A 55912-nucleotide genomic window follows, 5' to 3' on the forward strand; every position below is an offset into this window, starting at 1 on the left:
GGCAGCGCGTGGGCCTACAACCAGGTCGCGACCTACCTCGTCGCGGCTGCCGTGCGCGGCGTCACCGGTGGCTCGCTGCTCGACCTGCTGCGGCCACGCCTGCTGGCGCGGCTCGACCCCGACTCCCCCGACGCCGCCCGGTGGCACGTGACCGCGACCGGTCGCGAGCTCGGCTTCTCGGGTCTGCACCTCGGCACCGACGCCGTCCACGCCCTCGCGCAGACCTACCTCGACCGCGGCCGGTGGCAGGGCGAGCAGCTGCTCTCCGAGGACTGGGTGACGACGGCGACCACGCCCACCGACCTGCCCAACCGCGAGGAGGCGCCCAACCCCGACTGGACCCACGGCTACGGCTGCTCGTTCTGGGGCGCGCGGCTCGGCTACCGCGGCGACGGCGCCTACGGCCAGTTCGCGATCGTGCTGCCCGAGCAGGACATCGCCCTCGCCATCACCGAGGAGACGACGGACATGCAGGGCGTCCTCGACCTCGTGTGGGAGCACCTCGTGCCGGCCGTGGACCGGCCGGGCTCCGCGGACGACGACGCCGAGCTTGCCCGCCGACTGGAGTCGCTCGCGGTCCCCATGCCGGGCGGCAGCGCTGACGGACCCCTGCGGGCCTCGTGGACGCGCTCGCCCGACAGCACGGTGGCGGACAGGTATGCCGCCGCGGAGCTCACCGCGGACGCCCGCGGCTGGTCGCTGGCGCTCGAGGGCACCGACGACCCCATCGCGATCGGGCACGGGCAGTGGACCGAGTCGGCACTCGTGGTCGGCGACGCGATGCTCCCGGTCGTGGCGGCCGGCGGCTGGCAGGGCGAGGAGTTCGTCGCGCAGCTGCGGCTGGTCGAGCTGCCACACCGGCTGCTGCTTCGAGGGCGACCGGACGGCTCCATGACGCTCGACTGGCACGAGGTCCCGCTCTACGGCACCGATCCGATCGCCCTCGCGGTCCGGACCGCCGAAAAGGCTTAGCCAGACTTAGCCATGTGGCTAGGCTTGCCCCATGCCCACCCAGGTCAACGTCCACGAGGCGAAGTCGCAGCTGTCCAAGCTGATCGAGAAGGTGCTCGCCGGCGAGAAGGTCACCATCGCGCGCGCCGGCAAGCCGGTCGTCGACCTCGTCGTGCACGAGGACGTCGAGATCCAGTTCGGCGTTGAGGGCTGGGTCGGCGTCGAGTATGACTCCGACGTGGTCGATGGGCCCGACCCCGATATCGAGGCGATGTTCGCAGCCAAGGAACCCCGCCAGTGATCCTGCTGGACTCGAACGCGCTCCTGTGGCTTCTGACGGCGGACGCGCGGCTCGGACCCCTGTGCCGACAACGGTTGGGATCTCAGACGCCGGCCTACTTCTCCCCCATCAGTGTCGTTGAGCTCACGATCAAGGAGATGGTCGGAAAGCTCCGGCTCATGGGCTCGCTCCCGGATGGCGCTCGCCGCGCCGGGCTGCGCGAGCTACCCCTGACCTCAGAGCACGCCGGGGCGATCGCGTCCTTCCCCGAGCTCGCTCGGCACGACCCGCTCGACCGGATGCTGCTGGCCCAGGCACGCACCGAAGGCATGCGCCTGCTCACCTCGGACCGCCGATTGCTCGCTGCCGCACCTGAGCTCACCGTCGACGCCCGAGAGTGAGGTGAGGTATGCCGCGTGGCCGGCCACGCGGCATACCTCACCCTCCCTGTGGAGCACGGTTGGCAACTTGTGCCGACGCCCGGCCACGCGCGCGGTCGGTTGAATCGCACGCATGGCGCGGCGCATCAGGATCGGTATCGACACCGGCGGTACGTTCACCGACGTGGTGGCGCTCGACGAGGCCACCGGCGACCTGGTCACGACGAAGACGCCGTCGACATCGAGCAACCCGGCGGACGGGTTCATCGACGGCGTGACCAAGGTGCTCGACCTCATGGGTGCGACCGGTGCGGACATCTCGTCGGTCAGCCACGGCACCACCGTCGCGACCAACAAGCTGCTCGAGGGCAAGGTCGAGCGGCTGGGGTTCGTCACGACCGAGGGCTACGAGTTCATGCTCGAGATCGCGCGGCAGGCAGTGCCCGATGGATATGGCAACTCGTACTTCTGGGTGAAGCCGCCGCGGATCGTCCCGGCCGACCTGGTGCGGACGGTCGGTGGGCGAATCGACTTCCAGGGCAACGAGATCCGTCCCTTTGACGAGGCTTCAGCGGTGGCTGCCGCTCGGTGGTTCCGTGAGCGTGGTGTCACCACAATCGGGGTCTGCTTCCTCCATTCCTATGCAGACGACTCCCACGAGCTGGCGATGCGGGAGGTGCTGCTACGCGAGCACCCCGAGGCCGTTGTGTCGATCTCGAGCGAGGTGCTGCGGGAGTACCGCGAGTACGAGCGGTCGATGACGACGCTCGTCGACGCGGCGGTGAAGCCGAACGTGTCGCGCTACGTGCGCAACATCCACGAGCGGCTCGACGAGCTGGCACCCGGGATCCCGTTCTCCATCATGAAGTCCAACGGTGGCGTGCTGTCCGCCGACGAGGTGGTCAACCAGCCGATCACGACGGTGCTGTCGGGGCCGGCCGCGGGAGCCCTCGGGGCCGGGCTGATCGCGCGCAACGGGGGCTTTGCCAAGGTGCTGACGTGCGACGGGGGTGGGACGTCGACGGACGTGTCGGTGGTGCTCGACGGCGAGCCGACGCTGACGACGGAGGGCACGGTCGGCGCCTACCCGAGCAAGATCCCGATGATCGACGTCGTCACGGTGGGCGCGGGCGGTGGCTCCATCGCATGGATCTCGCCCGAGGGCACGCTCAAGGTCGGTCCCCAGTCGGCCGGCGCCGACCCCGGCCCGCTCTGTTACGCGAAGGGCGGCACCGAGCCGACCATCACCGACGCGCACGTCGTGCTGGGCCGGATCCCGCCGCACCTGCTCGGCGGCGAGATCCCGCTCGATGTCGATGCCGCGCGGGCCGGGATCGAGGAGCTGGCCGCCCGACTCGGGCTCGACCCGACGCGGTGCGCCACGGGCATCCTCGAGATCTCCGCCTGGAACCAGGCGAACGCCCTGCGGCAGGTGTCGGTGAAGCGCGGCCTCGACGTCCGCGACTTCATGCTGACGACGTTCGGCGGGTCGGGGTCACTGCTGGCCTGCCGGCTCGTCGACATACTCGGCTTGGCCGGGGTCGTCGTGCCGCCGAACCCCGGGAACGTCAGTGCGTTCGGGCTGCTGACGGTCGACGTGAAGAACGACTACGTCCAGACCGCAGTCGCCCGGCATTCCGCCCTCGACCTCGCCGCGGTCCAGGCGACCTTCGACGACCTCACCGCCCGTGCTGCGAAAGCTCTTGCTGCAGAAGGGTTCTCGGCCGACGAGCACCAGTTCGCGCGCAGCATCGACCTGCGCTACTTCGGCCAGGCGTTCGAGGTGCGGGTGCCGGCCCCCGACGGACCCGTCGACGCGGCATACGCGGAGGGTGTGGCCGCGGCCTTCCACGAGGCGCACCGGGCGCTCTACGGCTACGACTTCTCCGGCGACCCCACCCAGCAGGTCGAGTGGGTCAACCTGCGCGTCACCGGCATCGGCCCCATCACCCGCCCCGAGCTGCGCCCCCTCGGCGGCGCCGACACTGGCCCCGGCGCTGGCGAGTCTTCGGAAGAATCTGCACGTTCCAGCGTGGGAATTCTTCCGAAGACTCGCGGCAGCCGGCAGGTGTGCTTTGACGCCGACGATGGGTATGCCGCCACGCCCGTCTACTGGCGGCCAGACCTTCGCGCCGGGGACAGGTTTGCGGGGCCGGCGATCGTGGAGGAGTTCGGGTCGACGGTGCCGGTGCACCCGGGGTTCGAGGTGCGGGTCGACGACTTCGGCAACCTCGTGATCCGACGTGAATCCGACTCGCCTGCAACGGAACCCAGCGCCGCAGCGACCCAGGAAGGCACGCACTGATGGTCAACACGGCAGGTCTCCCCACGGCATACGAGCACGGCCACCGCCTCACCGCCGAGGGCACGCCCGTCGACCCGATCCTCGTCGAGATCGTCCAGGGCACCCTCGCCAGCGTGGAGATGGAGGTCGAGACGGCCATCGCGCGCACCAGTCGCTCCCCCATGATCCGCGACGCCCACGACTTCCGCGCGGGCATCCACGACCGGCAGCTGCGCAAGCTCACCGGGCGGTCCTACTCGGCGCTCGTGCACCCCGTGGCGCGCGACTTCCCGCTGGCGGAGATGGCCGAGGGTGACGTCTTCTTCCACAACGACGTCTACGAGTCCGAGGGCGGCATCGGGCACCTGCCTGACCTGTGCGTCACGGTGCCGGTCTTCCACGACTCGGGGAACGGGCCCGAGGTGGTGGCGTTCGTGCAGGCGTTCGGACACCACGACGACATCGGCGGCGCGGTGCCCGGGTCGATGCCGAGCAACGCGACGAGCGTGCACGAGGAAGGTCTCTCGGTGCCGCCGATCAAGCTGTGGGACAAGGGAGTTCCCAACAAGGCGGCGCTGCGCATCATGACCCGCAACAGCCGGATGCCCGACTCGCTCGCCGCCGACCTGGATGCCGAGTGCTCCGCCTGTCTCATGGGCGCGCGACGGCTGTCCGAGCTGTTCGAGCGCTACGGGCGGGCCGAGATCGAGGCGGCGTTCGACGCGATCCTCGACCGGACCACGGAGACCTACCGGCGCGAGATCCTCGCCAAGATCCCCGACGGCACCTACGTCTGGGAGGACTACGCCGAACACGACGGCGTCGACGAGCCCCAGCTGCACACCCAGCGCATCACGCTCACCAAGGTCAGCGACGCACCCGCAGACCCCGAGAACGGCCGACCCGCCGGACCGCGCATCATCATCGACTTCACCGGCACCAGCCCGCAGGCCAAGGGCCCCATCAACCACTGCGGCGACTACGTCGGCGGGAACTTCCTCAAGAAGTGGCTCGCCCCGATCCTGCGCAACCTCGCCGACACGCCCGAGCGGATGGCCGAGCTCGACGTCAACGAGGGCATCGTGCCGCTCATCGAGATGCGGTTCCCCGACAAGGGAACGCTGCTCACGCCGATCTACCCCGCACCGACCAATGCGCGCACGTTCGTCATCCTGCGGCTGCTGGGGGTACTCGCGGGCGTGGTTGCCAAGGCCGTCGACGGTCGGATGCCCGCCGACCAGGAGACGATCCGCTACACCGGCGTCTACGGCAACGACCGCGACGGCAACCCCTACCTCATGCGCGAGGTCCTCGGCGGTGGCTCCGGCGGTCGCTACTACGCCGACGGCGAGGACACCATCCACGTCGTCCCCGACTCCCGCAACCTGCCGACCGAGTTCACCGAGTCGCGCTTCCCGTTCGTGGTCGAGCGGCTGGGTCTGGCGGTGGATTCCGGTGGTGCTGGCCGTTATCGGGGCGGCCTTGGCTACGAGAAGCACATCCGGATGCTCGAGGACGCGCACTTCATGTCGATCGCCGACCGCTCGATCCTCGCCTGCTGGGGGGTCAAGGGAGGCAAGGCAGGTATGCCGTTCAGCGTCACCATCGACCCCGGCGGCCCGTCCGAGCGCGAGGTCGACGCCCTCGCCGATGCCGAGCCGGTCAAGGCCGGGCAGGTCATCCGCATCCGCACGACGGGTGGCGGTGGCTGGGGCGACCCGCTCGAGCGCCCGTACGACGAGGTCGAGCGCGACCTGCGCTGGGGCAAGGTGTCCTTCGAGGGTGCGCGGACGGCATACGGGGTCGTGGCGTCGGGCACGAAAGACAAGCCGAGCATCGATGTCGAGGCGAGCGATGAGCTGCGCGCCGAGCTGCGTGAGCAGCGCGCGGCCGCCGGTGACGTGCCGTTCTTCGACCGCGGACCCGGCTATGCGAGCCTTGCCGATGGCAGGACCGCTGCCGATGTCGACTGGCTGTGAGGGCCGCTTGCCATGACCGCTGATGCCAAAGCCACTCTGCGCAGCTACCTGGACGCCCGCCGCGAGGCGTTGATCTCCAAGGTCGAGGACCTCTCGGAGCGTGAGGCGCGGCTGCCGAGGACGCCGACCGGCACCAACCTGCTCGGCCTCATCAAGCACGTCACGCACGTCGAGGCCGTCTACCTCGGGACGACGTTCGATCGGCCCTTCCCGCAGTCCGCGGAGCTGCTCCCCGACGACGTGGTCGACCCGCAGGCCGACTGGTACGCGACCGAGAGCGAGAGCATCGCGGGCACGATCGACCTCTACCGGCGCGTCATCGGCCACGGCAACGAGACCATCGAGGCCTTGTCGCTGGACGCCGTTGGCCATGTGCCGCACTGGGGCGGTGAGCAGGTCACCCTGCACCAGATCCTGGTCCACCTCCTCACCGACCTGGCCGGGCACGGTGGGCAGGCCGACATCCTTCGTGAGTCGGTCGACGGCAGTGTCGGGTGGCGGGGTCCGTCTGACAACGTTCCGTCTGAGTACGACTGGGCGGCTTATGTCGGCAGGCTCACCGCCCTGGCGGACCGGTTCGACGGGACGCCCTCCGGTGGTGCGAGGTAAGGCTCTCCGCGGTGGCGGCCGGTCTCATCCGAGGCTCTCGGCCAGCGACACGATGATGCCTTCCGGCCCGCGGACGTAGGCCATCCGCAACGCGTTCTCGTAGGTGCCGATGCCGCCCACGAGCCCGTAACCGTTGGCAGCCAAGCGATCCAGGGTTGCCTGGAGGTCGTCGACGACAAAGCACACGTTGCGGATGCCGAGCTCGTTGGCCATGGCCGTGGGCGAGCCCGGCTCGTGGTTGGGGCGCACGAAGGTCGAGAGCTCGACGGTGGTCCCGCCGCCCGGGAGCCGCAGCATCACGATCTCGGTGCGTGCACCGGACATGCCGATGACGGTGTCGAGGAACTCGCCCTCGACCGTCATCCGGTCACCGGCTTCCAGCCCGAGGCCCGTGAAGAACTCCACTGCCGTGTCGAGGTCGGCGACGGTGATGCCGACATGGTCGAAGCGGATGTCGTTAGTCATGGGTGTCATCCTCACCCAGCTCACCGGCCTCGGGTGACTGTTTGGCCCCGCCGATGTCGCCCCATGCTTGGCAGCACCGTTGCGGCGGGCTCGGCTCGCCTCCCGCTGATGTCACCACCTCCCAGACATCGCCGCGCCCTGACAAGATGACGACGTGAGTGCACCGCTGGAGGACATCACCGTCGTTGACCTTTCCCGGGCCCTTGCCGGGCCGCATGCCGCGATGATGCTGGGCGACATGGGCGCCCGCGTCATCAAGGTCGAGTCGCCGGCCGGTGACGACACCCGCGGGTGGGGACCACCGTTCGTCGGCCCCGATGACGATCCGATCTCCACTTACTACCTCAGCGCCAACCGCAACAAGGAGTCGATCACCCTCGACCTCAAGTCCGACGACGGCCGCGACGTCCTCACCAAACTCATCCAGCGCGCCGACGTGCTCATCGAGAACTTCCGTCCCGGCGTCATGGACCGGCTCGGCTTCTCCACCGACCAGCTCCACGAGCTCAACCCGCGCCTGGTCATTCTGTCGATCAGCGGCTTCGGCCACGACGGACCGCAGGGCGGGCGAGCCGGCTACGACCAGATCGCGCAGGGCGAGGCCGGGATCATGTCGGTCACCGGCCCCGACGCCGAGACCCCTCAGCGCGTCGGAGTCCCCATCGGCGACCTGCTCGCCGGCATGTACGGCGCGTTCGGCGTCGTCACGGCACTCCACGAGCGAGAGCGCACCGGCAAGGGCCGCATCGTCCGCACCAGCCTCCTCGCGGCCATCGTCGGCGCGCACGCCTTCCAGGGCACCGCCTACACGGTTGCTGGCCACGTCGGCCACGCCCAGGGCAACCACCACCCGAGCGTCTCCCCCTACGGCCTCTTCCACTGCAAGGACGGCGACATCCAGGTCGCCGTCGGCAGCGAGTCTCTCTGGGTCAGGCTGGCCGAGGCGTTCGGCATCGACCCCACGACACCTGCCCTTGCGACCAACCGGGCGCGCATCGAGCACCCCACCGAGGTGAGGGACGCACTCAACGGCGCCTTCGCGGCATACCCGATGGACGAGCTCCTCCCCCGCCTCGCCGAGCTCGGCGTGCCCGCAGGCGAAGTGCGCACCATCGACCGCGTCTATGACTGGGACCAGACGCGGTCGCAGGGACTCGTCATCTCCGTCGACCACCCCACGCTCGGCCCGATCGAGCTGCCCGGGCCGCCAATTCGCTTTGACGACAACGGGTATGCCGGCGGGCGGGCTGAGCATGACGCCCCGCCTTCGCTGGGCCAGCACGACGAGTCTGTCCGAAAGTGGCTCGACGAGGAGGACTGACGCGGCATACTCCGGCCATGGGGGTGGACGTCCACGAAGCGGCCCCGGGGGCACGACCTGATCGCAGTGTGCGTCGGCGGCAGTTCGTGTGCGCCATCGGCCTGCTCGTCACGGTGAACCTGGCCCTGTGCGCGCTGGGGATCTGGACGGGCAACGGGCCGCTGGGTCCGCCTCGGGGCTATGGCGTCGGCACGACCCGGCCCGTCGGTTCCGAGGTCACCGATGGCAACACGAGCCTCGTCAACCACGGCTGGCTGCCGGTGCACGTCGACAGCATCAAACCCGTTGCGGCGCAAGGGGCGGCGGACGGCCTCACAACCACCGCCGTCGAACTCACGCCGACGGCCGACCCGCGCATCGGCCTCAGCGACGGTCCGGGTTACGGGTTGGTCCCGGCAGCCGAACGAACCGACGCTTCGGGACAGGTCCTGCCCTCGAATCGCGGCGACAAGCCGCCAGGGCTGGGTGTCCCGATCCTCGTGCGCGTGAAGGTCACCAAGCCGGGCAGCTGGCACTACGACGGGTACGAGGTCGTCTACCGCGCCGGGTTCGTGCGGCACCGGATGAGGGTGCCGGTCCAGTTCTGGATCTGCACCGACGTGACCATCGACAGCTGCCCGCCCCCGTCGGACTGACGCGCCCGGGAGCGACCCGACCACTTCCTCCCGTGGGTCGAGCACAGTCGGTGGGGTCAGGCCCGGCGCTGGCGTGTCTCATGTCCACGCCAGCATCGGGCTACCAGAGGCTGACCGGTCCGTAGGATTCCGCAACGACATCGCGGTCGTAGGGGCGTTGGACAATTGGGCTTTGGGCTACCAGTACCCCTCGTCAGTCGCAAGGATCGCGCTTGGAGCCCGAGTCACCTCTCGCGCCCGATCGTGGAAGGGCAACCTCAACGACCGTATTCGGCCTATCTTCATGGCATGCATTTCGCAGACGCGAGCGACGGCGCGTCACTCGCCCAAGGGTGGATCACCGTTGGACTCACGATCGTGCTGGTCGTCATCACCGCCTGGACGACGTACCTAAATTGGCGACTCACGAGGTCATCAGAGACTGCTGCGGAGAGTGCCAAACTCGCCGCAGAAGCGAGCAAGAGCGCGGCATTGGTGGCCGCCTCGACCGCGCGAGTCGACTTCGAAATCGAGCGCGACTACGTACCGCGCGACGTCGTGGTTGGTGACAGCATTGCCACCCTCAGCTATCGAGCGTCCGGGACCAAGAAGGGACAGCCCGGCTACGACCTCCACACCATCTTCGTGTTGCCGCTCGACGCGGCGGTATACGTCCACGGTGCCGTTCTCGTCCGGTACGGGCACCGGTACAAGAAGAGTTCGAGCACCGAATCGGCGACCGAGATTCCTCTGGTAGGGCCCGAAGCTCCAACCTTTGTCCACGCTGGCGAGTCAGTGGCGTTCGGCGTTCCCAGCCTGTTCGATCCGGGCAACGCAGTCGACCTAGTGCTCATGGAGGAGTCGGTAGACCTGGTCGCATGCCGCGTCACGTACTCGTTTGACGGGGTGGGCCCAGTCCGCGAGCGGATGGTGGCCAATTACGACTATGACCGAGGTATCGACATCGACTGACCGGAAGCACTCGGCGTTCTGTCAGGGCGACTTCCGAGGGCGAACGCGTCGAGTGGGACCTCATCCGTGGCAGCTACGACCAGCTCCTCGCGGGGCGGGCAGCCCAAGAACCAGCGTGACTTTGCCCCGCACCCCGCCACTCCTCGGCGGGGCTGCTGGCGCGCACTCGACCATTGGCGGATCGCCCGCGAGGAGCTATCTTGTGTCGCATGGTACCCGGCGACGACATCATCCTGACGCAGCTGCGTCGTGGTGCGCTGGAGTACTGCGTCCTGGCCCTCCTCGAGCGCGAGGCCCTCTACGGCCTCGACATCGCCCGTCGCCTCACCGCCGACGGGGTGCTCCTCGCCAGCGAGGGCACGCTCTACCCACTGCTCGCCCGACTCCGCAAAGCCGGTCTGGTCGACACCAGCTGGCAGGAGTCGACCGAGGGACCACCACGGCGCTACTACGCCCTGACCAGCGAGGGGCGCGAGTCGCTGGCCGCCTTCCGCCGCACCTGGAAACCGTTCCGCGACGCCGTCGACAGCACACTCTCAGGGGGACAGTCATGACCGCACCGACCACGCACCCGCTGGCCGCCGCCTACCTGCACGACCTCGAGCTGCTGCTCCACGGCGTCGAGCCTGGCGAGCGCGCTGAGGTCCTCGCCGGCGTCCGCGAGCACCTCGAAGGAGCAGTCGGGCCCGGCGCCTCCGACGACGAGGTGCGAGCGGCCCTCGCCGAGCTCGGCCCACCCCAGGCCATCGCCGACGAGGCGTATGCCGGCCGGTCGCCCGAACCTGCGCGCGCCCCGTCTGCTCCGCCGGCCCCGGCCAGGGGCGCCATATCGCGGCCCTGGGTTCCCATCGTCGTGGCCTGCATCCTGGGCCTCGGCCTCCTGACCCTCGTGGCCGTGGCTCTCGGCGGCCTGGGCTACTCGACCGAGACCGTCGTATCCTCGGACGGGGAGGTGAAGACACGGGTGACAGAGTTCGACTCCACCATGGTGCTGTTCGCTCTCCCGTGGCACCTGTTCACGGTGGCCCTCCCTGTGGCAGCGCTCACTGTGCCTTCACCGCTGTGGACGCGAGCCGAGCGGATCCGCATGATTGCGGTCGCGCCCCTGTCGCTGGTGCTGATCGCGGGACTGCCTGCCATCGGTTACGCCATCACGCGAACCGAGATCGGGATCAATGTGGGTGCGTGGATCAGCCTCGCGGTCATCATCATCGCGGCCGTCTGGATCTTTGGCCGCGACATCCCCGCCGGTCTGCGTCGCGCAAGCGCCCCGAGCAGCCCCCTCGTCAGTCGGCCGTCATGACCGCACCGACCACGCACCCGCTGGCTGCCGCCTACCTGCGCGACCTCGAGCTGCTGCTCCACGGCGTCGAGCCTGGCGAGCGCGCTGAGGTCCTCGCCGGCGTCCGCGAGCACCTCGAAGGTGCCGTCGGGCCCGGCGCCTCCGACGACGAGGTGCGAGCGGCCCTCGCCGAGCTCGGCCCACCCCAGGCCATCGCCGACGAGGCGTATGCCGGCCGGACGGCTGTCGGGCCCACCGCCCCACGCCCCGTCCCGCGTTGGCAGGCGCTCACCTCATGCGCTCTCAACGTCGTGGGATTCGCCCTTGGCGCGTTCTCCATCCTTGTCGCATCCGGCCCCGCCGGGATCCTGCTGCGAGGCACGGCGTGGGCTCTTCCCTGGTGTGCGACGGTCGCGCTGTCGTTCATGGCCCCGGCCTGGGACCGCCGCGACCAATGGTTGTCAGCCTTGATCTACCCCGCCTGGGTGGCAACGTCAGCCGGACTCGTTGCGTTGTTGACTGTCACGATCGATCCTTCCGTCTTCAGCGTCATCCCGATCGTTGCGCTTTGCGACTTCTTCGTCTGGCGACTGGTCAAGCTCGCTCGGGCCGCAGCCGCGTCGAGCTAGTCCGCCACACCGACGGTTCGAGGTACTCGGCTACCGGTTCCGGGTAGCGGATTACCTCGAACGAGCTGACCCAGGCGCCAGCGCCCGGGGTCAGGCGGTCGCGGAGGCGCGACGCGGCATACGACGGTTGCGCAGCTTGCGACGCACCCGCTTGCCGACGGCCTCGGCCGCGATGCCGACCCGCGAACGCCCCTCCTGCGGGTTGGGCAGCGCCAGCACGACGACCTGCTTCCACGCCGACGCCACCTGCTTGGGCAGTGGCCCGGTCGTGTAGGACAGGCCGTAGCGCGAGCAGATCTCGCGGATCCGCGGGGCGATCTCGGCATACCGGTTGCTCGGCAGGTCGGGGAACAGGTGGTGCTCGATCTGGTGCGACAGGTTGCCGGTCATGAGGTGCATGGCCTTGCTACCACTGATGTTTGCCGACCCGACCATCTGCCGCAGGTACCACTCGCCGCGCGTCTCACCGTCGATCGACTGCTTGGCGAACGTCTCGACGCCCTCGGGGAAGTGGCCGCACATGATGACCGAGTGGGTCCACACGTTGCGCACCGTGTTGGCGACGAAGTTGGCGGCCACGGTCTGGAAGAACGACGGCCCCGACAGCAGTGGGTGCACGAGGTAGTCCTTGCGCGCCTGGCGGCCGATCTTGCGCAGCACCTTCTTGAGGTCGCGCTGGAACGTCTCCTTGTCCTTGCCGCGGCCCTGGAGGTACGCACCGACCTCGAGGTCGTAGGCCGCGATGCCGTACTCGAAGAACACCATGTTGATGAAGTTGACGAGCGGCTGCGTGAGGTACGACGGGTACCACTTCTGGTCCTCGTCGACCCGCATGATGCCGTAGCCGAGGTCGTTGTCGCGGCCGATCACGTTGGTGAAGGTGTGGTGCAGCTCGTTGTGGCTGTGCTTCCAGAACTCGCTCGGGCTCGCGTTGTCCCACTCCCACTCCTGGGAGTGGATCCGCGGGTCGCGCATCCAGTCCCACTGCCCGTGCATGATGTTGTGCCCGAGCTCCATGTTCTCGAGGATTTTCGCGACCGACAGGCCCGCGGTGCCGACGAACCACGCCGGCGGGAAGAGCGAGAAGAGCAGGACGGCTCGCGAGCCCATCTCCAGTCCGCGTTGCCACTTCAGGACCTTGCGGATGTATGCCGCGTCGCTGGCTCCGCGCGAGTCGAGGACTTCCTGCCGCAGGGCGTCGAGCTCGGCGCCGAGCGCCTCGATGTCCTCGGCGGACAGGTGACCGGCCGGGTCGGGCTTGCCCGAGGGCTTGGGGACGAAGCTGCGCTCCTTGGCGGCCACGGACAGGCGCGAGCCGACCTTGGTGGTGTTCTGTGGCGCGCGCGGCGTGCCGGCCAGCCGACCGTCGATCGACAGGTCGAACTGCTCGTCACCCAGGGTGGTCGTCGGTCGGTTCGCAGTGGCAGTCACGGAAGTCCTTTCGTCGCAGCGTAATTCGTCGAAGTCAGTAGCGTTGAGCGGGTCAGAGGTCGATCTCGCACTCGCCCGCGGCGGCCGAGATGCAGGTCTGGATGCGCACGCCGTCACCCTCCGTGGCGACGGTCAGCTCACCGTTGCGCAGGTCGCGCACGGCTCCTTGGCGCAGCGGCACGACGCAGCCGAAGCAGATACCCATGCGGCAGCCGGACGGCATCAGCACGCCGGCCTCCTCGCCCGCGTCGAGGATCGGCGTCGCGCCGTCGGCCTCGACGGTCTTGCCCTGGGCAGCGAAGGTGACGGTGCCGCCCTCGCCCTCGGCGACGACGACCGGGCGGAAGCGCTCGGTGTGCAGTCGCTCGGAGAGGCCCGCCGCGGCATACGCCTCCTCGAAGGCGTCGAGCATGCCCGTCGGCCCGCAGCACCACGTCTCGCGCTCGCGCCAGTCGGGCACCAGCTCGTCGAGGTCGGCGGGCGAGAGCATGCCGTCGGTGTCGGTGTGCCGCTCGACGAGCCGCAGGTCGCCGCGCCCGCCCCACTCGCGCAGTCGTTCCGCGAAGATCACGTCGGTCGGCGTCGGCGCGCTGTGCACGAGGACGGCGTCGGGTAGCTCGGCGAGGTGGTTGCGCAGCATGCCCATGACGGGCGTGATGCCTGAGCCGGCGGTGAGAAACAGTGCCTTCGCGGGGCGCGGTGTCGGCAGCGTGAAGTCGCCGGTCGCCTGGTCGAGGTGGATCAGCGTGCCGGGGCGCAGGTCGCGCACGACGTGGTTGCTGACCTTGCCGTCGGGGATCGCCTTGACGGTGATCGAGATGAGGCCGTCGGCGGCGTCGACCGGGCAGGTCAGGGAGTAGGCGCGCCAGTTGCGAACGCCATCGACATCGACGCCGATCCGGGTGTACTGGCCGGGAACGTGGCCGCGCCAGCCGCGACCCGGGCGGATCACGACCGTGGCGGCGTCGGCCGTCTCGGGCGTCACGGCGACGACGCGACCGCGCAGGTCGGCGCCCGCGCGCAGTGGAGCGATGAGATCGAGGTAGTCGGCTGGGAGCACCGGTGTGGTGACCGCGTGCGCGACGCGCAGGGCGGCGTCACGCAGCCGAGCCATGGGTATGCCGCGCGTCCGGGCCGCGTTCGTGGTGGTGCGCGGGGTCGCTGCAGCGGTCATGGATCAAGTTTCTCCGACAACTTGGCCTAAACTCCTGACCAGTCCGGGTGATCCTGGCGGAAGGAATTGTGCGCAGATGACAAAAGATGGCCGATCGAGGCCCAGCCTTCGCGCGGGCGCGGCGCCTGGCGTGACGACGCCCACATCCGCCGGGCGGGGCGTGGCACCGACGAGCGGGAGGCGCACCGAGGCGATCACCGTCGACCGGGCCGCTGGCCTGCAGCTGCCCGCCCGGGTCGAGACCCGGCTGCGCGAGGCCCTGCCCGGGGTCGCCGAGGACGCCGTTGAGGCCATCATCGAGGAGGTGCCCGCGTATGCCGCGGCGCGCGCCTTCATGGTCGACACCATCGAGGCGGCGGTGCGGACCGCGCTCGGCGGCTTCCTCACCCTCGCGGCCCGCAGCACCGACCCGAGCAGTCCCCTGCGCCCGGCCCAGGCCGCGTCGTACGAGCTCGGCCGCGGCGAGGCGCGCAACGGCCGCAGCCTCGACGCGCTGCTGTCGGCCTACCGCATCGGCGCCCGCGTCTCGTGGCGGGAGCTGTCGGCCGTCGCCGTGGAGGCCGAGCTCGACTCGGCCAGGCTGGCACGGTTCGCCGAGCTCGTGTTCGCCTACATCGACGAGCTGTCCGCCGCCAGCGTGGCCGGGCATGCCGCGGAGCTCGCGACCGCCGAGCGGCACCACCGCCAGCAGCTCGACCGCGTCGCCCGCGACCTGCTGCGCGGAGGCGTCAGCGACGAGACCGTCGACCGGCATGCCGCGCGCGCGTCGTGGCAGCCACCTCGCACGCTTACCGCAGTCCTCGTCTCGGAGGAGCAGCTCCGCGAAGTGCGACCCCTCGTCGACCCCTCGAGCCTCGTCGTCGAGGGCGAGCTGCCCGACGCACCACCGAACGACGACACGTGTGCGCTGCTGCTCCCGAACTTGACCGCAAAGGCACGAAAGACATTGGTGGACAACGGATCACGGCTCGGCCTGGTCATCGGACAAACCGTCCCTTGGCGCGAGGTAGCCGTCTCCTACGACCGGGCACGACGCGCGCAGGCGACGGTGGCTGCGGACGGCGGCCGCGCGGCATACGACACTGACGCCCACCTGGCCGAGCTGGTGGTGGCGGCCGACCGGGAAGCCCTCGCCGACCTGCGCAGACGCGTGCTCGCCCCCCTCGACGAACTCACCGAGACCCAACGGCCGAAGCTCGAGGAGACGCTGCGCGCGTGGTTGCTGCACCGCGGCCGACGCGAGGCGGTCGCGGAGCAGCTGTTCGTCCACCCGCAGACGGTGCGCTACCGCGTGGGCCAGCTGCGCGAGCTGTTCGGCGACAGCCTCGACGACCCCGACACCGTCCGTGACCTCGTCATCGCTCTCGCGGCGCCGAGCGCCGAGTGAACGCACCTGACAACGCAGGGATCCGCATTGGGCATTGCTTGCCAACGCCCGCGTCACCCCGCCCTGCCTAGGCTCGCCGCACCGGCTCATCGACGTGTCGGCCGACCGTGGGAGGTGTGGCATGCGGGTCCTGATCGCGCTCGGTGGCAACGCCATGACCGGCCCCGACGGCAGCGCCACACCACAGGCGCAGCGCGACGCGATCGCGACCGCCATGGGCCATGTCGCCGAGGTCGTGGCAGCCGGGCACGAGGTGGTGCTCACCCACGGCAACGGCCCCCAGGTCGGCAACCTGCTGGTCAAGAACGAGCTCGCCGCCCACGTCGTCCCACCCGTCCCGCTGGACTGGTGCGGCGCCCAGACCCAGGCAACGATCGGCTTCACCGTCCTCGACACGCTCGAGGCGGCGCTCGCGCGACGTGGTGTCGATCGTCCAGTCGCCGCGATCGTCTCCCGCACCCTCGTCGACGGCGACGACCCCGGTTTCACCAAGCCCACCAAGCCGATCGGCCGCTACCTCACCCGCGACCAGGCCAAGCCCCTCATCGAGCACGGCGAGACGTGGGAGGACCGGGGCGAGAAGGGCTGGCGCCGCGTGGTCGCCTCCCCCGAGCCGCTCGAGGTGCTCGAGACACCGACCCTGCGCACCTTGCTGGACGCCGGCTACATCGTCGTCGCCGCAGGCGGGGGCGGGATCCCTGTGTCGCGCAGCGCCGACGGCGTGCTGCACGGAGTCGAGGCCGTCATCGACAAGGACCTCACCGCAGCCCTTCTCGCCTCGTCGTTCGGGGCCGACGTGCTCGTCATCGCCACCGACGTCGCGAACGCCGTCGTCGGCTTCGGGTCGAGTGAGGAGCGGCCGCTCGGCCGGGTGCCCCTCAGCGAGCTCGAGAGGTATGCCGCGTCAGGCGAGTTCGCGTCGGGGTCCATGGGCCCCAAGGTCGAGGCCGCGTTGCGGTTCGCGCGCGCTGGCGGCACAAGCGTCATCACCGCCCTCGACCAGATCGCCGCGGCCGTCAACGCCGTCGCCAGTGGCGAAGGCGACGTGGGCACGGTGGTGAGCGGGCGGCATACCCCCGTCTTGAAGCACGAAACACCAAGCAGCACAACGGAATCAGGAAGGTGACAGCAATGCCAGACGCCATCGAGGTCCGCAAGGTGCCGCTGCACAGCGTCACCGACGCCAGCGAGCTGGCCAAGCTCATCGACGACGGCGTCATCGACGCCGACCGCGTCATCGCCGTCATCGGCAAGACCGAGGGAAACGGCGGGGTCAACGACTACACGCGGATCATCGCCGACCGGGCGTTCCGCGAGGTGCTGGTCGCCAAGGGTGCCGACGCGGCGAAGGTGAAGGAGGTGCCGATCGTGTGGTCCGGTGGCACCGACGGCGTCATCAGCCCGCACGCCACGATCTTCGCGACCGTGCCGCCCGAGAAGGCGGAGCAGACCGACGAGCCGCGGCTGACCGTCGGGTTCGCGATGAGCGAGGTGCTGCTGCCCGAGGACATCGGTCGCACGGCGATGGTGACCAAGGTGGCCGACGCGGTGAAGGTGGCGATGGAACGCGCCGGCATCACCGACCCGGCCGACGTGCACTACGTGCAGACCAAGACGCCGCTGCTCACGATCGACACCATCCGTGACGCCAAGAGCCGCGGCCACGACGTCTTCACCGAGGACACCCTCGCGTCGATGGACGTCTCCAACGGTGGCACCGCACTCGGCATCGCAGTCGCGCTCGGCGAAATCGAGATGCCGCGCGACGAGGACGTGCTGCGCGACCGGACGCTCTACTCGTCGGTGGCATCGTGCTCGTCGGGCGTGGAGCTGGACCGGGCGCAGGTGGTCGTGGTCGGCAACGCGCGCGGCGTCGGGGGGCGCTACCGCATCGGGCACTCGGTGATGCGTGACGCGCTGGACGCCGACGGCATCTGGGCGGCGATCAAGGACGCCGGGCTCGACCTGCCCGAACGGCCGCACACCTCGGACCTGCAGGGGCGGCTGGTCAACGTCTTCCTCAAGTGCGAGGCGAGTCAGGACGGCGCAGTGCGCGGTCGGCGCAACGCGATGCTTGACGACTCAGACGTGCACTGGCACCGGCAGATCAAGGCCGCGGTGGGTGGCGTCACGGCGTCAGTGACGGGCGACCCGGCCGTGTTCGTGTCGGTGTCGGCGGCGCACCAGGGCCCGGACGGGGGTGGTCCCGTCGCCGCGATCATCGACCTCGGCACGGGCGAGCCCACGGGCTACCGCGCGCCCCAGCTCGACTGATCCCACCAGCTGCCGCCGCAAAACGGGGGTTGCGTGCATGAAACGGGGCTGCGGAACCACCGTTTCGTGTCAGCAACCCCCGTTTTGCCAAAGGGCCCGTCGGGGCTGGGGTCAGTGGGCGCTGGGGTCAGTGGGCGAAGTGGCGGGTGCCGGTGAAATACATGGTCACGCCGGCCTGCTCGGCGGCTGCGATGACCTCCTCGTCACGCACCGAGCCACCCGGGGCCACGACCGCGCGAACCCCGGCGTCGAGCAGCACCTGGAGCCCGTCGGCGAACGGGAAGAACGCGTCTGACGCTGCGACGGCGCCGCGCGCCCGGTCCTGACCGTCGGCATTGGCCCGGTTGACCGCGAGGTGACACGAGTCGACCCGGTTGACCTGGCCCATCCCGATGCCGACCGAGGCCCCGTCGCGCGCGAGCAGGATGGCGTTCGACTTCACCGCACGCACCGCCCGCCACGCGAACTGCAGGTCGGCCAGCGTCGCCTCGTCGGCGGCCGTGCCGGCGACAAGGCGCCAGTTCTCCGCGTCGTCACCACCGGTCACGGCGCCGTCCTCACCCGCCACCTTCGCGTCGATCCGGTCGACCGTCTGCACGAGCACCCCGCCACTCACCGGCCGGAACTCGATCGGGTCGGCGGTCTTCCCCATGCCTTCAGGCAGGAGCAGCAGGCGCCGGTTCTTCTTCTCCCGCAACAGCTCCAGCGCGTCGTCGTCGAACCCGGGCGCAACGATCACCTCGCTGAACGTCTCGTTGGCGGCCTTCGCCATCGCCGCGTTCACGGGCCGGTTCGTCGCGATGATGCCCCCATATGCGGAGACGGGGTCGCACGCGTGCGCCGCGGCATACGCCTCCTCGACGGTGTCGCCGACCGCAATGCCGCAGGGGTTGGCGTGCTTGATGATCGCGACGGTCGGCTGGTCGCCGTGGTCGTGCGCGGCGCGTACCGCGGCATCGGCGTCGACGTAGTTGTTGTAGGACATCTCCTTGCCGTGCAGCTGCTCGGCCGAGGCGACGCCGGCGCGCCAGTGGGTGTAGATCGCGGCGCGCTGGTGCGGGTTCTCGCCATATCGCAGCACCGCCTTGCGCTGCCACGTCGCGCCCGTCCACGCCGGGAAGCCGCTGCCGTCCGAGGTGTCGACGTAGGCGTTGCCCATCCAGTTTGCGACCGCGTTGTCGTAGTCGGCGGTGTGCACAAACGCCTGTGCCGCAAGGAGTTTGCGCTGCGCGAGGGTGAACCCGCCGCCGCGCACCGCCTCCAGGACGGAGGGGTATGCCGCGGGGTCCGTGACGATGGCGACGCTCGGGTGGTTCTTGGCGGCGGCCCGCACCATGGTGGGTCCGCCGATGTCGATCTGCTCGATGACCTCGTCCGGCCCGGCGCCCGACGCGACGGTCTCGCGGAACGGGTAGAGGTTCACCACCACCAGGTCGAACGGCTCGACCCCCAGGTCGGCGAGCTGCTGCACGTGGTCGGGCTTGCGGGTGTCGGCCAACACACCGGCGTGCACCTTGGGGTGCAGGGTCTTGACGCGCCCCTCGAGGCACTCGGGGAACCCGGTCAGGTCGGCGACCTCGACCACGGGGACGCCGAGCCCTTCGATCAGCTTGGCCGAGCCGCCAGTCGACACGATCTCGACGCCAGCCTCATGCAGACCACGGGCCAGGTCCTCCAGCCCGGTCTTGTCGTAGACGGAGACGAGTGCCCGCTTCACGGGGCGGACGTCTTGGCTGGGGCCGGGCTTGCTGACAGAGCTCATGGGTTCTCCGCGGTCGGTTGCAACGGTGCGGGACACCCAGGCGGGCGATGTCCCGGCGCGTGACTCCCCGGTGGTGGTCCACCCTCGCCAGTTGTCGCAGCGATTCTAACGGCCCTGCGGACCAGTTCCGTCCACGGTGGGCAGGCTCCGCTCACCGCGCGCGACCTCACCGACGACCTGCACGAGCAGCGGGTGCTCGAGTGCCTTGATGCGGTCGTGCAGCGAGTCCTCGGTGTCGTCCTGCTCGACGGCCACCCGCGCCTGCGCGATCACCGGACCGGTGTCGACACCGGAGTCGACGACGTGCACCGTGCACCCGGTCTCGGTCGCGCCGGCCGCCAGCGCGTCCCGAACCGCGTGGGCGCCAGGGAAGCTCGGCAGCAGCGCGGGGTGGGTGTTGATCACGGTCCACCGCCCCAGGACCTCGGGTCCGAGCAGCTTCATGAACCCTGCCGACACCACGAACGCCGGCGCGTGGTCGTCGATGCGCGACGCCAGCCCGGCATCCCACTCGGCGCGCGTCACGAAGTCGGCCACGCGGCATACAAAGGTTGGTATGCCGGCCGCGGCCGCCCGGTGGAGCCCCGTGATCCCAGCCCGGTCGGCACCTACTGCGAGGATGCGCACGCCGTATGCCGGGTCAGCGGCCGCGTCGATGAGCGCCTGGAGGTTGGTGCCCGACCCCGAGACGAGGACGACGATGCCGGTCGGCTCGGTGGGCGGCGTCGGCGTCGTCACAGGACGACGATAGCGAGGGGGCTCGCGGCCCGGTCAGCAGGCTGGGCGCGCAAGGTGGGTCATGAGGTTCGCAGCCGACGGCGAAAGGTGACCTGCACAGGTCGTCGGCGTACCCGCCGAACTCGCGACGACCAGGTCACCTGCGCGTCGGCTCGTCGGGAAGCCGCGCGAAGCGCCCGGTCTCGTGCGCCTCCCGGATCAGAGACGCGGCCGTGTCCGGATCAACGTCGGTCAGGTAGTCCTCGTTGCTTCCGAGCAGGTAGTAGCGGCTCAACTTCTCGCTGTCCACCCACTCGCCGGCACGGTCCAGCGTCTGACAGTTGTATTGCGGGCCTGCGGGGTCCCGGCGCCCGAAACTCACACTAGGGACGTCGACCTCGGGTCCATAGGTGATGAGGAAGTACTGCCACTGAGTCATTCGTCGCTCCCAAGAACCCCATGCTCGACCGACTCTGCGGGCTGCATGCTGGCCATCGCAGCCAGGAGCGTCTCCTGAGAGACCTCGGGAACAACCCCGCCGTTCGCCGCGACGCGTTCGAGGAATGCCTGCGGGACCTCGAAGTTGTATCTCTGCACGAAATACGCGTCGGCAAAGGCCCAGAGCCACTCACCGTCCGTCATCATCCCAACCCCCACGACATCCCCGACAGACGCGTCGTACGGGTCCGGTTTGCGCATCCGCCCGGCGAAGACCACGGCTCCATGGTTGAGGTAGTCGACCAGCTGCGGCTCGGGAGTGCCGCCGCGAGAGGATTCCGTCACCTGCAGATGCTTGAACTCCATGCCTGCCTTCTGAGCGGTGAGCAACAACTAACTCATCTGTGACGGCTCGTCCGGGAGCCGCTAGAAGCGCCCATGTCGGTGCGCTTGCTCAATGAGGGACGCAGCCGTATCCGGATCGACATCGGTCAGGTAGTGATCGTTGCTGCCCAGCAGGTAATACCGCTGGAGGTAGTCACTGTCCTCCCACACGCCCGCCCTGCGAAGAGTCTGACAGGTGTAGTTGACGCCGTCGAGATCACGCCGCCCGAACCGGATCCACCCATCGCCGATCTCCGGTCCGGGCGTGATCGTGAAGTACTGCCAGCGGGTCATCTGTCACTCCCCATGAGGAAGGCGAGCCCGGTGAGACCCGGTCGCGTGAACTTCCAGCTCGGCCACTCGCTCAGGTGTCATCGGTGACGACCAAGGGTCAGCGACGGAGCTTCCAGCGGTCCCAGCCGAGAACGAGCGCGGCGCCGATCGCGAGCTCGACGAACAGGGCGGCCGTCATCGCGAGCGCCGGTGCGCCGATGTCGGCGAGCCGACCAGCGCCGAGGGACCCTCCCCCGAGAGCGTCGAGCAGCCCGATCGTCAGTGCGGTCACGACGACCGCGACTGCCGTCACCGTCAGCTTGGTGCGGGCCGTCGACAGCCGCGCCACGGAGCGCAGCGAGCGCCACCCGACGAACGCCCCCACCGCGACCGGCACGAGCACCACCGCGGGCATCACCCCCGGAAACGCCCCCGGCTCCGGCAGCGCCCCGAACACCGGGACCATCGGCAACACCGACGAGCGTGCGCCCGTCCACGTGGCCGACGCGCCCTCCACCGCGGAGAAACCCGATCCCGCCAGGAACGACACCGCCCACAGCGCGAGGTTGGGCAGCACCGTGAGCTGCGCGAGCGCCAGGACGACCCCGCCAACCATCCCGGGCGCCAACTCGGACTGCAGGTTCTTCACTGCACCGAAGTGCAGCACGACCATGAGCACGACCAGTGCGACACCGATCGTGAGCAACGTCGCGGCGCCCTCGAGCCCCGGCCGCACACCGCGCCGCACCGCCTCGGGCAGCCACGAGGGCCGCACCGCGGCCTCCCCCAACAGCTCCGGCCGCCGCGCCACGTGCTGCCGCAGCGCCAACCCGGCTGCGGCCACGGGTACCACGAGCACCGGCACGACCACCGTCCACCACACCGGGTCCGGACCGGCCGCATAGGCGAGCAGCACCCAGACGAGCGCGCACGCGGCATACCCACCGACCCAGCCGCCGAGCTCAGCAGCGAGCCGTCCGTGCACGAGCCCACGCACGTGGACGACCGTGCGGTCACCCGCGGCCTCGGCCGTGGCCCGCGCCGCCGCGCGCCCGCCCAGCCACACCAGCAACCCCAGGAAGAGCAGCGGCACGACCGTCACCGGCAACGCACCGACCGTCACGTGCGCCCCACCACCAAGCAGCCACAACGCGGCGCCCGTCCCGAGGGCGGACGTCCACGACACCGTGCTCTCACTGGCCGCGACCCACACCATCAGCGCCGGCAGGATGAACACACACGCCCCCACCGCGGCCGCACCCGCCCCCGAGAGCACGGCTCGCCGCACTCGCGCCGGGTCGACCGCCCCCCGGTTCGACGCACCGGTCCCCGTCCCCCGCAGCAGCTCCATGACAGTCATGACGCACCCATCGTCGCTGACCGGCCCGCGACTTCCGGCGACCCACGCCGCGCGCCCCGCGATTCACAGCAAAATTCACCCCGAACGCGCCGCAACCCGTCCCGCCCCGGCCGCGTCTGCTGCGGTGTGATGACCCTGGGTGCACGATCAGCAACCACCGGGGAGGTGTCCATGGGCGCGCAGTCCGCCGAGGCGGAGTTCGACGCGTTCTACCGGGCCACCTCCAGGCGAGTGGTGCACCTCGTGTACGGCTTCACCGGTGACCTGACCGTCGCCCAGGACAGCACGCAGGAGGCGTACGCCAAGGCGTGGCAGCAGTGGTCGACGGTCCGCGCGGCCGACGACCCGCTTGCGTGGGTGCGCACTGTCGCCCGCCGCATCGCGATCTCCAACTGGCGCAAGCGAACCACCCAGGAACGCGCCTACACCCGACACGGGACGCACGACACGACCGGCCCGCCGAGCGAGGACCGGGTCGCCATCGTGGCAGCGATGCGTGAGCTGCCCGACCCGGTCCGCGAAGCCGTTGCCCTGCACTACATCGGCGATCTGTCCATCGACCAGATCGCCCACGAGACCAATACCCCCGCAGGCACCATCAAGGCCCGCCTGCACCGGGGCCGAGCCCTCCTGGCCCAGGCCCTTTCGCCCGAGGAGAACACCCATGGCTGACATCGACGAGTGGAACGAGGCGGACGACGCCCTCGTGCGTCGCGCCATGGCGACCCTGCGCCGCGACGTGGAGGCGGCACCCATGCCCGACGTGCGGTTCGTCAAGGCCAGGGGGCGTGCGCTGCGGCGCCGCCGGTTTCTCACCGTGGGTGCCGCCGCCGCGGCTGCCGTGATCGTCGCCAGCGGGGTCGGGTATGCCGTGTGGGGGCCCACCGCCGACCAGTCACCGGTCGTGCCCGCGACCCGGTCGACCAGCTCGTCGTCGTCGGCTTCCCCGTCGCCGACGACGACGGGCTCCCTCGGGCAGGCCAGCCCGCTGCCGCTGCTGACCGAGTGGTCGGACACGCTGGGCCTGCCGAACGGGTCGCGCCTGACCGACCAGGACCCGAAGTCGGATGATTTCCGCACCTTCGACTGCCTCACCTCCGTGCCGAACGGGCTGACCCAGCGGCAACAGATCACCCTCGACAACGGCAAGTTCGAGGGCGGGCAGGCGCTGTTCGAGCTGGGCAGCGGCACCGACCCGTCGACGGTGGCCGACCAGCTGGTCACCGACATCGAGGGCTGCCAGCAGGGGCCCGACTACAAGGCCACCAAGCAGTCCGAGTCGAACGGCGTCACGACCTTGTCGTTCACCGCCGGCGACGCGGGCTCCGGTTGGTGGGCCGTCGTCACCGGCCCCAGGGCCGTCACCCTGATCAGCTTCACGGCCTCGATCGAGTCCGACGCCGAGTACACGCAGCAGCAGGTCGCCGCCCTGGGCGCCATCGCCCGGCAGCGGCTCGAGCGGTACGGCGCCGGAGCGTCGGGCACTGGCACTTCCGCGCCCAGCTCGTCGACGGACGCGACAAGCGCGGGACCCAAGGCGGTCAACGAGAAGATGCCGGTGAGCGGACCAGACCCGGTGCCCTCATCGAACCTGTTCGTCGCGGCCTCGCAGTGGCGTGACCCACTGTTCTACTCGGGCGCCAAGCCCAGTGCGGCATCGGCTGACCCGTTGGCGTCCCTGGCCATCGTCGACTGCGAGACCGACGACCAGCAAGCCGGCATCGCCGGTCGGGTCGGGGTCGTCGCCGTGCAGGCCGGCCCGGACGACTACCTGATCGGCAAGCAGCGCGTCCGCCTCTTCGATGACGCCGACGCCGACCAGCTCGCGGACGCCGATGTCACGCGAGTCGGCGAGCTGGTGATGAAGGGGTGCACCAAGGGCGGCAACAAGGTCACGGCCGAGGCCGGTCCGAAGCCCGGCACCTACCTGCTCACCACCAAGGTCACGACCGAGGCGAGCGGCACGACGTACCAGTACGTCGGCGTCACTCGGATGAGGACCCCGGGCGCGGTGTCGGTCATCACCTTCCACGGCACCGGCGACGGTCAGGGCTTCCAGGGCACCAAGGCGCAGGGCTTCGCCCAGCTCGACCGGCTGCTCGCGCTCGCCCGGCAGAAGTAGGCGACCACGCGGCATACCCGCCGGGGCGTGGGGCTCCACCCGACAAAGAGGCGCTTCACCCGAGGAACGATCTCGGGTGAAGCGCCTCTTTGTCCCTAAACCCGATAACGCGCCGGTCCGGGCGGGGAGGGTCAGGCCTGCTCGAGGCCCTTCATGATCTCGCGCATCAGCTCGGCGGTCTCGGACGGCGTCTTGCCGACCTTGACGCCCGCGGCCTCGAGGGCCTCCTTCTTCGCGGCGGCGGTGCCGGACGAGCCGGACACGATCGCGCCCGCGTGGCCCATCGTCTTGCCCTCGGGGGCGGTGAAGCCCGCGACGTAGCCGACGACCGGCTTGGTCACGTGCTCCTTGATGTAGGCCGCGGCCCGCTCCTCGGCGTCGCCACCGATCTCGCCGATCATGACGATCGCCTTGGTGTCGGGGTCTGCCTCGAACGCCTCGAGCGCGTCGATGTGGGTGGTGCCGATGACCGGGTCGCCGCCGATGCCGATGGCCGTGGTGAAGCCGAAGTCCCGCAGCTCGTACATCATCTGGTAGGTCAGCGTGCCCGACTTGGACACCAGCCCGATCGGGCCCTTGCCCGCGATGGTGTGCGGCGTGATGCCGGCCAGCGACTCCTCCGGCGTGATGATGCCGGGGCAGTTCGGGCCGATGATCCGGGTCTTCTTGCCCTTGCTGTAGTTGTAGAACTCGGCCGTGTCCTTCACCGGGATGCCCTCGGTGATGACCACCAGCAGCGGGATCTCGGCGTCGATGGCCTCGATCGCGGCGTCCTTGGCGAAGGCCGGCGGCACGAACGCCACCGACACGTTGGCACCGGTGGCCTCCATGGCCTCCTTGACCGAGCCGAAGACCGGCAGCTCCTTGCCGCCGATCTCGGCGGTGGTGCCGGCCTTGCGGGCGTTGACGCCGCCGACGATGTTGGACCCGGCGTCGAGCATGAGCGCGGTGTGCTTGGAGCCCATCCCGCCGGTCATGCCCTGGACGATGATCTTGCTGTCAGCGTTCAAAAAGATCGACATTGCTTCAACAGTTCCTTTTCGTATGCCGTCAGCGGATCACTTGTTGGCGGCGAGCTCGGCGGCCTTGGCCGCGGCGCCGTCCATCGTGTCGACCTGGGTCACCAGCGGGTGGTCCAGCTCGTCGAGGATGCGCCGGCCCTCCTCGACGTTGTTGCCGTCGAGCCGCACGACGAGCGGCTTGGTGGCCTCGTCGCCGAGGATCTCCAGCGCGCCCTTGATGCCGTTGGCGACCTCGTCGCACGCGGTGATGCCACCGAAGACGTTGACGAAGACCGACTTGACCTGCTCGTCGTTCAGGATGACGTCGAGCCCGTCGGCCATGACCTGGGCGTTGGCGCCGCCGCCGATGTCCAGGAAGTTCGCGGGCTTCACGCCGTACTGCTCGCCGGCGTAGGCGACGACGTCGAGGGTCGACATGACGAGCCCGGCACCGTTGCCGATGATGCCGACCTGGCCGTCGAGCTTGACGTAGTTGAGGCCCTTCTCCTTGGCCTTGGCCTCGAGCGGGTCGGTCGCGGACTTGTCCTCGAGCGCCTCGTGGTCCTCGTGCCGGAAGTCGGCGTTCTCGTCGAGGGTGACCTTGCCGTCGAGGGCGATGATCTCGCCGTCCTCGGTCTTCACCAGCGGGTTTACCTCGACCAGCGTCGCGTCCTCGTCGCGGTAGACCTCCCACAGCTTCTGCAGGACGGGGATCACCTTGGCCCCGGTCTCCTCGTCGAAGCCGCTGGCGGTCGCGATCTCGGTCGCCTTGGCGTCGTCGATGCCGACGTTGGGGTCGATCTCGATCTTGGCCAGCGCCTCGGGCCGCTCGACCGCGAGCTGCTCGATGTCCATGCCGCCCTCCTTGCTCGACATGGCGAGGTAGGAGCGGTTGGCCCGGTCGAGCAGGATCGAGAAGTAGTACTCCTCGGCGATCTTGGCGCCCTGGGCGATCATCACGGTGCCGACGGTGTGGCCCTTGATGTCCATGCCGAGGATCTCCCCGGCGAGCTGCTCGGCCTCGTCGGCGGACTTGGCGACCTTGACGCCGCCGGCCTTGCCGCGGCCACCGGTCTTGACCTGGGCCTTGACGACGGTCACGCCGCCGGACTTGGCGCCGATCTCCTCGGCAGCGGCCTTGGCCTCGGCGGGGGTGGTGGCCGTCTTGCCTGCGAGCACGGGGACGCCGTGCTTCTCGAACATGTCTCGGGCCTGGTACTCGAACAGATCCACGTCTGACGTCCTCGTCTCGGAAACGGGTGGTGGTTCGGGCCCGAGACTAGTCCCGAGCACGTCGCACGGGCTCCCCGGGTGCGGCCGATGGGACCAATCTCACCGTGCGTGGCGGATGTGACGCGGGCGCGTCCCCAGGCGCCCAGTCGCAGGTATGCCGCCTGGCCGGCGCCCAGCCCATGTCCACTTGTCGCGGGTGCTGGGTCAGGGCGTCGGCGTGCGGCCGGCGAGGACGTCATTGAGCAGCTCGGTGTCGCAGTTGCCGCCACTGAGGACGGTGGCGACGCGCTGGCCCTGCAGCTGCCCGCGGTCGCGCTCCGCGAGGAGCCCGGCGAGGCCCATGGCACCGGCGGGTTCTGGCAGTTGGTGGGTCGTGCGCAGCATGACCCACATGGCCTCGGCCGCGTCGTCCTCGCTCACCTGGACGATCCGGGCGGCGCCGGCGCGAATCACCTCGACCGCCTCGGGCACCGGCGCGCGGCAGGCGACGCCGTCGACGAACGTCGCGGCCTCCGGAGTGGTGACGACCTCGCCCGCGTCGAAGGACAGCGCGGTCGCCGGGGCCCGCTCGGCCACCACGCCGACGACCTCGGTGTCGAGCCCGAGCAGGTCGCGGACGCCGATGACGCCGCAGATGCCCGAACCCATGCCGACCGGCACGTAGACGGTGTCCAGCGGGCCGGCGGCGTCGAACAGCTCCTCGGCGTAGGTCGCTACTCCCGCAACGAGATCCGGGTGGAACGGAGGGACCGCCTCGAGCCCGAGGTCCTCCGCCAGACCCATCGCGTGCTCGCGCGACTCCTGGAAGTCGCGGCCGTGCACGACCAGCTCGGCACCAAAGCCCTCCATCGCGGCGTTCTTGTCCGGGCTGTTGCCCTCGGGCACCACGATGACGGCGCGCACCCCGGCCGCCCGCGCGGCATACGCCAGCGACTGTCCGTGGTTCCCACGGGTCGCCGACACGAAACCCTTGACCTGCGGGCGTTCTCGCCTAGCGCGGTCGGCGTAGACGAGCCCGCCGCGCACCTTGAACGCACCTGTCGGCGTCTGGTTCTCGTGCTTGACCCAGACCTCGGTGCCGACGTGGTCCGACAGCAACGGCCACGCGAACTAAGGCGTCGCCGGGAAGTGACGGCGGACGATGGTGCGGGCGCGGTCGAGGTCGGCGCGGGTGAGCGACATGCGTTAAGTCTGCCCTCGCCGTCGCGGCGGGTCCGTGGGAGTGTCTGGGTATGCCGCGCAGTCCAGTCCTGGTCGCCTCTGGCCTCCTCGTGGGTGCGGCTGCCCTCGCCGGCTGCGCCGAGAAGGCCCCGGACATCCCGGCGGTGAGCAGCACCACCGCGGAGCCTGTCGCGCAGTACCCGATCACGATCTACCGATCGGGCGGCGTCGCAGGTTTCCAGGATGAGCTGCGCATCTCCAGCGACGGCAGCGTCGCGGCGACCAGCAGGAAGCCGATCCTGGAGTGCCGGCTCGACGCGGATGGCCTACGGTTGCTCAACCGTGCCGCGTCGCGCATCCGCCCGTCGGACCTCCCCACCGATGCCCCGGCGACGACGTCGGACGCGCTGACCGTCACCGTGGTGGCCGGGGCGGGTGTCGTGTCCATCGACGACGAACGGATGGCCGAGGCCAAGCCGGTGATCGACCAGCTGCTCGCCGACGTCAACTCCCCTGAGGGGCAACGCAAGATCTGCACCTGACTGGCACGGGTGACGTTCGCGCAGTTTGCCACGGCTCGCGCAGCAGGGGCTGCGCGAATGGTGCCGAAGTGCGCGATCGTCGGCCGACGGCAGCACAGCGGGGGCGGACCCGGCCCGGAGGATGCCAGGTTCCGCCCCCGCTGGTTCGGGGTGGGCTCGTCAGCGCCTGCTCAGCAGGTCTGCGAGCCCTTCGGGACGGCGATCGCGTCGAACGCGCTCTGCACCGACTGGCACACCGCCGAGCCCGAGCCGTAGAGCTCCTTGGCCGAGGCGATCGCTCCCTCGCGCGCGGCTGGGTAGTCACTGCGCGAGGTCAGCTTCGTCGACAGCGTGCGGTACCAGACCTTCTCGATGTTGGCCCGTCCCGCGCCGGTCACCGCCGGGGCACCGCCACACGTCGGGCTGTTGTAGTTGACGCCGTTGATGGTCTTGGCGCCCGAGCCCTCGGAGGCCATGAAGAACCAGTGGTTCAGCGGACCCGAGGAGTAGTGCGGGTCGAGCCGCTTGGTGGTGCTGCTCCAGCAGTCCTGGCTCGCGCCGTCCTTGCTCGGCTGGTCCATGTAGCGCAACGGAGTTCCGTTGCCACGGATGTTGATCTTCTCGCCGATGAGGTAGTCGCCCGGGTCGGCCGCGGTGGCGGCGTACCACTCGACGGCGGTGCCGAAGATGTCCGAGGTCGCCTCGTTGAGGCCGCCCGCGTCGCCGCGGTAGGCCAGCCCAGCGGTGTTCTCCGTGACGCCGTGGCTCATCTCGTGACCGGCCACGTCGAGGGAGGTGAGCGGGCGGACGTTGCCGGCGCCGTCGCCGTAGGTCATCTGGGTGCCGTCCCAGAAGGCGTTGGAGTAGCTGCTGCCGTAGTGCACCCGGCTGCGGGCACCGACGCCGGTGTCCCAGATGCCGTTACGGCCCTGGACGTTCTTGTAGTAGTCGAACGTCTTCTCGGCGCCGAACTGGGCGTCGGCTGCGGCGGTCTGCCGGTTGCCGGGCGTGCCGTCGCCCCACACGTCGTCCGCGTCGGTGAACAGCGTCCCGGTGCCGGTGGTCCCACCGCCAAGGTCGGTCGTGTAGTTCCCCACCGCGTCCTTGAGCTGGTAGCTGCCACCCGACTGGGTCGTGCCCAGCGTCACCGTGCCGGAGTACATCGTGTTGCCGGTGCCCTCGACGACCTCGTCCCACGAGTCGAGGGTCGCACCCGTCGTCGCGTCGACGACCGTGTGCAGGCGGCTCGGCGTCTGGTCGGCCTTGACGCCATCACGCACGACGTCCCAGGCGAGACGAGAACTGGACTCACCGGCATACACGACGAGGGTCGATGCACCGCCAGCGGCACGCGAGCTCGCCTGTGCCCCAGTGAGTTTCGGCCTGGTCGACACGGCGATGGACTTGGCGGCGTTCCACCGCACCGACCTGGTGCTGCCGGCCTTGGAGCGCTCGACCACGAGGTCGCCGCCGATGACCGGCAGGCCCTGGTAGGTGCGGTTGTAGCGGACGAACTGGGTGCCGTCTGCGTCTCTGACGACGCTCTTGACGCTCAGCTTCTGCCCACTGCCGAGCCCGAGGGTGCGGGCCGCGTCGGCGACCTTCGCCTGCTCGGCGACGACGGCACGTGACACGCGACCGGCCGGGTCGGCGGCAGCGGGGGCGCCGGTCGCCGCGGCTCCGGGAGCCACCGCGAGGGTTGCCGCCACGGTGGCGCCGAAGGCCATGCCGGGGATGAGTCTCTTCACAGGGGATCTCCTTTGACTCGGTTTGGGTGCGGCCTGTCAGCCCGCGAGTACCGCGGTGTCGTCGACCACGAACGACGTCTGGAGGGAGGAGTCCTCGGTGGCGAGGAACTTGACGGTGATGCTCTTGCCCCGGAAGGCGTTCAGCGACAACGACTTCTGGGCGTATGCCGCGGTGGCGCCGACGTTGGAGTAGGTCGCCAGCGTCGTGGTCGCGCCGCCGCTGGTCACCTGGACCTTGAGGGTGTCGTAGGCCGTGCTTCCGGTCTCGGCCGTGTCGACACGCAGCCATAACGACAGCGACGCCGAGGTGGCACTGGCCGGGATGGTGATGGTCTGGGCGATGTTCTCGCTGGTGGTGCGGCCGTTGCCGCCGAGCCACGCCTTCCACGTGCCGCTGTGCGCCGGGCGTGACGTGTTGTTCGTGATCGGGCCGGAGGTGCCCGTCCAGGCGACCGCTCCCGACTCGAATCCCGCGTTCTGCAACAGGTTCGAGCCCGTGGGCGGCGGCGTGGACGTGCCGTAGTCCTTGGCCGCGTGCCGGAAGACCAGCGCGCCGATGAGGTCGGCGCCGCGGTCCAGAGACGTGGCGTTGAGGTTGGCCGTCGTGTCACAGGACCGGTGGTAGCAGGGGTCGAACGCCTGCCCCGCCGTGCCACCCCACTTGCTGGCCTGGGCGCTCGACTTGATGCCCTCGGCGCCGCTGAAGATGCCCGCGGTCGGGATGCCGTACGAGCGGAACGCCGCGTGGTCGCTGCGCCCCTGCACGTCGATGTACTCCCACGGGATGCCCTTGGCGTCGTACCAGGCCGTGATCTCGTCGCGCACCGCGTTGCCGGCCGGGTTGTCGTCGTAGACGAAGTAGCCGGGGTTGGGCGAGCCGATCATGTCGAAGTTGAGGTAGAGCCGGATCTTGTCCTTCTCGCTCGCGGGCAGGCTCGCGGCATACGCCTTCGACCCCACCAGGCCGAGCTCCTCGGCACCCCAGAACCCGAACCGCAGCGTGTTCTTCGGGGTCTGCCCGGACGCGGCATACGCGATGGCGGTCTCGAGCAGCGCCGCGCTGCCACTGCCGTTGTCGTTGATGCCGGGGCCGACGCTGACGCTGTCGAGGTGGCCGCCGGCCATGACGACCGAGTTCGGGTCGGAGCCGACCTTGGTGGCGATCACGTTGTAGGACGTGCCCGACGACGTGCTGAAGGACTGCACCTGCGTGCTGTAGCCGGCTGCGTCGAGCTTGCCCTTCACGTAGTCGACGGACGCCTGGTAGCCGGACCGGCCGGTGTAGCGGTTGCCGCCGTTCGCGGTGGCGATCGACTGCAGCTGGGTCAGGTGGGACTGGACGTTCGCGACGCTGATGTCCGGGTCGGCGAGCGCCGCGGCGGGCGCGGCCGGCGCGGCGACTGCGCCCGCGGCGCTCAGGGACGCGGCGACGAGGGCGAGGGCAGCGGTGGGGGCGGCCAGTCGTGCGGTCAACCGGGTGCGGCCGGTCATGGGGGGCTCCTCGGGTGGCGTTCGGGTCACACTGCGGTGCGCTGGCAGCGGCGGGCGTGGGCCGGCACGACGGTGCCGGCCCACGCCGCACTGGTCAGCTGGTCGACAGCGCCGTGTCGTCGACGACGAACGACGTCTGCAGCGACGAGTCCTCGTTCATGAGGAACTTGACGGTGACCGTCTGGCCCTTGAACGACGTCACGTTGAAGGACTTCTGCGTGTACGTCGAGTTGGCGCCCACGTTGGAGTAGGTCGCCAGCGTGGTGGTCGTGCCACCCGCGACGATCTGGACCTTCATGGTGTCGTATGCCGTGCTGCCGGTCTCGGCCGTGTCGGTGCGGATCCAGTAGGACAGCGTGGCCGCGGTGACGGTCGACGGGATCGTGACGTTCTGGCTGATCGTCTCGGTCGAGGTCGAGCCGTTGCCGCCGAGCCACAGCTTCCACGAGCCGCTGTGCGCCGGGCGTCCGGTGTTGTTGGTGATCGGGCCGGACGTGCCGGTCCAGTTCACAGCCCCGGACTCGAAGCCCGGGTTGAGCAGCAGGTTGCCACCGGTGGGCGGCGGGGTGGTCCCACCGTCACAGGCCTCGCTGCCGGCCGGCACCGCGATGGCGGTGAAGGCCGCCTCGACCGACTTGCAGGTCTGGCTGGTGGCGCCGTACAGCTCCTTCGCCGAGGCGATGGCGCCGTTGCGAGCGGCCGCGTAGTTGCTGCTCGAGGTCAGCTTGGTCGAGAGGGTGCGGTACCAGACCTTCTCGATGTTGCTCCGTCCGGCGCCGGTCACGGCCGGGGCGCCACCACAGGTGGGGCTGTTGTAGGAGACCCCGTTGATGGTCTTGGCGCCGCTGCCCTCGGAGGCCAGGTAGAACCAGTGGTTCAGCGGGCCGCTGGAGTAGTGCGGGTCGAGGCCACCGAGCGAGGAGGACCAGCAGTCCTTGGACGCGCCGTCCTTGCTCGGCTGGTCCATGTAGCGCAGCGGGGTGCCGTTGCCGTTGATGTTGATCTTCTCGCCGATGAGGTAGTCACCCGGGTCGGCGGAGGAGTTCGCGTACCACTCGACGGCGGTGCCGAAGATGTCCGAGGTCGCCTCGTTGAGGCCGCCCGCGTCCCCGCTGTAGTTGAGGTTGGCGGTGTTCTCGGTGACACCGTGGCTCATCTCGTGCGCCGCGACATCGATCGAGGTGAGCGGGTGGGTGTTGCCCGAGCCGTCGCCGTAGGTCATCTGGGCGCCGTCCCAGAAGGCGTTGACGTAGGCGTTGCCGTAGTGCACGCGGCTGCGAGCGCCGGTGCCGTTGTTCCAGATTCCGTTGCGGCCCAACACGTTCTTGTAGTACGCGAAGGTCTTCTCCGCGCCGTACTGCGCGTCGACGCCGGCGGTCTGGCGGCTGCTGGCACTACCGTTGCCCCACACGTTGTCGGCGTCGGTGAACTGCGTCCCGGTGCCGGACGTCGCGCCGTTCAGGTCGGTCGTGTAGTTGCCGACCGAGTCCTTGAGCAGCCAGGACGACCCCGACTGGATCGTGTTCAGCGTGACGGTGCCCGAGTACATCGAGTTGCCCGTGCCGTTCTTCACCTCGTCCCACGAGGTGATGACGGCACCGGTGTTGGCGTCGACGATGGTGTGCAGCTTGCTGGGGGTCTGGTCCTTGCGGACTCCCTCGGTGAGGACGTCGTAGGCCAGCCGCGGGGAGCCGCTACCCGCCCAGACGACGAGCTCGCCGTCAGTGGACTTCGCGGCATACCCCGCCTTCTTGGCGCCCGAGGACTCGGCGGAGGCCTCCGACACCTTGGGCGTCGTGGACTTCACCGCGACCTTGCCGCTCGCGTTGTAGATGACGCCCTTCTCCTTGCCGGCCGCCGACTTCTCGACGATGAGCTCGCCACCGAGGACGCGCAGGCCCTTGAAGGTGCGGTCGTACCGGATGTGCTGCGTGCCGTCGCGGTCGGTGACCACGTTGCGCACGATGAGCTTCTCGTCCTGCGACAAGCCGAGCGCAGCATGGTCGGCCGCTGCCGAGTTGGCAGCGGTCGGGGCCGCGGGCGTGGACTGTGGTGCTGCGGACGCAGCCGACAGTGGGGTCGCCACTGCTGCTGCGACTGCGACGCCGAGTGCGGCGCCAGCTGACAGTCGAATCACGAATTCCTCTTCTCGGGCGGGCGCAGGCGTGCGAACCCCTGCGCGGCGTGGGCGGCGCCGTGGCCCCTCCGGCGGGATCGTCCTTGGTCCCAGGCTTCGGGGCGCCGAGGGCGAGACAACTCGCGGCGCGGGGGCGGGTCAACAGTCATGACAAAGACTTGACCAAACCCGTGGGAACCCGCGGATTGGACCGGTCAAACCCCTGTGCTTCCTCAGCAGTTGACCAAGACGACGTCATCGGTATGCCGTGCGGCCAGCACGCGCGTCCGCGGTGCGGACACGTGTGCTCACCATGCGGGCGCGTAACCCGCCCGCCCCGGGCGTCGTTGACAGGGCACCCCCGCGGGACCGATGGCGGCTCCGCGCCCACGAGTGGAGGCCCGATGTCGCGCCCGTCCCGTCGTCTTGCAGCCGTTGCCACGCTGGCCGTCGGAGCCGGTGGCGTCCTGCTCGGACAGGCCAGCGGCCCGGCGGCAGCCGCCCCGGCGGTCGGCACCCGCACGCCGGCCGCGACGTCCCCGCAGACCCTCGACGCGGTCGACACCTACACGGGCCTCACCTTCACCGTCCCGGCGGGCCGGAACGACCTCGGGCAGCCACAGACGTGCACCATCGACGCCGACCTCTACAAGCCGCGCTCCGCCTCGGCCACGAACCGGGTGCCGGCGATCCTCACCACCAACGGCTTCGGCGGCAGCAAGGACGACCAGGCCGGGCTCGGGCGCGCCTTCGCCCAGCGCGGGTATGCCGTGCTGTCCTACACCGGGCTCGGCTTCCCCGACAGCGGGTGCAAGATCTCGCTCGACGACCCCGGCGTCGACGGTGTGGCCGCGAGCTCGCTGGTGACGTTCCTCGGCGGCGGCAGCACCGCGGCATACCAGTCGGGAGACGTGGGCGGCACGCCCGCCGGACCCGGCGCACTCAGCGTCGACTTCACCAAGCTCGACGACCCGGCCACCCACGACCCGCGTCTCGGCATGATCGGCGGCTCGTACGGCGGGCAGATCCAGTTCGCCACTGCCGCAACGGATTCGCGCGTCGACACACTGGTCCCGCTCATCACCTGGAACGACCTGCGCTACTCACTGGCGCCCAACAACACGAGCTTCACGAGCGGCGTGACGTACGCCGACGACAACCCGGGCACTGAGAAGATCGGCTGGGCCGGGCTCTTCTTCGGCATCGGCATCCTCGACGGCATCCAGGGCACCGCCATCGACCCGACCCGCAACGTCGGCTGCCCCAACTTCGTGCTCGAAGCCTGCACCGCCAAGGCCACCCTCGACACCCTCGGATACCCGACGAGCGACACCTACCGACTCACCGACCGCGTCTCGGTGGCCCACTACATCGACAAGGTGAAGACGCCGACGCTGCTCATCCAGGGCCAGAACGACACCCTGTTCAACCTCCAGGAGTCGGTCGCCACCTACGACTCCCTCAAGGCCCGCGGTGTGCCGGTCTCCTTGGTGTGGCAGTCGTGGGGCCACTCCGGCGGCGCCAACGGCAACTCGGGTGCCGCGCCGGGTGAGCTCGACCTCACCGGCCAGCACATCGAGGACACCTACCTGGGGCAGCGGATCAAGGACTGGTTCGACCACTACCTCAAGGACGCGAAGACGCCCACCGGTCCCGGCTTCTCCTACTTCCGCGACTGGATCTCCTACTCCGGCAACGCTGCTCCCGCCTACGCGACGGCTGCGTCCTACCCCGTCGGCACGTTCCGGACGTTCTACCTGTCGGGGGCTGGTGACCTCGTCGACAACCGCAAGGCGGTTCGCACGGGGTCGACCAGCTGGGCGGGCCCCGGGCTCGGCGCGCCGGCCTCTTACAGCGAGGTCTCCGGTCTGGAGGGCCGGGTCGACCTGCCCCCGAACCTCACCACGCCCTACGACACCCCCGGGACCTTCGGCGCGTGGACGACGGCGGCGCTGGGCACGCCGACCACCATCGTCGGGTCGCCCAAGCTCACCGTGCGCTTCGACTCCCCCGCCGTCGCGCTGACGCAAAAGACCGGTCCGGCCGGACGGCTCCAGGTGTTCGCCAAGCTCTACGACGTTGCACCCGATGGCTCGCAGACGTTGGTGCACAAGCTGATCAGCCCCGTGCGCGTCGCGGACGTGACACAGCCGGTCAGCATCGAGCTGCCCGGCATCGTCCACCGGGTCGAGGCGGGACACCGCCTGCGTCTCGTCCTCGCGAGCACCGACGCGGCATACAAGAACTCGTATGCCGTCCAGCCGGTCACGGTGCGGACGTCACCGCTGGCGCCCCCGGCGCTGACGGTGCCGGTGGTCCGCTGACGACTACTGCTGGGTGACGTTGCCCCGGACCCACTCGACGATCTCGGTGGTCGTCGCGCCCGGGGTGAACACCTTGGCGACGCCGATCTTCTCGAGCTCGGGGATGTCGCCCTCGGGGATGATGCCGCCGCCGAAGACCACGATGTCCTGCGCGTCGCGCTCCTTGAGCAGGTCCATCAGCTTGGCGAAGAGCGTCATGTGGGCGCCGGACAGGACGGACAGGCCGACCGCGTCAGCATCCTCCTGGATGGCGGCCTCGACGATCTGCTCCGGTGTCTGGTGCAGGCCGGTGTAGACGACCTCCATGCCCGCATCACGCAGTGCGCGGGCGACCACCTTGGCGCCACGGTCGTGTCCGTCGAGCCCGGGCTTGGCCACGACGACGCGCAGGGGGGTGTCAGTCATAGGGGCAGGGTAACCACTACCCGGGAGTCGGAAGTCATCGATGCCTCGTCCGCTCGCCGTCGAGGACGGGCCGTTCGTCGCGACACGCACGGCACGTGACGCAGAACACCCACCTGATGAGCGTTCAACGACTACGTTCGGTAAGTCATGTCGAGCAGCGCCGGCCGCCCGCACCGACCGCCCGCACCGAAGCGGGCACCGTCGGGCGACACCGCACGTCCGAACGCGCTCACCCGGGCCGCCGGCAAGGTCAAGGCGGTCGCCGGCGGGGCGAACGACGTCGTCGGCGGTGCCGCCAAGGCACTGGCCTCCCCCACCGGCCTCGTGGGCGCCGCCGTCGAGGCCGCGTGGCTGACCACCCACCTCGCGCTCTACCCGTGGGGCCTGCTCGGGCGGCACGGCCGCGGCGAGGACAACCTCGGCTACCGCGTCGAGCACCTGCCACCCATCCAGCGGGGGCTCGTGATCTCCGACGTCGAGGCGGCCGGGACGCCGATCCTGCTCGTGCACGGCATGGTCGACAACCGCTCCATCTTCACGCTGCTGCGCCTCGGGCTGCGCCGCCGAGGCTTCGGCCGCGTGACGTCGATGAACTACTCGCCGTTCACCGGTGACGTGCGGGTCGCCGCCGCCCGGCTCGCGGAGGAGGTCGAGGCGCTGGTCGCGGAGACCGGCTACGAGCGCATCCACGTGGTCGGTCACTCCATGGGCGGCCTCATCGCTCGCTACTACGTGACCCGGCTCGGCGGCGACGAACGCGTCCACACCCTCGTCACGCTCGGCACGCCCCACCAGGGCACCTACACGGCATACGGATGGAACTCCCAGCTCACCCGGCAGCTGCGCCCCGACAGCGGCCTCATGCGCGAGCTGGCCCAGCCCGTCCCCTCGTGCCGCACCCGGTTCGTCGTCTACTGGTCCGACCTCGACCAGATGATCTTCCCGCAGCGGCACGCCGCCTTGGACCACCCCGACCTCGCCGTCACCAACGTCGACCTGCACGGGGTCGGCCACATGTCGCTGCCGATCCTCGGCAGCGTCGTGCACGGCATCTCCTCGGCCCTGGCCCACCTCGACACCGAGGGCCACACGCTCACCCCGGGCGTCACCGAGCTGCGTCCTGCACCGGCTGGCGCCGCGCGGCAGCCCCGCCAGACCCGCTCGTCCCGCCCGGCTCGCACCCGATGAGCTCAGGCGCGAGGGTCATCCGTTCGGACGGGGCGGATTTTGTGTAACGAACTGGTCACGCTACTCTCGGTCACTCCGTGTCCCCTCGCACGTCAGGTCATCACTTCGTGAGCACATCCTCCTACGAGGGCCGTCACCGCGCCCCGGGCCGTCACCGTGCGCCCCGGCGCGGACTGCGGGTACCCACCGGGCTCAAGGCCGGCTTCATCCTCCCCAGCGCCGCTGCGGCGGCGCTCGTGGTGACCGCCTCCGGCGCCACCGTCGCCGACTCCGCACCCGCCGTGTTCGACCTGGCCGGGGCCGGCGCCAAGGCGAAGGAGGCCAAGGCGCAGGACGCCAAGGCCTCCGCGTTCGAGCGCACCGAGGCCCAGCAGCAGCGTGAGGCCCAGGCCACCGCAGCCAACGCCCGCGTCATCGAGGCCCAGCGCATCGCCCGCAACGCCGAGCGCAAGGCCGTCGCCAAGCGGACCGCCAAGGCAGCCGCGCTCAAGAAGGCCGAGGACGCCCGCAAGGCGCGCGAGAAGTGGCTCATGCCGGTCCAGGGCGCCATCTTCACGTCCGGCTACGGCTGGCGCTGGGGCCGCATGCACCAGGGCGACGACCTGGCGATGCCGATCGGCACCCCGCTCAAGGCCATGTCGACCGGCACGGTGATCTTCGCCGGGGTGCAGGGCGGCTACGGCAACAAGGTCGAGATCGAGTACTGGGACGGCACCGTCTCCTACTACGGCCACATGAACTCCATCTCCGCCACGGTGGGCCAGAAGGTCGCACCCGGCGACGTCATCGGCTACTCCGGCAACACCGGCCGCTCGACCGGCCCGCACCTGCACCTGGAGATCCACCCGAACGGCGGCCCGGCCATCGACCCCGGCCCCTGGCTGCAGAACAAGGGCCTGCAGTAGCCCCTCCTCCCCCGAAGCCCGGCGCACCTGACACCCGCCAGGCCGTTGTATCATTTGATACATGATTGCCGTCGAGCTTCGCTCCCCTGCTCCGGCCGAGACGGTCTGGGACCTGGTTGCCGACCTGCCCCGGTGGGGTGAGCGGCTTCCCACCATGGACTCCGTCACGCCACTCGTCGCGGACCAACCCACAGGCGTCGGCAGCCGTTTCGAGGTGCGCCAGCCCGGGCTGCGTCCTGCGGTCTACACCGTGACTCGGTGGGACCCAGGCGCCGGGTTCGACTGGGAGGCAAGGACTTTGGGGGTTCGCACCGTCGCGACCCACGAGGTGACGCGCGACGGCGACGGGTCCCTGCTGGTCCTCACGCTCACCTGGTCGGGGCCGATGGCGTGGCTGGCCCGGCGCGTGTTCGGCCGCAAGGCCGAGGCCATGGTGCGCGAGGAGGCGCAGACGTTCGCCCGGCTGGCGACGGCCGAGCAGGCCTGAGTATGCCGCCGGGAGACTCCTCGTCGCCGCGCGCCGAGCTGCTCGCGCGCGCCATCGACTACTACGCACGGCACGGCGTCCTCGACACCAGCATGCGCACACTGGCCGCCGGCATCGGGACGAGCAACCGAATGCTCAACTACCACTTCGGGTCGCGTGAGGACCTGCTCGCCGCCGTCGTGGAGGCCGTGTGCGAAGCCGAGGGCGATGCGATCCGCGGCTACCTCGAGGCGTCGCAGGACCCGTTCGAGGCCGGGCTCGCCTACTGGGAGCACGTGGCCGCGACCGCCGAGGTGTTCGCGCCGCTGTTCTACGAGCTGTCCGCGCACGCGATGTACGGCAAGCCGTACGCCGCTCGGCTGCGCGACGTGCTGGTCAGCGCGTGGCTCGACGCCTTCACCACGGGCTTCCGCCGGGTGACCGGCACCCCCGACGAGGCGTGGCAGCTGGCCCACCTCAGCCTGGCCGTCGGTCGCGGAGTGCTGTTCGACCTGGCCCTCGGCGGCGACCGCGCCACGGCCGACGCCACCATCGCCGCCTACACGGCCATGGTCCGCCAGCAGGTCGAGAACGCCTGAGACACCGGCCGACGGCGCGACGACTCCGGTCAGGTGACGACCCTGCGGGATGCCAGCCGCGCGGCATACTGCGCCCCTGGCAGCCCGGAAGAGCGCGAAGGCGACCTGTCAGAGCTTCTCGAGCGGGGCGTAGCGCAGCAGGAACCGCTTGACGCCGGTCTCCCCGCCGAAGTCGACGTGCGCCTGCGTCTTGTCGCCCTCGCCCTCGGTCTTGACGACGGTGCCCATGCCGTAGCTGTCGTGGGTGACCTTGTCGCCGGGCTTGAGCGCGATGACGGGGCGGTTGCCGGGCGAGCGCACGCCGGGGCGACCGGCCAGCGTCGCCACGGCCGGGCGCGACGGGCGCCGGACCTCGGTCGCGGCCGCCGCGCGCTGCCAGTCGACGAGGTGTCCGGGGATCTCGTCGAGGAAGCGGCTCGCCGGGTTGTACTGGGGCGCCCCCCACGCGGAGCGCACCGCCGCACGCGACAGGTGGAGGCGCTGGCGGGCGCGGGTGATGCCGACGTAGGCCAGCCGCCGCTCCTCCTCGAGCTCCTTGGGGTCGCCGAGCGCGCGCAGGTGGGGGAAGGTGCCGTCCTCGAGGCCGGTGAGGAAGACGACGGGGAACTCCAGGCCCTTGGCGGTGTGCAGCGTCATCAGCGTGACGACGCCCTGCTCCTCCGCCTCCTCGGTCTCGGGGATCTCATCGGCGTCGGCGACCAGCGACACCTGCTCGAGGAAGTCCTCGAGGCTCGCGACCTCGCCGGTCGACGCGCGTGACTCGTCGAACTCCTGCGCCACGGCGACGAGCTCGGCGAGGTTCTCGATGCGGGTCTCGTCCTGCGGGTCGTGGCTGGCGCGCAGCTCCTTGAGGTAGCCGGACTTGTCGAGGATCGCCTCGAGCAGGTCGGCCACGCCGGCCTCGTCGTCCTCGTGGATGCGGCCCAGCTCCTCGAGCAGCGTGGTGAAGCCCTTGACCGCCGCGACCGAGCGCGTCGCGATGCCGGGTGCGTCCTCGACCCGGCCCAGCGCCGCCACGAACGGGATCCGCTCGCGGTCGGCTAGCGCGGCCACGGCACCCTCGGCCCGGTCGCCGATGCCGCGCTTGGGCACGTTGAGGATGCGTCGCAGGTTGACCGTGTCGGCGGGGTTGGAGATGACGCGCAGGTAGGCGAGCGCGTCCTTGACCTCGCGCCGCTCGTAGAACCGCGTGCCGCCAACCACCTTGTAGGGCAAGCCAACTCGCACGAAGACTTCCTCGAGCGCACGCGACTGGGCGTTGGTGCGGTAGAAGACCGCGACGTCCTTGGGCTTCACGCCCGCCGCGTCGGAGAGCTCGTCGATGGTCTTGGCGACGAACGACGCCTCGTCGTGCTCGTTGTCGGCGACGTAGCCGACGATGAGGTCGCCGTCGCCGCTGTCGGTCCAGAGGTTCTTCTTGCGGCGGCCCTCGTTGCGGGCGATGACGGCGTTGGCTGCCTGGAGGATCGTCTGGGTGGAGCGGTAGTTCTGCTCGAGCAGGATGGTCCGGGCGTCCGGGTAGTCCTCCTCGAACTCGATGATGTTGCGGATCGTCGCCCCGCGGAACGCGTAGATCGACTGGTCCGCATCGCCCACGACGACCAGCTCGGCCGGCGGCACGGCATACGTCTCACCCTCCGCGTGCACCGGCCCGACCAGCTCCCGAACCAGCTGGTACTGCGCGTGGTTCGTGTCCTGGTACTCGTCGACGAGCACGTGCCGGAACCGGCGCCGGTAGTGCTCCGCCACGTCGGGGAACGCCTGGAGGATGTTGACGGTCGTCATGATGAGGTCGTCGAAGTCGAGCGCGTTCGCCGCCCGCAGCCGCCGCTGGTACTCGGTGTAGGCCTCGGCCAGCATCCGCTCCTGGTGCGTGCCCTCGGTGACCCGCGACGCGAACGTCTCCTCGTCGACGAGCTCGTTCTTGAGGTTGCTGACCTGGTGGCTGAACGACCGCGGCGGGTAGCGCTTGGGGTCGAGGTCGAGGTCGCGCAGCACCATCGCCATGAGCCGCTGGCTGTCGGCCGCGTCGTAGATCGAGAACGTCGACTTGAGCCCGACCTTGCCGGCCTCGCGCCGCAGGATGCGCACGCACGCCGAGTGGAACGTCATGACCCACATCGACTTCGCGCGCGGCCCGACGAGGGCGGTCACCCGCTCGCGCATCTCGGCGGCGGCCTTGTTGGTGAACGTGATCGCGAGCACCTGCCCCGGCTGCACCCCGCGCGCCCCGAGGAGGTAGGCGATGCGGTTGGTCAGCACGCGCGTCTTGCCCGACCCGGCGCCGGCGACGATGAGCAGCGGGCTGCCCTGGTGGAGGACGGCCTCGCGCTGGGGCGGGTTGAGTCCCTCGAGCAGGCTCTCGGGGTCGATCTGTGGGTGGGTATGCCGCCCGCTCGCCTCCGCACCCCCGTCACCACCGGGCGCCTCACCGCCGGCGACCGCCCACGCGGGCACGCCGCGGTCGTCGACCAGGGCAGCCCGGGCGGAGCTGACCGTGTTGTCGTCAGGGGTCGGGCTGGTTGCGGCGTCGCCGAAGAGGTTGTCGAAGAGAGTGCTCATGCTGGCGTCCAGCCTACGTGCCGCGAGCGACATCCCGAGCCGCCCATCCACCGCCCGGCGACACACGGTGGGTAGGTTCGGGCGGGTGACCTCCCCCGCCGAGCCGCACCCGATCACGGGGCAGGAGTTCACCTCGCCGGTGCCGCCCGGGTCCGGCTGGCCGGGCGACCCCGCGACACCCGCCACTCCGGTCGCCCACGACGCCGCCCAGGTCATCGAGCTGGCGCGCTCGAGCCGCGACCTGGCCGAGCTCGACGCGCGCACCTCGGTGTGCCGCGCGTGCCCGCGCCTGGTCGCCTGGAGGGAGGAGGTCGCCACGACCGGGCGACGCGCCTCGTTCGCCGACCAGCCCTACTGGGGCCGACCTGTGCCGTCGTTCGGCGACCCGGAGCCCGAGGTGCTGGTCGTGGGCCTCGCCCCGGCCGCCAACGGGGCCAACCGCACCGGTCGCATGTTCACCGGTGACCGGTCCGGCGACTTCCTGTATGCCGCGTTGTACCGTGCCGGGTTCGCCAGCCAGCCCGACGCCACGGCGAGCGGCGACGGCCTGGTACTGCACGGCATACGCATCGCCGCCCCGGTCCACTGCGCTCCCCCGGCCAACAAGCCCACGACTCAGGAGAAGGCGACCTGCGCCGGCTGGCTCGACCGCGAGCTCGAGCTCGTCGGGCCGACGCTGCGCTCGGTGCTCGTGCTCGGGTCGATCGGATGGGACGCCATGCTCGCCGCGGCACGCCGGGTCGGCTGGGAGGTGCCGCGGCCCAAACCGCGGTTCGGGCACGGCGCCGAGGCGGTCCTCACCCAGCCGGACGGGCGGGAGGTGCGACTCGTCGGCAGCTACCACGTGAGCCAGCAGAACACCTTCACCGGCAAGCTCACGCCGGCCATGCTCGACGCCGTGGTCGCGCGGCTGCGCTGACGCGCGGGGCGAGCCCGCGGCATACAGTCGGCTCATGACCGACACCACTGCCACCGCGCTCGTGTGCACCAAGCCTGGCGACTCCTCCGTTCTGGAGGTGCAGGACGTCGAGGTGAGCCCGCCCGGCGAGGGTGAGGCGCAGGTCGAGGTGGCCGCGGTCGGCGTCAACTTCATCGACGTCTACCAGCGCCAGGGCGTCTACCCGATGGAGACGCCGTTCGTCATGTGCTCCGAGGGCGCCGGCACGGTGCGTGCCGTCGGAGAGGGCGTCACGGACGTGGCGGTCGGCGACCGGGTGGCCTGGGCGCACCCGGTGGGTGCGGGCGCGACGACTGCCAACCGCCCCGCCAAGGACCTCGTGCCGGTGCCCGACGGGCTCGACCTCGAGACCGCGGCCGCCGCCATGCTTCAGGGCATGACCGCGCACTACCTCGTCAACTCCACGTATGCCGTGGGGCCGGGGACCGTGGCCCTCGTCCACGCCGCGGCCGGCGGCGTCGGCCAGCTGCTCGTGCAGATGATCACGGCCAAGGGTGGCAAGGTCATCGCGACCGCGGGCTCGGAGGACAAGCTGGAGATCGCGCGCCGGCTCGGGGCGGTCGCGGCGATCAACTACCGCGAGACCGACGACCTGGCCGCCGCCGTCCGAAAAGCCAATGGTGGCAACGGGGTTGACGTCGCCTACGACGGCGTGGGGAAGGCGACCTTCGATGCGTCGCTGGACTCGCTGCGGCCGCGCGGGATGCTGGTGCTGTTCGGCGGTGCGAGTGGACAGGTGCCGCCGTTCGATCTCCAGCGGCTCAACAAGGCGGGGTCGGTCTACGTCACGCGGCCGACACTGGTCAACTACACGGCGACGCGCGAGGAACTGCTCGAGCGCGGCGAGTCGGTGCTGGGCGACTTGGCGGCCGGGCGGCTGCACATCGAGATCGGGGGCCGCTACCCGTTGGCGGAGGCCGCCCGCGCCTACGACGACCTCGAGTCGCGCCGCACCACCGGAAAGCTGCTGCTCATCCCGTGAACCGCTGGCACTGACACCGGCGCCGGGCAGGATGGGGCCATGACCGACGAGCGTCCGTGGGTGCTGCACGTCGACCTCGACCAGTTCATCGCGGCGGTCGAGATCCTGCGGCGGCCCGAGCTCGCCGGCCTGCCGGTCGTCGTGGGTGGTCGCGGCGACCCGACCGAGCGGGCGGTCGTGTCGACCGCGTCCTACGAGGCGCGCGAGTTCGGCATCCGGTCGGGTATGCCGCTCAAGACGGCCGTGCGCAAGTGTCCTGACGCGGTGTTCCTCCCCGTCGATGCACCGGCCTACGAGGAGGCGTCGGCTGCCGTGATGGGGGTGCTGCGGGGTATGCCGGGTGCGGTCGTGGAGGTGCTCGGCTGGGACGAGGCGTTCGTGGGGGTCACGACGGAAGACCCTGTGGCATATGCGAACTCGATCCGGACGGCAGTCTTCGAGGCGACGTCGCTGCACTGCTCCGTCGGCGTCGGCGACACCAAGGTGCGGGCCAAGATCGCGACCGACTTCGGCAAGCCGCAGGGGGTCTACCGGCTGACCCGCGACAACTGGTTCGAGGTGATGGGCGCCCGGCCGACGACGGCCCTGTGGGGCGTGGGCACGCGGATCGCCGCGCGGCTGGCCAGCCACGGCTACCGGACGGTGGAGGACCTGGCCGATGCCGATGAAGCCGTGCTCGTGGCGGAGTTCGGGCCGACCATGGGCCCGCACTACGGACGGCTGGGCCGCGGCGTCAGCTCGGCCACCGTCGACGACACCCCCTGGGTCGCGCGGGCGCACGGCCGCGAGACGACCTACCAGACGAATCTCACTGAGCCGCAAGAGATCTCGGCTGCGTTGCGCGAGCTTGCCGGGCAGGTTGTCGAGGACATCCGCGCCGAGCAACGCCCCTGCATCCGGGTCTTCCTCAAGGTGCGCTTCGCGCCGTTCTTCACGGTCAACCGGGGGCGCAAGCTTGCCGAGCCGACGTACGACCCGGACGTCATCGCCGCCACCGCGGTGGCCCTGTTCACCGCTCTGGAGGACGAGCGCCCGGTGCGGTTGCTGGGGGTGCGGGCCGAGATGGTGCCGCCCGAGGGCGGCTACGACTCACCGCGGTCCACGGGTCGGGGCGGACCGAGTGCCCAGCGGTCCGGCACGGCCGGCGCCACCGACGACGTGGCCCCGAAACCCTGACCCGCGCACCCGGGTGACCCCGCGGCATACGAACTTTGGCCCAAAGTTGGTGGGAGACGGGAACCTTCCAAGCCTTCGCGAACTTTGGCCCAAAGTTCGCCGAGGGTGGACGTCTGGTCAGTGCCAGAAGACGGCGACCAGGGTGTTGAGGACGGCGAGCGCACCGGCGACGGTGACGAGGTTGGGCTTGGGTGCGCCCTTGCGCTCACCGGCATTCGCGATCTCGGCGCACGCCACGACCGCGAGCGCGACGACCAGCTTGACGCCGATCTTGGCGTGGTTGACCGGGTCGTCACCGGACTCGGCGAGGCCGGTGAGGATGAGCCCGGTCAGCAGCTGGATCCGGGCGCCCCACACGAGCGCCGGGGTCGCCTTGCCCCGGGCCACGAAGACGGCGCTGCCGACGATCGCCGCGAGGCCGAGGAGGTGCAGCACCAGGAACAGGTCGCGCAGGAAGTCCATGCCCGAAGCCTAGCCGCGAAACCAGGCGCGCCGGCCACGCGGCATACCCGCGCGCTCGAGGCCTGGACCGGGTCGGGACCCTCAGAGCAGGCGGCGACCCATCGCCCACGCGGTCAGCTCGTGCCGCGACGACAGCTGGAGCTTGCGCAGCACCGACGACACGTGCGTCTCGACCGTCTTGACCGAGATGAACAGCTCCTTGGCGACTTCCTTGTACTGGTAGCCGCGCGCGATCAGCCGCATGACCTCGCGCTCGCGCGCGGACAGCCGGTCGAGCTCCTCGTCGACCTCGGCGATCTCGCCCGCGGCCGCACCGAACGCGTCGAGCACGAAGCCAGCCAGCCGCGGCGAGAACACCGCGTCGCCGTCGCTCACCCGCCGGATCGCGTGCACGAGGTCGGTGGCGTTGATCGTCTTGGTGACGTAGCCGCGGGCGCCGGCGCGGATCACCGCGATGACGTCCTCGGCGGCGTCGGACACCGACAGCGCGAGGAACCGCACCGGCTGCCCGTCCTCGGTCTCGAGCCCGCGCGCGCCGTGCAGCACGTCGACGCCGCCGTTGCCGTTGCCGCCGGGAAGGTGCACGTCGAGCAGCACCACGGCCGGTCGCGTCTCGCGGATCACCGTGACCGCGGAGTCCACGTCGGGCGCCTCCCCCACGATGTCGACGAGCTCGCCGATCTCGGCCCGCACCCCTGAGCGGAACATGCGGTGGTCGTCGACGAGGACGACCCGCACGCGGCTGCGGGGGACGGTGCGCTCAGGCGTGGTCATGACTCTCCTCTGGTGCGTCCGCCGTGACCGGCGGCAGTGCGAAGCTGACTTCGGTGCCGTTCTCGAGGCGGCGCACCCGCGCGCGACCGCCGTGGCGTTCCATCCTGCCGAGGATCGAGTTGCGCACGCCGAGCCGGTCCTCGGGCACCTCGTCAAGGTCGAAGCCGGGCCCGTGGTCGCGCACGAACGCCTCGACCCCCGCGGGGCCGACCTCGAGGTAGAGGGACACGGGTGGCTCGCCGTGCCGGCAGGCGTTGGCGAGCGCCTCACGCACGGCGCGCACGAGCGCCTGCCCGCCGTCCTCGAGCGGTCGGTCACCGGTGGAGACGACGTCGACGGGTATGCCGTGCAGCTCCTCGACCTCGTGCGCCGCCTCGGCGACCGCGGCGGCGAGCGTGACGTCGGGGTCGGTCGGTGCGGCATACAGCCACGAGCGCAGCTCGCGCTCCTGGGCGCGCGCGAGCTGGACGACCGCGGCGGGGTCCTGCGCCTTGCGCTGGATGAGTGCGAGGGTCTGCAGCACCGAGTCGTGCAGGTGGGCGGCGATGTCGGCGCGTTCGGTGGCGCGGGCCAGCTCGGCCTGCTCGCGGCGCAGGTCCGACCACAGCCGCAGCATCCACGGTGCCGCGATGAGGGCGATGCCGGCGAGCACCGCGACGACAGCGGCGCCGATGTCCCACATGGCCGAGATCGAACGGCCTCGGGTCGCCATGATGACGAGCCCGGCGAGCGCGAGAATGCCACCGAAGACGAGTCGCGCGGCGCTGAATCGCTTTGTGCCGGAGTCGTTTCCGAGCCATCGGCCACGCTGCGCATCGTCGAGCTGCGACCACGCGATCACCGCACCGACCGCAACCACCAGCAGCGGCACGAGGATGCGGAGGCGCGCGTTGAACCCGGCGCTCTGCGCGGCGACGACGAGCCCGACGAAGACCATGACCCCACCGACGAGCAGCACGCGCGTGGCGTCGCGCTCCTCGGAGGCGGCCTTGGCCTTGGCGGGGTCGGGCACCCGTGCAGCAGCCTGCGGGTCGGCCGGGTCGATGGTGGTGATGCCGCCACCGATGACCCCGCCGCGCGACTGCGGGCTGAGCGCCCACAGGAACACGTAGGCCACGAGACCGGCGCCAGTGGGGATGCACGACAGCACGAACCCGATCCGGACCCACCGCACCGGCCAGCCGAGGTGCTCCGCCAGCCCGGCGGAGACACCGGCGATGACCCTGCCCTCGGCGGGTCGGGCGTACACGCGTCGCGGCCGCGCGCTGGCGGCAGCGGTCGTGGTCGTTGCGGTGGTGGCGGCGGCCCTCCCCTCGGGTGCGGGTGCGGGCCGCTCGTACGGAGTCGGCATGCACTCATCCTGACGCACGCCGCCGCCGATTCCGAACGATCCCGGGGTCCTCGGGGGTCTCATCAGGGTCGGTTCAGGGTCGACCCTCATGGCAGCGCCGCACGCCCGGCGACACGATGGTTGGCATGACGCAGAACCCCGGGCCCGCCATGGCGCCCACGAACGACACGAGCGGCCTCGACCGCTTCTTCGGCTGGCTGAGGTCGATGGACCTGCGCCGCGACGGCGACGACAAGTGGATCGCGGGCGTGTGCTCCGGCATCGCCCGACGACTGGGCATCGACCCCATCGTGGTCCGCGCGGCCGTGGTGCTGCTGGTGATCCTGGGCGGGCTCGGGTTCACGATCTACCTCGTCGCGTGGGCCTTCATCCCCAATGACAAGGACGAGGTCGTCGCCGAGCGTGCAGTGCGCGGCGGCGACGTCCTGGGCATCATCCTGCTGGTCGTCATCGCCCTGTCCCTGTTCGGCGGGCTCGGGTTCGCCGGCGACAACGGCGGGTTCGTCTGGTTCTGGTGGGTGCTGCTGCCGGTCGGGGTCGTCGTCTGGCTCGTGACCCGCAACCGCCGGCCCGGGCAGATGCGCCACGCGGCCGGCCAGGCAGCCCAGTGGACCCACCAGGCGAGCGACCGCGTCGCCGCCGCGTCGGTCGAGCTCGGCGAACGCGCCGAGCAGTGGAGCGCGAACCGCGGCAGCGCACCTGCCGACACCCCAGCCGGACCGTATGCCGCGCCCCCCTCCGCCGGGCCGGCATACGGTCCACCAGCCCAGCCACCGGCCCCACCGGCGTCCACCGCGCCCGGGTCGCCCCGGACGCCTCCGCCCCCGCGGCCCCCGCGACGCCGGTCGGCCGGGTTCGTCGGAGCCGTCCTCGTCGGCGGCCTCGCACTCGCGGCATACGGCCTCACCCTCTGGCTGCACGACAACGGCAACTGGGCCGGCAGCGACGAGACCGTCGCACTCGCCGTCGCGCTGGGTGTCGTCGGCATCGCGCTCGTCGGTCTGGGGCTGGCCGGTTTCCGTGCCGGTCTCACAGGCTTCCTTGCCGTGCTGCTCGCCCTGACGACCTGGGCCGCCTCGGTGGTGCCGGACCTGAGCTTCGGGGGCGGCGTCGGCGACCGCGTGTGGCGACCGACGGCGACCGACACCACCAAGTCCTACCGGCTCGGCGTCGGGTCCGGCGAGGTCGACCTGAGCAACCTGCCGAACGACCCCACGACACCGGCGCAGGTCAAGGCCAACGTCGGGATCGGTGAGGTGAAGGTGCGCGTGCCGGCCGACCTCACCGTCCAGGTGCGCAGCACCGTCGGCGTCGGTGACATCTCCCAGACCCGTGCCGACCGGACCTTCGACACCGACCCGTTCACCGACACCACCAGCAGCACCGACAGCGACCGACCCAACGTCAGCACCGTGCAGACCTTCGGTGACGGCAACCCCGACGTCGTCGTCACCGCACACGTCGGCATCGGCCAGATCGTCATCGGCAAGGAGTGAGACCCATGACCACCAACAACACCCCGGAGCCGGGCACCCCGGACCACTCGCAGAAGGACGCCACCGAGAGCATCGACGCGACGCACACCGACGCGGGCAGCACCGAGCGCACCGAGCCGCTGGACACCCAGCTCCTCGGTGCGCGCGAGGACGAGGACGCGACCAGCACGCACGACGACGACGCAACGACGTGGGCTCCAGCACAGATTCCCGTGCAGCACAACGCTTCCGGCTCCATGGGCGACGACTCGGCCACCGAGACCCAAACGCACGAGCCGGTGATCGCGCCCGTTCCGGAGCGCCCCACCGGACCCCACCTGCCGCCGCTGCTGCTCGGAGTCATCTGCCTCGCGGTCGCCGGGCTCGCGCTCTGGCAGGAGCTGGCCGACGTGTCGATCGACTGGGGCAACGTGGGCCCGCTCGGCATCGTCGTCGTGGGCGCTGTGCTGGTGGTGCTCGGGCTCATCGGGCTGCTGGGCAACCGCCGCCGCAGCACCACCTGAGCCGAGGTCAGGAGTCGAGCCAGCGGTGCAGGTGCGCCGCGAAGGACCGGGTGAGCGTGTACCGGCCGAGGTCCTCGCGACGCACCCAGGCCACCCCGGCCGTCGACCCACCCACGTCGTGCACGACCGGGTCCGACGGATCGGGGCACCACGCGGCATACACGATCCGCACGGCGTGGAAGTCCTCGAGCCGTCCACTCGGTGCCCGGCCCACCCAGTGCTGGGTGCGGACGTCGATGAGCCGCTCGCCCTCGACCCACTGTCCGCTCTCCTCCCAGACCTCGCGACGCAGGCCGGCGAGCGGTGACTCGCCGGGGTCGAGCCCGCCACCGGGCAGGGTCCAGCGGCCGGGTGCGGAGGTCAGCTCGGAGAGCTCGGTGAGCAGCACCCCGCGCTCGCTCGTGACGACGCCGTATGCCGCGGTGCGCTGGTAGGGCTGCGCCACCTCGCCGGGCTCGACGACCAGGCCCGGGTCGCGTGGGGCAGGCCGCCTCGGCGCATGGACGGGTGTCGCCGCGGTCACGGCATACCGCAGCTCGAGCCCGCCCGGCACCTCGCTGACGGAGTCGACGTGGAGCACCGCCCAGCCGCGCCGCGAGAGCTCGGTCGTCGGGTCGGCGCCGTGGTGCAGCACGAACCGCGTGACCTCCCGTTCCCCCGAGCGCCCCACGACCGTGAGCTGTCGGCCGGCATCGCCCGTCGCGTCCGCCGTCACGTCCGTCACGAGGCACCCGCCCGGCGGTACTCCTCCTCGGCGAGGGCGGCCACCTCGGTCCAGGACTGGGTCGGCGCGACCGACCGGTTGTGGGTGCACAGGCGCAACCGCAGCTCGTGGTCGGTGACGAGGTGGGCCAGGTTGCGGGCGAGCTGGTCGTCGTCGGCGCCCAGCAACCCGTTGACGCCGTCGACGACGAAGTCACCGACGCCCGTGTCACGCCGGGCCACCACCGGCAACCCGCTGGTGCGCGCCTCGAGCGCGGCGATGCCGAAGGCCTCGAGGCGCGCCGGCGTCAGGTAGACGTCGCTGGCCCAGTACCGCTCCTTGAGCTCCTCGCGGTCGACCCGCCCCGGCAGGGACACCCAGTCGCCCATGTCGTGGCGTTCGACGAACCGCTCGAGCCGCCGCCGTTCCGGCCCGTCCCCGAACAGCGTCAGCCGCATGGCGGCGTCGGCCGGCGCGAGCTGGCGGGCCCGGTGGGCGACCCGCAGCACCGCGAGGGGGCGCTTGCGGGCGGCGAACCGCATGGCGGCTACCACCTCGACCGGGCGCGCAGGTGAGGCGGCCGCGGAAGCCGTGTCGGCGGCATACCCCGACGCCTGTCCGGCCATCGGCCGCCGCCAGTGGTCGACGTCGATTCCGTTGGGCAGCACGGAAATTGGGCTCGACCTGCCCACCACCGCACGCAGGTCCTCCGCCGCGATGCTGGACACGGCGGAGACTGCGGCACCCCGCTCGGCCCACCGACGCGCATGCCCGAGGGCGCGGAAGACGGGTGCCGACCGCTCCATCAGGCAGTGCCAGGTGATCGCGGTGGGCAGGCCGATCCCGAGCGCCACACCCGCCAGGTCGGTCGCGAAGGGGCTCACCACACCCATGTGCACGTGCGCCACGTCGAAGCCGCCGGTCTGGAGCCGGCGCCGCACCTCCGGGGGTGCGAGCGGGTTGACCGGCAGCTCCCACGGCAGCCGGATCGCCATGCGGTGCACCGGGATGCCGTCGACATCCTCGATCACGCCGTGGCGCTGTCCCTGGCTGCCGGGGGTCGCGGTGAAGACCTCGACCTCGTGGCCGCGCGCGACGAGGTGGGCGGCGAGGTCGTGCGTCTGGACCTCGATCCCACCGAGGCGGGGGAGGTAACAGTCCGTCAGCAGGGCCACCTTCACGGGGTCGAGCCTGCCATGCGACAGGATGGCGGTGATGACCCGCACGCTCGTGGCCTTCCACGCCCACCCCGACGACGAAGCCCTCCTGACGTCGGGCACGCTGGCGCGCGCCGCCGCCGAGGGGCACCGGGTCGTGGTCGTCGTCGCCACCGATGGCGACCTCGGGCTGACGTCGAGCGAGTATGCCGCGGGCGACAGCCTGGGGGCGCGTCGCCTCGCTGAGCTGCAGCGGTCCGCGGGGGTGCTCGGGGTGGCGCGTGTGGTCTACCTCGGGTACGCCGACAGCGGCTTGGGACCCGAGCTCCTCCCCGACCCGCCGGACCGGGTGCGGTTCGTGCGGGCGCCGGTGGAGGAGGCGGCAGCCCGGCTGGCCGCGGTGCTCGTCGAGGAGCAGGCCGACGTGCTGCTCACCTACGACCGCAAGGGCGGCTACGGGCACCGCGACCACGTGCGCGTGCACGAGGTGGGCGCGCGCGCAGCGGCCGTCGCCGGCACGGCGCGCGTGCTCCAGGCCACCGTGCCGCGCGACACCATCGCGCGGGCGGTGCGGCTCGTCGCGCGGTTCTACCGGTTCCTGCCCGAGTTCGACCTCGAGGGCTTCTGCGCGTCGTTCAGTGCCCGGTCGGAGGTCACCCACCGCATCTCCGTGTGGCGGTATGCCGCGCAGAAGCGCGCGTCGATGCGCGCGCACGCGTCGCAGGCCGCAGCCGACAACGGGGCGGACCGCACGCTGGCCGCGTTCCTGCGGATCCCGCGGCCGCTGTTCGACGTGGTGTTCGGGCGGGAGTGGTTCGTCGACCCGGCGCACCCTGCCGGCGCACCGGTCAGCCACGACGTCTTCGCGGGACTGTCGTGAGCGACGTGGGGGCGGAGATGACGCGCGACGGACGAGGTCTGGGATCCGACCCCGCCGCCGGGCCGAAGGCGTCACGGCTGCGGCGCGTCGTCCAGGCCGTCGTGGGCCTTGGGATCGCGGTGGCCCTGCTCGTGTGGGGCGTGCCGTACTTCGGGCACACGACCTGGCCCGAGATCTGGTCGATCCTGCGCACCGTGCCGACCTCCAGGGCGCTGCTGCTCCTGCTCGGCGTGGTGGTGGGGCTGTACTGCTACACCTTCACGCTCACCGGATCGATGCGCGGACTTCGGCACTGGCAGGCCCTCATCGTCAATGTCGCCGGGTCCTCGGTCGGCAACCTGCTGCCCGGCGGCGGGGCGGCCGGTCTGGCCGCGACCTACACGATCTGCCGCTCGTGGGGGTTTTCGCGCCGTGCCATCTCGACCTCCGCCATCGTCACCGGCGTCTGGAACGTGCTGTCCCGCATGGCCCTTCCCGTCATCGCGATCGTCGGCCTGCTCGCCGGGCGCGACTCCGACGTCCCTGGCGCCCTCGCCGACGCCGCGGTGGGCGCGGCCGTCACGGGCGCGCTGGTACTCACCGCGTTCGTGGCGATCATCGCTTCCGAACGCGCAGCGATCGCCATCGGCCAGACCATCGACAAGGTCGTCGGCCGGTTGTGGAAGCGCCGCAGCATGAGCGTCCGCTCCCTGGTGGTCGACCTGCGCGCCCGGATCAACGACGTCGTCCGCACCGGCTGGCTGAGCATGACGCTCGGGCTCGTGGGCTTCTTCGGGATCTACTACCTGCTGTTCCTCCTGTGCATGAAGTCGACCGGCGTCCAGCTGCCCTACGGCCAGCTGTTCGCGGCATACGCCATCGGCCGGCTGCTCACGGCCGTCGGGATCACGCCCGGTGGCATGGGCGTCACCGAGTCGGCGACGACCGCCGCGCTCGTCGCGTGGGGAGCCGCGTCGACCGAGGCCGCCGCAGGAGTACTCCTTTTCTCGCTGTTCACCCACTTCATGGAGGTGCCCCTCGGCGCCCTCGGCTGGCTCGCGTGGTCGCTGAGTCCGAAGAAGGAACCGGACGAGGAACCCCCATGAGCCCGGACTCGACGGACGGGGACGCCCGCCGCGGGCGCGACGCCGCCGACTGGCAGATCGCGGCGCAGGCCCGACGCCGTGAGCAGGAGGCGGCGCGGGCCCAACCGCTCATCGACCGGTTCGTGGCCGACGCGAAGGCGGCCGGCATCGCCCCGGTCGAGCTCACCGCGCGGCCGTGGTCGGGCGGCGGCCGCTACCGCACCGGCATCCAGGGCTGGTACCTCAAGCGTGACCGGTCCATCGGGATCGGCGAGGACGGCGGCTACTACCTGCTCGTCGTGGCACCGACCAGGTTCGGCCGGTTCCGACGGGTCGACGTGAGCCCGACCGACCCGCCGCTCCAGGTCGGCGAAGGAGCCCGCGACGGCGAGACCGGCCCGCTCGCGGAGTACCTCGCCCTGCGCCTCGCGGCCGGGCCCGACTTTCCCTGAGGTCCGACGACCTCTGCCTGCACCGTCCGCGGCATTCGGCCGCTGGCCCGCGACCTCACACCACCGACAGGCGCCCGCCGCTCACGGCGACGGCCACGCGTGGGCCAGCACCGCGGCATACCGGTCGACGTCGGCCCGCGGGCCGTCGCTGAGGAGACGGAACGTCACCGCCCGCGCGAGGGCCAGTGCCGGTATGCCGTGGCTCCAGTCCGCGAGCGCGCGCACGTCCGCGCCCAGCCAGAGCACGGCATCGAGGACGCAGACGGCCTCGGCCCACAGCGGGGGGCGCCAGTAGGGCGCCAGGTCGATCACGACCGGGGTGCCGCTCGCGTCGAGCAGGACGTTGCCGGCGAGGTCGCCGTGGACCAGCTGGTCGTCGCCGAGCCGCACGTCCCCAACAGCTTCGACGACGTCCGCCGCCACCGCCAGGAGGTTGCTACGCGGGTCGTCCGGCGTTGCGGCAGAACGGATCTCGGCCGGCGTTGCGAACGCGATGCGTTCCGCTTCAGCCCAACGGTCCGTGCGCTGGTCGAGTCCCGCCGGCCGGGTCGGGAAGGCGACGGCGAGCTCGGCGTGCAGCAAGCGGCCGGTCGCGACGAGGACGTCGAGGTCGGTGCAGGCCGTGGTGTCGGGTTCGTAGCGGCTCGCCGCCCAGCCGTCGACGACCCACTCGCCGTCGCGGGCGGGCACCGGCATAGCCAGCCGGAGTGAGCGGCGCGGTCGCAGGTCGAGCCCGACCGCCATGCGGGCCACCGGCGGACACAGCCAGGACGCCGTGGCCGCGTCGCGACCCGGCGACAGGACGAGGTCTCCCGCGACGACGCTGGCTCCCTGGCCGCCGGGCAGTGGCCGGACGTCATCCGGCACGGCGAACAGGTCGAGCACCCGCTCCGACGGTCGTGTCGGCGCGGCCACGCTCAGCGCTTGACGAGCCGGCGCACCTGTCGGGTGCGCGCCTCGTCGGCCAGCCCGTCGTCCTGCGGCACGGGCTCGAAGGGGCGACCGGTGGCGAGCTTCGCGGCATACCCGATGAGCGCGTCAGCGAGCGCGGGGTTGGCGGGCAGGATCGGGCCGTGGAGGTAGGAACCGATGACGTTGCCTGTGCGCGCGCCCTCGGTGCGGTCGGTGCCGTTGTTGCCCTGTCCG

At 70.7% G+C, this 55912-nt stretch carries 55 protein-coding genes and 1 riboswitch (2 of these 56 cut by a window edge); of the genes, 31 read left to right on the forward strand and 24 right to left on the reverse strand.

Going from position 1 to position 55912, the window contains the following annotated elements:
* The 6 genes from HJG52_RS10975 to HJG52_RS11000 form a co-directional block, all read left to right on the forward strand.
* A protein-coding gene (locus HJG52_RS10975; RefSeq protein ID WP_171243624.1) for a serine hydrolase crosses the window boundary here: on the forward strand, window positions 1-972 show its 3' portion. Its footprint begins 480 nt before the window's first position; the window shows 972 of its 1452 coding nt (coding positions 481-1452); its start codon lies off the left edge, out of view; the stop codon is at window positions 970-972.
* 31 nt (window positions 973-1003) lie between these two features.
* Window positions 1004-1252, forward strand: a complete 249-nt coding sequence (locus tag HJG52_RS10980) for a type II toxin-antitoxin system Phd/YefM family antitoxin (protein WP_171243625.1) — start codon at window positions 1004-1006, stop codon at window positions 1250-1252.
* Window positions 1249-1632: a PIN domain-containing protein gene (locus HJG52_RS10985; protein WP_171243626.1), complete on the forward strand. Its 384-nt coding sequence runs from the start codon at window positions 1249-1251 to the stop codon at window positions 1630-1632. The genes HJG52_RS10980 and HJG52_RS10985 overlap by 4 nt, the downstream gene beginning before the upstream one ends.
* A gap of 112 nt (window positions 1633-1744) precedes the next feature.
* A complete protein-coding gene (locus HJG52_RS10990) occupies window positions 1745-3916 on the forward strand; it encodes a hydantoinase/oxoprolinase family protein (RefSeq protein ID WP_171243627.1) in 2172 nt (723 codons plus the stop codon).
* Window positions 3916-5874 carry a hydantoinase B/oxoprolinase family protein gene (locus HJG52_RS10995; RefSeq protein WP_171243628.1) on the forward strand — a complete coding sequence of 653 codons (1959 nt, stop codon included), beginning with the start codon at window positions 3916-3918 and terminating at the stop codon, window positions 5872-5874. The genes HJG52_RS10990 and HJG52_RS10995 overlap by 1 nt, the downstream gene beginning before the upstream one ends.
* 12 nt (window positions 5875-5886) lie before the next feature.
* Window positions 5887-6483: a DinB family protein gene (locus HJG52_RS11000; RefSeq protein WP_171243629.1), complete on the forward strand. Its 597-nt coding sequence runs from the start codon at window positions 5887-5889 to the stop codon at window positions 6481-6483.
* Between the two features lie 24 nt (window positions 6484-6507).
* On the opposite strand, the gene HJG52_RS11005 is transcribed toward HJG52_RS11000, so the two are convergent.
* On the reverse strand, window positions 6508-6948 hold the full coding sequence (locus HJG52_RS11005) for a VOC family protein (protein WP_171243630.1): 441 nt from the start codon (window positions 6946-6948) through the stop codon (window positions 6508-6510).
* Between the two features lie 154 nt (window positions 6949-7102).
* Here HJG52_RS11005 and HJG52_RS11010 point away from each other — a divergent pair, with 154 nt between their 5' ends.
* The 6 genes from HJG52_RS11010 (at window position 7103) to HJG52_RS11035 (ending at window position 11766) form a co-directional block, all read left to right on the forward strand.
* Window positions 7103-8269, forward strand: coding sequence for a CoA transferase (locus tag HJG52_RS11010; RefSeq protein ID WP_171243631.1), 1167 nt, complete (start codon window positions 7103-7105; stop codon window positions 8267-8269).
* Between the two features lie 17 nt (window positions 8270-8286).
* On the forward strand, window positions 8287-8904 hold the full coding sequence (locus tag HJG52_RS11015; protein ID WP_171243632.1) for a hypothetical protein: 618 nt from the start codon (window positions 8287-8289) through the stop codon (window positions 8902-8904).
* Between the two features lie 288 nt (window positions 8905-9192).
* Window positions 9193-9855, forward strand: a complete 663-nt coding sequence (locus HJG52_RS11020; protein WP_171243633.1) for a hypothetical protein — start codon at window positions 9193-9195, stop codon at window positions 9853-9855.
* 209 nt (window positions 9856-10064) lie between these two features.
* Window positions 10065-10409 (forward strand): PadR family transcriptional regulator, encoded by a 345-nt coding sequence (locus HJG52_RS11025; RefSeq protein ID WP_171243634.1) that lies wholly within the window; start codon window positions 10065-10067, stop codon window positions 10407-10409.
* Entirely contained in the window at window positions 10406-11158 is a 753-nt protein-coding gene (locus HJG52_RS11030) for an HAAS signaling domain-containing protein (RefSeq protein WP_171243635.1), read from the forward strand. The genes HJG52_RS11025 and HJG52_RS11030 overlap by 4 nt, the downstream gene beginning before the upstream one ends.
* A complete protein-coding gene (locus HJG52_RS11035) occupies window positions 11155-11766 on the forward strand; it encodes an HAAS signaling domain-containing protein (protein WP_171243636.1) in 612 nt (203 codons plus the stop codon). Before HJG52_RS11030 ends, HJG52_RS11035 begins: the two co-directional genes overlap by 4 nt.
* 90 nt (window positions 11767-11856) lie before the next feature.
* On the opposite strand, the gene HJG52_RS11040 is transcribed toward HJG52_RS11035, so the two are convergent.
* Both HJG52_RS11040 and HJG52_RS11045 read right to left on the reverse strand, forming a co-directional pair.
* Complete coding sequence (locus HJG52_RS11040; protein WP_171243637.1) at window positions 11857-13197, reverse strand: fatty acid desaturase family protein; 1341 nt, start codon at window positions 13195-13197, stop codon at window positions 11857-11859.
* A 52-nt stretch (window positions 13198-13249) separates the two neighbouring features.
* Window positions 13250-14371 (reverse strand): ferredoxin reductase, encoded by a 1122-nt coding sequence (locus tag HJG52_RS11045; protein ID WP_240977789.1) that lies wholly within the window; start codon window positions 14369-14371, stop codon window positions 13250-13252.
* Between the two features lie 130 nt (window positions 14372-14501).
* Here HJG52_RS11045 and HJG52_RS11050 point away from each other — a divergent pair, with 130 nt between their 5' ends.
* The 3 genes from HJG52_RS11050 to bar all read left to right on the forward strand — a co-directional run bounded on the left by HJG52_RS11050 (window position 14502) and on the right by bar (window position 18032).
* On the forward strand, window positions 14502-15758 hold the full coding sequence (locus HJG52_RS11050) for a PucR family transcriptional regulator (protein WP_346767686.1): 1257 nt from the start codon (window positions 14502-14504) through the stop codon (window positions 15756-15758).
* Window positions 15759-15879: 121 nt separating this feature from the next.
* Complete coding sequence (locus HJG52_RS11055; protein WP_171243639.1) at window positions 15880-16884, forward strand: carbamate kinase; 1005 nt, start codon at window positions 15880-15882, stop codon at window positions 16882-16884.
* Between the two features lie 5 nt (window positions 16885-16889).
* Window positions 16890-18032 carry a barbiturase gene (gene bar / locus HJG52_RS11060; protein WP_171243640.1) on the forward strand — a complete coding sequence of 381 codons (1143 nt, stop codon included), beginning with the start codon at window positions 16890-16892 and terminating at the stop codon, window positions 18030-18032.
* A gap of 127 nt (window positions 18033-18159) precedes the next feature.
* Here bar and purH read toward each other — a convergent pair whose 3' ends face one another.
* From purH to HJG52_RS11090, 6 genes are all read right to left on the reverse strand, one after another.
* On the reverse strand, window positions 18160-19794 hold the full coding sequence (gene purH, locus HJG52_RS11065) for a bifunctional phosphoribosylaminoimidazolecarboxamide formyltransferase/IMP cyclohydrolase (protein WP_171243641.1): 1635 nt from the start codon (window positions 19792-19794) through the stop codon (window positions 18160-18162).
* 27 nt (window positions 19795-19821) lie between these two features.
* A riboswitch (ZMP/ZTP riboswitch) is annotated at window positions 19822-19899 on the reverse strand.
* Window positions 19900-20532 carry a phosphoribosylglycinamide formyltransferase gene (gene purN / locus HJG52_RS11070; RefSeq protein ID WP_171243642.1) on the reverse strand — a complete coding sequence of 211 codons (633 nt, stop codon included), beginning with the start codon at window positions 20530-20532 and terminating at the stop codon, window positions 19900-19902.
* 136 nt (window positions 20533-20668) lie between these two features.
* Window positions 20669-20950 carry a hypothetical protein gene (locus tag HJG52_RS11075; protein ID WP_171243643.1) on the reverse strand — a complete coding sequence of 94 codons (282 nt, stop codon included), beginning with the start codon at window positions 20948-20950 and terminating at the stop codon, window positions 20669-20671.
* Window positions 20947-21315, reverse strand: a complete 369-nt coding sequence (locus HJG52_RS11080; protein WP_171243644.1) for a hypothetical protein — start codon at window positions 21313-21315, stop codon at window positions 20947-20949. Before HJG52_RS11080 ends, HJG52_RS11075 begins: the two co-directional genes overlap by 4 nt.
* Before the next feature lie 60 nt (window positions 21316-21375).
* Window positions 21376-21627 (reverse strand): hypothetical protein, encoded by a 252-nt coding sequence (locus HJG52_RS11085; RefSeq protein ID WP_171243645.1) that lies wholly within the window; start codon window positions 21625-21627, stop codon window positions 21376-21378.
* 97 nt (window positions 21628-21724) lie between these two features.
* Entirely contained in the window at window positions 21725-22966 is a 1242-nt protein-coding gene (locus tag HJG52_RS11090) for a cell division protein PerM (RefSeq protein ID WP_171243646.1), read from the reverse strand.
* A 171-nt stretch (window positions 22967-23137) separates the two neighbouring features.
* Here HJG52_RS11090 and HJG52_RS11095 point away from each other — a divergent pair, with 171 nt between their 5' ends.
* Both HJG52_RS11095 and HJG52_RS11100 read left to right on the forward strand, forming a co-directional pair.
* A complete protein-coding gene (locus HJG52_RS11095) occupies window positions 23138-23638 on the forward strand; it encodes a SigE family RNA polymerase sigma factor (RefSeq protein WP_171243647.1) in 501 nt (166 codons plus the stop codon).
* Window positions 23631-25088: a hypothetical protein gene (locus HJG52_RS11100; protein WP_171243648.1), complete on the forward strand. Its 1458-nt coding sequence runs from the start codon at window positions 23631-23633 to the stop codon at window positions 25086-25088. Before HJG52_RS11095 ends, HJG52_RS11100 begins: the two co-directional genes overlap by 8 nt.
* A gap of 131 nt (window positions 25089-25219) precedes the next feature.
* Here the strand turns inward: HJG52_RS11100 and sucD are convergent, their stop codons facing one another.
* The 3 genes from sucD to HJG52_RS11115 all read right to left on the reverse strand — a co-directional run bounded on the left by sucD (window position 25220) and on the right by HJG52_RS11115 (window position 28420).
* The gene (sucD, locus tag HJG52_RS11105) at window positions 25220-26110 is read right to left on the reverse strand and encodes a succinate--CoA ligase subunit alpha (RefSeq protein ID WP_171243649.1); all 891 of its coding nucleotides are present in this window, start codon (window positions 26108-26110) and stop codon (window positions 25220-25222) included.
* A gap of 36 nt (window positions 26111-26146) precedes the next feature.
* Window positions 26147-27322, reverse strand: coding sequence for an ADP-forming succinate--CoA ligase subunit beta (gene sucC, locus HJG52_RS11110; protein ID WP_171243650.1), 1176 nt, complete (start codon window positions 27320-27322; stop codon window positions 26147-26149).
* A gap of 204 nt (window positions 27323-27526) precedes the next feature.
* Window positions 27527-28420: a threonine dehydratase gene (locus HJG52_RS11115; protein ID WP_206070520.1), complete on the reverse strand. Its 894-nt coding sequence runs from the start codon at window positions 28418-28420 to the stop codon at window positions 27527-27529.
* Between the two features lie 134 nt (window positions 28421-28554).
* Here HJG52_RS11115 and HJG52_RS11120 point away from each other — a divergent pair, with 134 nt between their 5' ends.
* Entirely contained in the window at window positions 28555-29025 is a 471-nt protein-coding gene (locus HJG52_RS11120) for a hypothetical protein (RefSeq protein ID WP_171243651.1), read from the forward strand.
* Window positions 29026-29195: 170 nt separating this feature from the next.
* On the opposite strand, the gene HJG52_RS11125 is transcribed toward HJG52_RS11120, so the two are convergent.
* The 3 genes from HJG52_RS11125 to HJG52_RS11135 all read right to left on the reverse strand — a co-directional run bounded on the left by HJG52_RS11125 (window position 29196) and on the right by HJG52_RS11135 (window position 34380).
* Window positions 29196-30752 carry a M4 family metallopeptidase gene (locus tag HJG52_RS11125; protein WP_346767687.1) on the reverse strand — a complete coding sequence of 519 codons (1557 nt, stop codon included), beginning with the start codon at window positions 30750-30752 and terminating at the stop codon, window positions 29196-29198.
* A gap of 36 nt (window positions 30753-30788) precedes the next feature.
* On the reverse strand, window positions 30789-32243 hold the full coding sequence (locus HJG52_RS11130) for a M28 family metallopeptidase (protein WP_171243652.1): 1455 nt from the start codon (window positions 32241-32243) through the stop codon (window positions 30789-30791).
* A gap of 94 nt (window positions 32244-32337) precedes the next feature.
* A complete protein-coding gene (locus HJG52_RS11135; RefSeq protein WP_346767688.1) occupies window positions 32338-34380 on the reverse strand; it encodes a M4 family metallopeptidase in 2043 nt (680 codons plus the stop codon).
* A gap of 383 nt (window positions 34381-34763) precedes the next feature.
* On the opposite strand from HJG52_RS11135, the gene HJG52_RS11140 reads away from it, so the two are divergent.
* The gene (locus tag HJG52_RS11140; protein WP_171243653.1) at window positions 34764-36683 is read left to right on the forward strand and encodes a CocE/NonD family hydrolase; all 1920 of its coding nucleotides are present in this window, start codon (window positions 34764-34766) and stop codon (window positions 36681-36683) included.
* A 3-nt stretch (window positions 36684-36686) separates the two neighbouring features.
* Here HJG52_RS11140 and icmB read toward each other — a convergent pair whose 3' ends face one another.
* A complete protein-coding gene (gene icmB, locus HJG52_RS11145) occupies window positions 36687-37088 on the reverse strand; it encodes a coenzyme B12-dependent isobutyryl CoA mutase small subunit (RefSeq protein WP_171243654.1) in 402 nt (133 codons plus the stop codon).
* 147 nt (window positions 37089-37235) lie between these two features.
* On the opposite strand from icmB, the gene HJG52_RS11150 reads away from it, so the two are divergent.
* The 4 genes from HJG52_RS11150 to HJG52_RS11165 all read left to right on the forward strand — a co-directional run bounded on the left by HJG52_RS11150 (window position 37236) and on the right by HJG52_RS11165 (window position 40246).
* A complete protein-coding gene (locus HJG52_RS11150; RefSeq protein ID WP_171243655.1) occupies window positions 37236-38276 on the forward strand; it encodes an alpha/beta fold hydrolase in 1041 nt (346 codons plus the stop codon).
* A gap of 107 nt (window positions 38277-38383) precedes the next feature.
* The gene (locus HJG52_RS21635) at window positions 38384-39181 is read left to right on the forward strand and encodes a peptidoglycan DD-metalloendopeptidase family protein (RefSeq protein ID WP_206070521.1); all 798 of its coding nucleotides are present in this window, start codon (window positions 38384-38386) and stop codon (window positions 39179-39181) included.
* Window positions 39182-39242: 61 nt separating this feature from the next.
* Complete coding sequence (locus HJG52_RS11160) at window positions 39243-39668, forward strand: SRPBCC family protein (RefSeq protein ID WP_171243656.1); 426 nt, start codon at window positions 39243-39245, stop codon at window positions 39666-39668.
* A gap of 2 nt (window positions 39669-39670) precedes the next feature.
* Window positions 39671-40246, forward strand: coding sequence for a TetR/AcrR family transcriptional regulator (locus HJG52_RS11165; protein WP_171243657.1), 576 nt, complete (start codon window positions 39671-39673; stop codon window positions 40244-40246).
* A gap of 108 nt (window positions 40247-40354) precedes the next feature.
* Here the strand turns inward: HJG52_RS11165 and pcrA are convergent, their stop codons facing one another.
* Window positions 40355-42808, reverse strand: a complete 2454-nt coding sequence (gene pcrA, locus HJG52_RS11170) for a DNA helicase PcrA (protein ID WP_171243658.1) — start codon at window positions 42806-42808, stop codon at window positions 40355-40357.
* An 85-nt stretch (window positions 42809-42893) separates the two neighbouring features.
* On the opposite strand from pcrA, the gene HJG52_RS11175 reads away from it, so the two are divergent.
* The 3 genes from HJG52_RS11175 to HJG52_RS11185 are packed head-to-tail and all read left to right on the forward strand — an operon-like array spanning window position 42894 to window position 45924.
* Window positions 42894-43727 (forward strand): uracil-DNA glycosylase, encoded by an 834-nt coding sequence (locus tag HJG52_RS11175; protein WP_346767689.1) that lies wholly within the window; start codon window positions 42894-42896, stop codon window positions 43725-43727.
* A 34-nt stretch (window positions 43728-43761) separates the two neighbouring features.
* Window positions 43762-44748 carry a quinone oxidoreductase family protein gene (locus tag HJG52_RS11180; RefSeq protein ID WP_171243660.1) on the forward strand — a complete coding sequence of 329 codons (987 nt, stop codon included), beginning with the start codon at window positions 43762-43764 and terminating at the stop codon, window positions 44746-44748.
* Between the two features lie 39 nt (window positions 44749-44787).
* A complete protein-coding gene (locus HJG52_RS11185; protein WP_171243661.1) occupies window positions 44788-45924 on the forward strand; it encodes a DNA polymerase IV in 1137 nt (378 codons plus the stop codon).
* Between the two features lie 117 nt (window positions 45925-46041).
* Here HJG52_RS11185 and HJG52_RS11190 read toward each other — a convergent pair whose 3' ends face one another.
* The 3 genes from HJG52_RS11190 to HJG52_RS11200 all read right to left on the reverse strand — a co-directional run bounded on the left by HJG52_RS11190 (window position 46042) and on the right by HJG52_RS11200 (window position 48511).
* On the reverse strand, window positions 46042-46386 hold the full coding sequence (locus tag HJG52_RS11190) for a hypothetical protein (RefSeq protein WP_171243662.1): 345 nt from the start codon (window positions 46384-46386) through the stop codon (window positions 46042-46044).
* Between the two features lie 81 nt (window positions 46387-46467).
* The gene (locus HJG52_RS11195) at window positions 46468-47160 is read right to left on the reverse strand and encodes a LuxR C-terminal-related transcriptional regulator (protein WP_171243663.1); all 693 of its coding nucleotides are present in this window, start codon (window positions 47158-47160) and stop codon (window positions 46468-46470) included.
* On the reverse strand, window positions 47147-48511 hold the full coding sequence (locus HJG52_RS11200; protein WP_171243664.1) for an ATP-binding protein: 1365 nt from the start codon (window positions 48509-48511) through the stop codon (window positions 47147-47149). The genes HJG52_RS11195 and HJG52_RS11200 overlap by 14 nt, the downstream gene beginning before the upstream one ends.
* A 125-nt stretch (window positions 48512-48636) precedes the next feature.
* On the opposite strand from HJG52_RS11200, the gene HJG52_RS21285 reads away from it, so the two are divergent.
* Together HJG52_RS21285 and HJG52_RS11210 are read left to right on the forward strand one after the other, a co-directional pair.
* The gene (locus HJG52_RS21285) at window positions 48637-50007 is read left to right on the forward strand and encodes a PspC domain-containing protein (RefSeq protein WP_171243665.1); all 1371 of its coding nucleotides are present in this window, start codon (window positions 48637-48639) and stop codon (window positions 50005-50007) included.
* Between the two features lie 5 nt (window positions 50008-50012).
* Window positions 50013-50510 (forward strand): hypothetical protein, encoded by a 498-nt coding sequence (locus tag HJG52_RS11210; RefSeq protein WP_171243666.1) that lies wholly within the window; start codon window positions 50013-50015, stop codon window positions 50508-50510.
* 7 nt (window positions 50511-50517) lie between these two features.
* On the opposite strand, the gene HJG52_RS21640 is transcribed toward HJG52_RS11210, so the two are convergent.
* Both HJG52_RS21640 and HJG52_RS11220 read right to left on the reverse strand, forming a co-directional pair.
* On the reverse strand, window positions 50518-51234 hold the full coding sequence (locus tag HJG52_RS21640; RefSeq protein ID WP_346767690.1) for an NUDIX hydrolase: 717 nt from the start codon (window positions 51232-51234) through the stop codon (window positions 50518-50520).
* Window positions 51231-52439 (reverse strand): glycosyltransferase, encoded by a 1209-nt coding sequence (locus HJG52_RS11220; RefSeq protein WP_346767691.1) that lies wholly within the window; start codon window positions 52437-52439, stop codon window positions 51231-51233. Before HJG52_RS11220 ends, HJG52_RS21640 begins: the two co-directional genes overlap by 4 nt.
* Between HJG52_RS11220 and HJG52_RS11225 the strand changes: the two genes are divergently transcribed.
* The 3 genes from HJG52_RS11225 to HJG52_RS11235 are packed head-to-tail and all read left to right on the forward strand — an operon-like array spanning window position 52429 to window position 54766.
* A complete protein-coding gene (locus tag HJG52_RS11225) occupies window positions 52429-53250 on the forward strand; it encodes a PIG-L deacetylase family protein (protein ID WP_171243667.1) in 822 nt (273 codons plus the stop codon). The genes HJG52_RS11220 and HJG52_RS11225 overlap by 11 nt on opposite strands.
* Entirely contained in the window at window positions 53247-54335 is a 1089-nt protein-coding gene (locus HJG52_RS11230; protein ID WP_346767692.1) for a lysylphosphatidylglycerol synthase transmembrane domain-containing protein, read from the forward strand. The genes HJG52_RS11225 and HJG52_RS11230 overlap by 4 nt, the downstream gene beginning before the upstream one ends.
* The gene (locus HJG52_RS11235; RefSeq protein ID WP_171243668.1) at window positions 54332-54766 is read left to right on the forward strand and encodes a hypothetical protein; all 435 of its coding nucleotides are present in this window, start codon (window positions 54332-54334) and stop codon (window positions 54764-54766) included. Before HJG52_RS11230 ends, HJG52_RS11235 begins: the two co-directional genes overlap by 4 nt.
* 81 nt (window positions 54767-54847) lie before the next feature.
* Here the strand turns inward: HJG52_RS11235 and HJG52_RS11240 are convergent, their stop codons facing one another.
* Together HJG52_RS11240 and HJG52_RS11245 are read right to left on the reverse strand one after the other, a co-directional pair.
* Window positions 54848-55681 carry an aminoglycoside phosphotransferase gene (locus tag HJG52_RS11240; protein WP_171243669.1) on the reverse strand — a complete coding sequence of 278 codons (834 nt, stop codon included), beginning with the start codon at window positions 55679-55681 and terminating at the stop codon, window positions 54848-54850.
* Window positions 55682-55683: 2 nt separating this feature from the next.
* Window positions 55684-55912, reverse strand: the 3' end of a protein-coding gene (locus HJG52_RS11245) for a type 1 glutamine amidotransferase (RefSeq protein WP_346767693.1). 599 nt of this gene lie beyond the right edge of the window; 229 of the gene's 828 nt are visible here — the last part of the coding sequence; its start codon lies off the right edge, out of view; the stop codon is at window positions 55684-55686.

Source organism: Knoellia koreensis, assembly GCF_013041615.1.
Taxonomy (GTDB): domain Bacteria; phylum Actinomycetota; class Actinomycetes; order Actinomycetales; family Dermatophilaceae; genus Pedococcus; species Pedococcus koreensis.

What these genes read in the sequence shown, in the direction of transcription:
- HJG52_RS11180 (WP_171243660.1), top strand. Translation starts at nt 43,762, where the DNA reads ATGACCGACACCACTGCCACCGCGCTCGTGTGCACCAAGCCTGGCGAC.
- sucD (WP_171243649.1), bottom strand. Translation starts at nt 26,110, where the DNA reads ATGTCGATCTTTTTGAACGCTGACAGCAAGATCATCGTCCAGGGCATG.
- HJG52_RS11075 (WP_171243643.1), bottom strand. Translation starts at nt 20,950, where the DNA reads ATGACTCAGTGGCAGTACTTCCTCATCACCTATGGACCCGAGGTCGAC.
- HJG52_RS11035 (WP_171243636.1), top strand. Translation starts at nt 11,155, where the DNA reads ATGACCGCACCGACCACGCACCCGCTGGCTGCCGCCTACCTGCGCGAC.
- HJG52_RS11210 (WP_171243666.1), top strand. Translation starts at nt 50,013, where the DNA reads ATGACCACCAACAACACCCCGGAGCCGGGCACCCCGGACCACTCGCAG.
- pcrA (WP_171243658.1), bottom strand. Translation starts at nt 42,808, where the DNA reads ATGAGCACTCTCTTCGACAACCTCTTCGGCGACGCCGCAACCAGCCCG.
- HJG52_RS11045 (WP_240977789.1), bottom strand. Translation starts at nt 14,371, where the DNA reads ATGACCGCTGCAGCGACCCCGCGCACCACCACGAACGCGGCCCGGACG.
- HJG52_RS11200 (WP_171243664.1), bottom strand. Translation starts at nt 48,511, where the DNA reads ATGCCGACTCCGTACGAGCGGCCCGCACCCGCACCCGAGGGGAGGGCC.
- HJG52_RS11120 (WP_171243651.1), top strand. Translation starts at nt 28,555, where the DNA reads ATGCCGCGCAGTCCAGTCCTGGTCGCCTCTGGCCTCCTCGTGGGTGCG.
- HJG52_RS11020 (WP_171243633.1), top strand. Translation starts at nt 9,193, where the DNA reads ATGCATTTCGCAGACGCGAGCGACGGCGCGTCACTCGCCCAAGGGTGG.
- HJG52_RS11160 (WP_171243656.1), top strand. Translation starts at nt 39,243, where the DNA reads ATGATTGCCGTCGAGCTTCGCTCCCCTGCTCCGGCCGAGACGGTCTGG.
- HJG52_RS11235 (WP_171243668.1), top strand. Translation starts at nt 54,332, where the DNA reads ATGAGCCCGGACTCGACGGACGGGGACGCCCGCCGCGGGCGCGACGCC.
- HJG52_RS11005 (WP_171243630.1), bottom strand. Translation starts at nt 6,948, where the DNA reads ATGACTAACGACATCCGCTTCGACCATGTCGGCATCACCGTCGCCGAC.
- HJG52_RS11030 (WP_171243635.1), top strand. Translation starts at nt 10,406, where the DNA reads ATGACCGCACCGACCACGCACCCGCTGGCCGCCGCCTACCTGCACGAC.
- HJG52_RS11015 (WP_171243632.1), top strand. Translation starts at nt 8,287, where the DNA reads ATGGGGGTGGACGTCCACGAAGCGGCCCCGGGGGCACGACCTGATCGC.
- icmB (WP_171243654.1), bottom strand. Translation starts at nt 37,088, where the DNA reads ATGACTGACACCCCCCTGCGCGTCGTCGTGGCCAAGCCCGGGCTCGAC.
- HJG52_RS11190 (WP_171243662.1), bottom strand. Translation starts at nt 46,386, where the DNA reads ATGGACTTCCTGCGCGACCTGTTCCTGGTGCTGCACCTCCTCGGCCTC.
- purH (WP_171243641.1), bottom strand. Translation starts at nt 19,794, where the DNA reads ATGAGCTCTGTCAGCAAGCCCGGCCCCAGCCAAGACGTCCGCCCCGTG.
- HJG52_RS11150 (WP_171243655.1), top strand. Translation starts at nt 37,236, where the DNA reads ATGTCGAGCAGCGCCGGCCGCCCGCACCGACCGCCCGCACCGAAGCGG.
- HJG52_RS11055 (WP_171243639.1), top strand. Translation starts at nt 15,880, where the DNA reads ATGCGGGTCCTGATCGCGCTCGGTGGCAACGCCATGACCGGCCCCGAC.
- HJG52_RS10990 (WP_171243627.1), top strand. Translation starts at nt 1,745, where the DNA reads ATGGCGCGGCGCATCAGGATCGGTATCGACACCGGCGGTACGTTCACC.
- HJG52_RS11000 (WP_171243629.1), top strand. Translation starts at nt 5,887, where the DNA reads ATGACCGCTGATGCCAAAGCCACTCTGCGCAGCTACCTGGACGCCCGC.
- HJG52_RS11100 (WP_171243648.1), top strand. Translation starts at nt 23,631, where the DNA reads ATGGCTGACATCGACGAGTGGAACGAGGCGGACGACGCCCTCGTGCGT.
- HJG52_RS11165 (WP_171243657.1), top strand. Translation starts at nt 39,671, where the DNA reads ATGCCGCCGGGAGACTCCTCGTCGCCGCGCGCCGAGCTGCTCGCGCGC.
- HJG52_RS11080 (WP_171243644.1), bottom strand. Translation starts at nt 21,315, where the DNA reads ATGGAGTTCAAGCATCTGCAGGTGACGGAATCCTCTCGCGGCGGCACT.
- HJG52_RS11225 (WP_171243667.1), top strand. Translation starts at nt 52,429, where the DNA reads ATGACCCGCACGCTCGTGGCCTTCCACGCCCACCCCGACGACGAAGCC.
- HJG52_RS21285 (WP_171243665.1), top strand. Translation starts at nt 48,637, where the DNA reads ATGACGCAGAACCCCGGGCCCGCCATGGCGCCCACGAACGACACGAGC.
- HJG52_RS11085 (WP_171243645.1), bottom strand. Translation starts at nt 21,627, where the DNA reads ATGACCCGCTGGCAGTACTTCACGATCACGCCCGGACCGGAGATCGGC.
- HJG52_RS10995 (WP_171243628.1), top strand. Translation starts at nt 3,916, where the DNA reads ATGGTCAACACGGCAGGTCTCCCCACGGCATACGAGCACGGCCACCGC.
- bar (WP_171243640.1), top strand. Translation starts at nt 16,890, where the DNA reads ATGCCAGACGCCATCGAGGTCCGCAAGGTGCCGCTGCACAGCGTCACC.
- HJG52_RS11095 (WP_171243647.1), top strand. Translation starts at nt 23,138, where the DNA reads ATGGGCGCGCAGTCCGCCGAGGCGGAGTTCGACGCGTTCTACCGGGCC.
- HJG52_RS11185 (WP_171243661.1), top strand. Translation starts at nt 44,788, where the DNA reads ATGACCGACGAGCGTCCGTGGGTGCTGCACGTCGACCTCGACCAGTTC.
- HJG52_RS11195 (WP_171243663.1), bottom strand. Translation starts at nt 47,160, where the DNA reads ATGACCACGCCTGAGCGCACCGTCCCCCGCAGCCGCGTGCGGGTCGTC.
- HJG52_RS10980 (WP_171243625.1), top strand. Translation starts at nt 1,004, where the DNA reads ATGCCCACCCAGGTCAACGTCCACGAGGCGAAGTCGCAGCTGTCCAAG.
- HJG52_RS11025 (WP_171243634.1), top strand. Translation starts at nt 10,065, where the DNA reads ATGGTACCCGGCGACGACATCATCCTGACGCAGCTGCGTCGTGGTGCG.
- HJG52_RS11130 (WP_171243652.1), bottom strand. Translation starts at nt 32,243, where the DNA reads ATGACCGGCCGCACCCGGTTGACCGCACGACTGGCCGCCCCCACCGCT.
- HJG52_RS11140 (WP_171243653.1), top strand. Translation starts at nt 34,764, where the DNA reads ATGTCGCGCCCGTCCCGTCGTCTTGCAGCCGTTGCCACGCTGGCCGTC.
- HJG52_RS11090 (WP_171243646.1), bottom strand. Translation starts at nt 22,966, where the DNA reads ATGACTGTCATGGAGCTGCTGCGGGGGACGGGGACCGGTGCGTCGAAC.